This is a genomic window from Alteromonas sp. AWJ4_199 (genome assembly GCF_056159165.1).
In genome coordinates, this window is record NZ_JBSWUR010000004.1 from 1 (window position 1) to 57671 (window position 57671).

The following is a 57671-nucleotide window of genomic DNA, read 5'->3' on the forward strand; positions in this document are numbered from 1 at the left end:
ACCCAAATAAGGGGCACAAACATGGCGGCTATAATCGGAACGAAGTGACACAGCCGCCATGTTTGTGTCCCAGCGAGCGAAGCGAGTGACTTAATTTGTTTGTTATACGCTCAAAGCCTTTTGCCAAAAAACCGCACTACCTGCTTTAGGATCTAATTCGTAACCACTGAAACCAAATTTTTCGTACGCCGCTTTAGCAACGTTATTGTTACTCAATACTTCTAATGTGATTTTGCAACAGCCTAAGCTGAGTGCGATAGATTCCACTTTTTCGAGTAACTTTTGACTTAGGCCCATTCCCCTAAAATTTTTGTGAACACATATATCATGGACGTTAACAAGAGGCTTGCAAGAAAAGGTAGAGAATCCCTCAAAGCAATTGGCCAAAGCTGCAGGAGTTTCGTCGACGTATATTAAAACACTAAAAGCTTGAGGGATTTTGGAAAGCTCTAAAGTGAGATTTGCCATTGTATTATCCGAGAGAGGTTTTCCTCCTCCCATCGGGTCGCAAGCGTACTCATTTAATAGAAACGAAATATCTTCAGCGTGCTTTTCGTTTTTGTAATCGGCTTTCACTAATTCTATATTCATAGTGGAAAATTTTCCTTAAGCGTATAACTTCCAAATATGGGGCGCAGACACGTGTGCAATAATGGCGAAGCCGCGCACGTGTTTGCGTCCCAGCGAGCGCCAGCGAGTGCCATAATTTGTTTGTTATGTGCGAAATATAATAAACCTTGAGCCAATTACTAGTACCCGTAACGTTTAGGATTTTTAAAAATTGAAGATACGGTTTCAAGAGCTGACGAATAACTCAATCCACATTGCTCAAGAACTTCGATGGCGGCTTTACAATCTTTTGACTTAATAGCTGCATCAAAGGAATCGATTGCTTTTAAGGCAAATAACCTTTCATTTATTGTCATCCCTTTCAGTTCTTCCATTTTCAATTAACCTACTAGCACATAACTTTTAAATAAGGGGCGCAGGCATGTGGGGCATAATGGCGAAGCCGCCCCGCATGTATGCGTCCCAACGAACGAAGTGAGTGACTTAATTTTTTTGTTATGTGACGGTTTCACTACTGCTTGCTACCCCACCGCCAATTTAATCTTTCACCTTTGATGTAACACACGATTATTAATGCGATCGTATACGCAAATGATAAACCGATAAAAACGCGGGAGTTACTGGTAGGCGAACGCAAGAAAGCAGTGACAATCATTGCGGCAATATAAACTAACAAAATAGCCCAGCCTTGCCACGTCACTGGGAGTCCCCAACCAATTCCGTAAGTCTTAGCTGGGAACCAATAATTCGAATCTTTACTCTTCACTATGGTTCTTCCTTGTAGTCACATAACAATTTACTCGTCCCCAAACCGTCATGCTAATCCACACCATTTTGGGGCACTTCTCCTTTTTTCTTCTTACAACTCTAAACCATAACCAACAGAGAAATAAAGAAAAAACCGTAATGTCGTTTTTCGATCATTTATTAAAAACACCAAATCGACATGCAGATGATTTCGGTGTATTTAACGCTACACAAACATGCCTGTCTTATTTAGTCCTTTAGTTTCGTGGTCCCAGAAATGAACCGCCCCATTTACTTCAATGAAATAGTTTCCTGATTCATCTTCTGCCAATACCTTGCTCTCGGCAAGAGCACTAGGAAATGGCTGAGAAGCCTCACGGATTATTCCGAATGCCACACCTTTTTCACTTATGAATACTTTTGCGAATGTACGATTCAATTCAAAGTACACAAACGTGCCTGTCTTGTTTAGTAGAGTATCTTACCATTTTGCCCCCAAAGGATAAGCTATAGAACTTGAGAACGGTCAGTAGAAAACATCCATAGGTATTGGCTGCTCTTTATTAGAAAAAGTACATAAAAGGAAAAGCAACCAAAATAATAGATAGCATTATATTCCAAAATAACTTTGTGTCTAAATACGACCTAATAGCAATAATGGGCATACATATAAACTTTGGAACGCCTGTTAATGTTGAATAGATAGCGACAGATAATACGACAATATCTAGTAATGACTTGGCTACCTCTATATACCCAAAGTCAAAAATAAGGTCGGTATATAGGCATAAAAGAAGCGCGACTGAAATGAATAAAACTCCTTTATTTACAAAAGCTTCAATTATATCACCAAACCCAGGCTCAACATAACCAAAAGCAAGTCGAACAAACCTACCTGCTTTAGTTGCATTCCATAAGTTTTTTATCATTTTTAACGATTTTTCTTTTTGTCTTTTCATTATTACTCTTAAGATAAACCTTAATTAACTTCTTTGTTTAACATAGGACAGACAACACTGTGTAAAACTGGTCTTACCCACTAAAAGTGGACATAACGCCTTGCTAAGAGGCGAGTAATTGTTGGTTAAAATGTGTAGCGAAGCGGAACCGAGCCTACTGTTACGAATCCTACCTGAACAACTTGTTATAGCTATAAGTCATCGAGTATATCATTCATAAAACCATCAATATCGACATCACGGTATTGAATTGCTTTTAATAAATCCCAAGCATTCGACGTTTGTGGGAAATCAAAGATAGAGTTATCACCATCAATAAAACTGATTACTGTTCTCGCTCGCATATGAAACACATCTTCATCGGTATAGTATTTATACAATTCTTCATACACACGTAAATTCTTGTTTTTATATTTCGTGGTATAAACGTGATTAATCTGGTTACCATTTAGCAATAACGAATTGGGCGCGTCAGATCTCAACCAAGTTATTTTTTTTTCTTGAGTAAACTCAATCAAAGTATCCACAAGCTTTACAAATTCTTTCTGTGTTGCCATATCATTTTCCAGCCATCAATTCTTTTTTTACATTATGTAATTCAGCAATTACAACATTAATTCCTTTGGATACATTTCGAGCGTGTTTAGACTCAGGCTTAAACTTCCATCCAATAAAATTTCTAGTTTTGTATAACCAAACTCTTCTTCGTGCTGATTTGATATCCGATAACAAATCGCCAGATGCTCCTTTTTTAGCGGATCTTAATGTAACGTCTGCTAATGCAATGAGTTCATCTATATCATCTTGATTTTTCTCATAGAAAATTAAGCTAGCAGTTATATCAGAAGATATCTTAGTAAGTGTTTCTGAGTACTCTTCCACTCTTGAGCGAAAAAAAAATTCTTTTTTTATGGTAAAGACCATCAGTAAAGTAAATACTGAAACGGCAATCCCTATTATTGATGCCCAGCTTCCATATTCAGATAAAGACAGGCTTGTTAGTGCATTCAATTTATCCATATTAGTAAATACTATTTTTACCTTTTAATTATGCCGAAAACTATAAATGTTCACCGAAATTAGAAATAGCTATAACTTTTAAATAAGGGGCGCAGGCATGTGGCATAATGGCGGAGCCGACCCGCATTTATGCTTCCCAGTGAGCGCAGTGAGTGACTTAATTTTTTTGTTTGGAGTTCGCTAACTCATTTAGCTTATCTTTAGTATCATCATTGACTGAGCCAAAGAGCTCTTGCTCAATTTCCTCTATTCTTTTCCACAGCTCTAGATCTGTCTCTCTAGCTCCAACATAGAAAGGTTTCAACCACCCTAACGCTCTGAATAAATAAAACAAAAAACCAAGACCACCAATAGAGTTACTTAAAGGGATGAATTCACTCATGATAAAACCAAGGCCAAGAAATACAAAACCTCGAAGTAAGTAGCTTAAAGCTTGATACATGGACATTGAAATTATTTCATGACGCATATCTCCCTTTGTTAGTTTTCTCTGCATATATTCCCTATAAAGGGTTTCTTTTTTATAGGCCGCGTTAACAAAAGTTATTTTTGTTCCGATAAAGCTAAAAAGGTATTGCCCTATAACTAATATCAACCAAAAAAGTGCAGAGCCTAAAGCTCCTTGGATAATCACATGAGAATCAGTAATTAATTTGAAGATTGCATCCATACTTTGAAAAACTCCTAACAGCTTACTCGTCCCTAAACCATCATGCTAATCCGCACAACTTTCGGGAACCTGTCCTTGTATTTAGAACTACAATACCTCACAACCAACAGAAAAATAAAGAAAAACCGTACTGCCTTTTATTAACCTCATTATAAAAACACCAAATCACCGAACACAAACTAACACTGCATTCCTTCACACCCAAAACCAAAAAAGCCAGCATAAGCTGGCTTTCAAAACACAAAAACAAATTTCGTCCTAACTAAAAACTACTTCCCCTGCCTAGCAGCCAGCTTCTCCAACTGCTCATCAGTAGCAGGAAGCTGATGCTTCTCTTTCCACTCTGAATACGGCATTTTATATACCACTTCGCGTGCGGCTTCGTAGTCGATATCAGCGCCCTGCTCGCTTGCAGCGGCTGAATACCATTTTGCCAAGCAATTACGGCAGAAATCCGCCAAAATCATCAGATCGATGTTCTGAACGTCTTTATTTGCGTCTAGGTGTTCTACTAAGCGGCGGAATACCGCTGCTTCAACTTCGGTTTGCGTTTGCTTATCCATTATCTAATACCTCTAAAAAAGCGCTGTTCGTTATGGTTTAAATGTATGGATTAACGGGAATAATCCAACCCGCTACCTCTTTTAAAACCTATAACGAAAAAAGGGAGCCAAGCTCCCTTTTTACTTAAACATAACTAACTAGGTTTAAACCTAATTGATATTACTCTGCGTCGTCAGACTTAGGCGCAGGCTTTTCTAGAAGCTCTTTAATGCTTAAACGTACACGGTTCTGGCGGTCGATTTCCATAACCTTAACGTCAACCATTTCACCTTCTTTAAGGTAGTCAGTAACCTTGTTCACACGCTCGTGAGCGATTTGTGAAATGTGAACAAGACCTTCTTTACCTGGAAGTACTTCTACGAACGCACCGAAGTCTACAATACGTGTAATCTTACCGTTGTAAGTCTTACCAACTTCAATTTCAGCCGTTACTTGCTCAATCTTGCCAATAGCGATGTCTGCTTTCGCACGCTCTGTCGCGAAGATTTTGATAGTACCGTCGTCTTCAATCTCGATGTTAGTGTCAGACTCTTCAGTAATTTGACGGATCATTGCGCCGCCTTTACCGATAACGTCACGAATCTTGTCTTGGTCAATCTTCATTGTGTAAATGCGTGGAGCAAATTCACTTAGCTCTTCACGGTGACCGCCAATTGCTTCGTCCATTACGTTAAGAATGTGCAAACGTGCTTCTTTTGCTTGTTTAAGCGCAATTTGCATGATTTCTTTAGTAATACCTTCAATCTTAATGTCCATTTGAAGTGCAGTAATACCTTCGGTAGTACCCGCTACTTTAAAGTCCATGTCGCCAAGGTGATCTTCGTCACCAAGGATGTCTGAAAGTACAACAAAGTTGTCGTCACTCTTAACTAGGCCCATTGCGATACCCGCAACAGACGCTTTAATTGGAACACCTGCATCCATAAGCGCTAGTGAAGTACCACATACCGACGCCATTGAAGATGAACCGTTTGATTCTGTGATTTCAGAAACCACACGTACTACGTACGGGAATTCTTCTTCACTTGGCATTACTGCTTGAATACCACGCTTCGCTAGACGACCGTGACCAATTTCACGACGCTTAGGCGAACCAATCATACCGGTTTCACCAACACAGTATGGAGGGAAGTTGTAGTGAAGCATGAAACGGCTGTCGCGCTTACCTTGAAGCTCGTCAATCATCTGTGCATCACGCTCTGTACCTAAAGTAGCAGCAACAATTGCCTGCGTTTCACCACGGGTGAATAGTGCAGAACCGTGAGTACGAGGAAGAATGCCTGTTGCTACGTCTAGAGCACGAATCATTGCAGGCTCACGACCGTCGATACGTGGCGCGCCAGAAAGGATGCGTGAACGTACTACGTCAGACTCAAGTTCGTGAAGAAGGTCTAGTACTTCTTTCTTGTCTTGCTCTTCGTCTTCAGCAAGGATAGCTTCTAGTGCTTTATCAGTTGCTGCAGTTACTGCGTCTTTACGCTCTAACTTGTCAGAAATCTGGTAAGCCGCTGTCATTTCAGCTTCAGCTAGTGCTTTAACTTTATCTTTAAGTGCAGTGTTTTCTGCTTCTGGTGCCCAGTCCCACTTCTCAGTGCCAACTTCAGCAGCAAATTCATTAACTGCGTTAACTACAGTTTGAAGTTGCTCGTGACCGAACATTACCGCACCTAGCATAGTATCTTCAGAAAGCACGTCAGCTTCTGATTCAACCATAAGTACTGCACCTTCAGTACCCGCAACAACAAGGTCAAGCTGGCTTTCAGCTTGCTCTTCTGCGCGTGTATTTAGAATGTATTCGCCGTTGCTATAACCAACACGAGCCGCACCGATTGGGCCGTTGAAAGGAATACCTGAGATAGCAAGCGCTGCAGAAGTACCAATCATAGAGATGATGTCGGTAGGGATATCTGGGTTAGCAGACATTACAGTAACAACAACTTGTACTTCGTTCTTGAAGCCTTCTGGGAATAATGGGCGAATTGGGCGGTCGATAAGACGCGCTGTCAATGTTTCGCCTTCAGATGGACGACCTTCACGCTTGAAAAAACCACCTGGGATTTTACCCGCAGCATACGCTTTTTCTTGGTAGTTTACTGTTAGAGGGAAGAAGTCTTGATCTGGCTTGGCTTCTTTTTTACCAACTACTGTTACCAGTACAGACGTGTCGTCCATGCTCGCAAGAACCGCAGCTGTCGCCTGACGAGCAATTACACCCGTCTCTAGAGTTACAGTATGCTGTCCATACTGAAATGATTTAGTAATAGGAGTCACTATTTGTCCTTTAATTTCAATCTTTATTTTATCGCTTTTAAACGCGGCGCATAGTATAGCTTTGAAGTAGCTGTAATGCCATTGCCAAATACAGCCCCGCGTGGAATTTATTTAGTGAATTTGCGAAAAATCGCTATCAACCATAGCACCATGACTATATGAAATATCTGTGAAATTTCAATTATTGACTATATTTTCATCATACTGACACAAAACAGCGTATGCTAGAACAAAAAGCGAACAAAGAAACACCCCGTAACTAATGCTGTGAACCATATACTGGTAATAAAGATGCGGGCAATAAAGATTATTCATAACAAGAACGTCTAATATTAGTGTGCTAAGGAGATAACCATGTTGGTACTTCGACTTAATAAAGCAGGCATGCCACAAGAGTGGATAGATGTTGAACAAGCCGCAAAGCTTTACAGTCAGGACAAGGTGCTATTCGAGCTAGGCAGCGATGCCATAACCCTTAAAGGTGGCTGGAATCACGAAGGGCTGCAAAGCGAACTTACCCTATCAAGTATTATCGCTTGCGACGGCAAGGTAACAGATTTATCTGGCAAAGTTGCCCTTACCAACCGCTATTTGTTTAGACGCGACAGCTATTTGTGCATGTATTGCGGCAATAAGTTTACGCCTAAACAACTTACCCGAGACCATATTATCCCTCGCTCTCGCGGCGGAAAAGATATCTGGACGAACGTAGCCACCGCTTGTCAGCGATGTAATCATGCTAAAGCCGCGAAAACACCTGAAGAAGCGAATATGCGTTTACTCGCTGTGCCATTTAGGCCCAATGTTTACGAGCGCTTTTATTTAATGAACCGACGCATACTGGCAGATCAGATGGCATTTTTAGAAGGGCATTTTTCCCACCAGCGGGAATGGACATGTAACGAATGAATGGTAATAAATAGAGTATAACGAGTAAATGGCAACAAAAAGCAGTGAGCGACCGGTAAATTCGAAAACAGGTCGCTCCTTTGTTGAGTGTTACAACCCTGTACTCGTTGTCGCTTGCTGTTCTGTAGTAGCTTGTGCTTGAAGATTGCTGTTACCAATCTCGCTTTGCTGTTGCATTAACATCGTCTGCTCTTCTTTTTGCGCTCTAAACCACAAGCTTAACCAGTCAGAGCACATCTTGTGTTCTAGCTCATGGGCTTCCGCTGTTGGGCAGAAAAGACTTACCTTAACTACGACCTTTGCAAGCTCATTGGTTTTAATCTCAACTTCTGGGTCTATACGAATAAATTCTTGTTCTAAATGACGTTCAATCAAGCCTTTATAACGTTCTGCTACATCGCGAAAATATTCGCAATGGGCTTGAGCGCGAGCATGAAAAGCGGGTAACAAGCTATACGCATTTACCGTAGGCTCGTTAACAATTTCAAAGGAGTGCAAACGATAGCGGCGCATAAAGTTTAGGTTACGCACGGTTTGGGTAACTAGCTGACTGTTAGGTACGTAAACGTGTTTACCCGTGTAGTTGAAGCTTTCCGGGTCTACTTCAAGTAACGCGGTTTTTGCCCAATCCATTTCTACCACTTCACCAATAATATTATTCATTTGGATCCAGTCTCCTACTCTAAACGGCCTTGCGCCCAGGTAGTAAATAAACCCCATAAAACACTGAATAAACTCGCGGGTAGCAAGCACAATTGCAACCATAAACGCAGCAATTGAAATGGCGAGCGTTTGTATCTCAGAGCTCCACACCATCATTAACACTATGATAATGAACGCATTACCCAACTGCTCTAATATATTTATTTGATTTCGACGGTCTTCTCCACGCTGCGAACTAATACGTCTTATAAGTAGCAGTACCCCTTTTTTGGTGAAATGCAGTACGATCAAAAGCACTAACGACGTCAGCAGCTTGTACTCGCTCGCAAAAACGATAAGTTGTTGCCATAACTGCGCGGGGTCTATCACTATCTCCATGTAAGCTCCGTTTGTGCTTGGGGTAAATCTTTGAATAGGCGAAAAAAAGCGCCGACGAATGTCAGCGCTTATCATTATGAAGCATGTAAACTCACGGCACAATGCCGACCAGTTATCGCTTAACGTTATTATTCACGAATTTGGCCTTCACCATTTACTAAGTATTTCTCTGAAGTCAAAGACTCTAAGCCCATTGGACCATAAGCGTGAAGCTTAGTCGTTGCAATGCCAATTTCTGCACCTAAGCCCAACTGACTGCCATCAGAGAAGCGTGAAGAAGCGTTAACCATTACCACACTTGCATCTACTGCGCGTTGGAATAGCTTACCTTTCTCAGCATCTTCAGTAACGATAACTTCTGTGTGGTTACTACCGAACTGTGCAATATGGTCTACCGCACCCTCGAAGTCATCAACAACGCGAATTGCGATTTCTAAACCTAGGTACTCTTCGCCGTATGCGTCTTCTGCAATGACGTCAGCGCCATCAAAATACTGGCTGCCTTTTTCGTTTACGTGAACTTTAACACCTTTTTCTTTAAAAGCGTCAGCCACTTTGGGTAAGAAATCACCCGCCACAGCTTGATGTACAACCAAACCTTCAAGTGCATTACACACACCAGTACGCTGGGTTTTACCGTTTAGAAGTATAGCCATGGCTTTTTCTAAATCAGCATCTTTATCTACATAAAGGTGGCACACACCTTTAAAGTGCTGGATAACCGGTACTTTAGCGTTATCAGTTACGTAGTTGATCAGGCCTTCACCACCACGTGGAATAATAACGTCGATGTAGTCGCGTTGTTCCATTAGCTCTTGCATTAATGCGCGGTCTGGGTTTGGTACAACGGTAACTAGTGCTTTAGGCAAGTTATGCTTTTCAAGCACGTCTTGCATAAGTTCAGCAATGGCTAAACTTGTATCAAGGGCTTCTTTACCGCCACGTAAAATTACGGCGTTGCCCGATTTAAAGCACAGCGCGCCCGCGTCGGCAGTAACATTAGGTCGTGCTTCATAAATCATGCACACAACGCCTAGCGGTATACGCATTTTCTTAATTTCAATTCCGTTAGGACGCGTACCAATAACACGCTCTTTGCCTACCGGATCGTCTAGTTCAACAATAACCTCAATGCCTTCAGCCATTGATTCAATACGCTCATCGTTAAGGATTAGGCGGTCAATCATGGCTGCATCTAAATTATTTTCTTTTGCGCGCGCAACTTCCTTTTCGTTTACTTCAATAATTTTGCTTTTATTTGCACGAATTGCCTCGGCCATATCAGTTAACACCGCGTTTTTCTGGCTCTCACTTAAAATTGCCAGTGTACGTGCAGCTTTTTTCGCCTGTTGTGCTAACTCTGTAATAATACTCATTCTTTCTCCAGATTTGCTATGTGCTGATCAGAAATAATTGGCCCTGTTTTTTCCTCAAACTCGTGGGCAAATTCTTCACTTTCCTGATTCGCAATAAAATTCAATAAACAGCTACTGTAGTTCGACTTAGCTTTTACCAATTTAGTGCCGTCTTCTTTACGTACCAATATGGTGTCGCCTACCGAGAACTCACCTTTCACGTCTATAATTTCGCTACTTGTTAGCTGCTCTGCGTCGGTATGTAAAGAGTCGTCGAAGTCGCCTTCTACTATCACCTCACCTTGCGCATTTGACGTATGGCGCATCCAATGCACATTCTCTTGCATTGGCTTGGCGTGAGGTTTGAAATGCGTGCCTGGGTTTTCACCTGCTAGCAGCATATTAAACGACAGCTCAGTAAAGCCGTTAATAATATATGTATCTATACCATGCGAAACAGCTTTCTCGGCCGCTTCAATTTTGGTGCGCATACCACCGGTGCCAACACCGCCTTTAACCGCACCTCCAGCCATGTCATAAACGCTCTGATCGATGGTATCAACCGATTTAAGCAGTTTTGCGTCGTCATGTTCATGTGGGTTCTTGTCGTACAACCCATCAATGTCTGAACAGATGATCAGTGCATCAGCTTCAGCTGCAGACGCTACCATGGCCGATAAATTATCGTTGTCACCAACCTTCAATTTGTCGGTAGTTACAGTGTCGTTTTCGTTCACAATAGGCAGAATGTTGTTATCTAACAAACTGAATATGGTTTCACGAATACTTACGTAACGCTCTCTGTCTCTTAAGTCAGCATGGGTAAGTAGCATCTGGGCAGACGGAAAATCAAACAGTCTATCCCATGTGGCAATCATTTCGGTTTGACCCGCGGCTGCCATCGCTTTTTTGACTGCAATGTTGGTTTTCTCTTGTTCTGGAAACAGGTGCGCTCCCGCTGCAACCGAACCAGAAGACACAAGAACAACTTGTGTACCGTTAGCTCGGCATCGCACAATAAACTGTGCAATGCTCAGTAAATAGTGACTGCTACAACCTTGCTGGTTGGGCGATATTAGTGCACTACCTACTTTGATGACTACGCGTTTCCAATTAGGATGACTCATAATAAACTTTTTAACCTTAAGATTGTTGATTCGCTAATTCTTCACCGGCTTGCGTAAACGTTGCTTGTACATTTTTAGTTGGGTTTTCACCGTAGCGACTTACCAAATAAAGCGTTAACGTACTTACCGCAAACCCTGGAATAATTTCATAAATAACGCTGCTTAACGTTTTACCGTCAGCCAGAACTGGGGCATAAATCCAAAACAGTACAGTGACTGCGCCACTGATCATGCCCGCCATTGCCGCTTTCGCTGTCAGGTCCTTTTTATACAGACAAAACAGCACTAATGGACCAAATGCGGCGCCAAAACCAGCCCAAGCGTTACTTACTAAAGATAAAATTGTGTTCGACGCATCCATGGCTAACAGCAATGCAACTACAGCCACACCTGCTACACCATATCGCCCAATTGTTACCGTTTGCTTTTCACTTAACGATTTTTCTGGCGACTTTTTATTTACCATTACGCGGTAAATATCTTCTGTTAACGAACTTGCGCTAACTAATAACTGCGACGAAATTGTACTCATGATGGCCGCTAAGATTGCTGCCATTAAAAATCCACTAATTAATGGATGGAAAAGCAACTGCGAGAAAATAATAAATATCGTCTCTGGGTCGTCGACTGCAAGGCCAAACTGGTTAGCATAAGCAATGCCTACAAAGCCTGTAGCTAACGCACCAATAATTGTCACTGTCATCCACGACATGCCAATATTTCGTGCTGTGCCTATAGCTTTAACAGAGCGAATTGCCATAAACCGCACGATAATGTGTGGCTGGCCAAAATAACCTAAGCCCCATCCTAAACTTGAAAGCAAACCGACTATCGTTAGCGTTTCTAACGATTCTGAAAAATTCGGTACAGATTGATAAGCGGCGCTTGTCATTTGCGATACGCTATCAAACTCGGTAAATGCGACAATTGGCACTAAAACCAATGCCACAAACATAATGCACCCTTGCACAAAGTCTGTAAGGCTCACTGCTAAGAACCCACCCAAGAGTGTGTAAGACACCACAACACCTAGAGTGATAAACAAGCCCAGTTGGTAATCGACCGAGAATGCACTTTCAAACAGCTTACCGCCTGCTACTAACCCTGCAGATGTATAAAGTGTAAAGAACAGTACAATGATTACCGCCGAAACGATTCGTAAGCTTGAATTTGGCTTATTGAAGCGCTTGGCAAAGAATTCAGGCACAGTAAGTGAGTCATTAGCCACTTCGGTATAAACGCGAAGTTTAGGCGCTACTAGTAAATAGTTAGCTAAAGCACCAGCAACCAAGCCTATCGCGATATATACCGCGTCAAAACCGGTTAAATACATGGCGCCAGGAAGACCCATTAACATCCAACCTGACATGTCAGATGCACCCGCAGACAGTGCGGTAACTTGAGGGCTTACTTGTCGCCCTCCCAATATATAACCAGAAATATCACTGGTAGATTGTCGGTAAGCAAACAATCCTATCCCCAACATCGCTATAAAATAAACGGCTAGTGACAGGTAACTTTCCATTGGCATAACGTTAGTTATTTCCTCTATTGCTCTTCGAAAACTCGTCAATGATTTACCGTTCTGAACCTTTGCAACAACACATGTCGATGCAAATAATTAAATCGAACAATAATCATTAGAGCTCTAACAATATAAGGATTTGACAAAAAATTTCAAGTTTAATTTTTAAACAACTTAGTTTAAACAGCATTGATGTTTAAATTAACACCAACCATGTTTCACAGTACTTTAATTTAAAGCAAAGATATTTTAATTATATTATTCAGTATATTAGAAAACGTTACTTATTCATGGAACAATTTAACTTAGCGGTTAAAGCATAGAAAAAGCACAAGTTTACTATCAGCTAAAACATTTTCATTAAAAATGCTTTGTTACGCACATTCAGATGAAATAACATCCAAAAGAAGCTTTTCTACAGGCAACAATTGGGTTAGTTGTGTACAATCTTCGTTATTTAGTGAACGCACCTTTTCTATAAGCATCTCACACGCTTTCTTATCGTTTTTAACGGTAAATAGCTTCGGATGAATATAATATTTTCGGCATACTGTGGGCGTATTTCCAAGTTCTGCGGCGACGACCTTGCTTAATGTGCTTTCCCACTTTTTGGTTCTGGAATTACTAACTTGGTCATAGACGTAAGGAAGGTTGGTTAATGCGAAACGACTAGAAGCCCAGGTTCTAAAATCTTTGCAGCTGAACTGCTCGCTTAACTCTTCGTGAATGAACGCATTTACGTCCTCGCTAGTGATATCGTGCCAATGCTTGCTCTTATCTTGATAGCGGAAAAGGCAATAGCCTTGCTGCTGAGCGCAATCGCAAATCAGCGAGGCAAGTTCAGGATCATTAACCTTTAAAGTTCTTGGTTTACCATGCTTTCCTATGTACGCAAGTTCAACACTATCCTCACACTGTAATTGCACGTGTTTACGCCGCAAGGTTGTTAGCCCGTACGTTTCATTTTCTTTGCTATATTGAGCATTGCCTACCCTCGCACCTGTGTAATCAAGCAGAAGGCATACCAGCGCACAGGCGCGTTCTTGTGTCCACGTTGGTTGTGAAATCAAAGAAAGGCAGTGTTCTCGAAATTCAGAAAGAGCGTTGCCGAAAGCAAGCAGTCGCTCGAATTTTACGACTTGCTGTTGTTCGTGCCATTTATCATGGTAAATATACTGTTTGCGCCCTTTCTCATCATAGCCAACGGCTTGAATACTGGCTTTACTATCACGGCTGATAAAAGTGTTTTGCCAATTGGGTGGAATAACAAGCTTTTTAATACGTTTAATCACCCGCTCGCCTGTTACTTTTTTGCCACTGCTATAACGATAGTAAAAACGTTTGTTCCCGCAAGGGATGCGTTTAATTGTCAGGTGGCTATCGTCTGAATACACATTGCAGTAGCCTTTAGTCCTTTCCATTTTTATTTACTCCTTTCGCCTTACTTGGCCCAAACAATAATAATTGAATAGCTATGAGGGCACGCGTTAAGGGCGGCTTTGCTTCAATACTGACATGCCGTTGCGTTTTGGTGGAAAGGTCAGTTTCCCCTCGCACAATAGTGCTTATCTATAAGTAGAATTTACAGCTACAATAAGGTAATTGATCACTCGCCTTAAAACCTTTCGCGAGTTTATTTATCTACCCAGAGCTTTATCTACCCGGAGCTTTTTCTATCAACAATGGCTTTCAACCTACGCTGTAACAATTTTTCACATCCCGTGTAAAATAATCGCAGTATCTCCCCTCATCCTCACCCGTAAAGCTGGTAGAGGCACCGACATCCCTAGTATTTGTGGTCGATAGCCCGCCCTTTTATTAACTAAATCATATGTAATGAACATGTAATATCGTTACTTTTCAGTTAGTTATATAATACCACCTTACAAATTAAACTAAAGTATTAGCGCTACTCGTACTTCAGCGGAATACAAATTGAATAGTTAATTACAAATAGTGAATAGCTGCAGACAGTTGAAAGAGACATCTGCAAATAGTTACTTGCGAGGTTTATGTGAAACAGATTATCGGCAAGTAACCCGTTGAACTAATTAAGTGAATTTAATTAGAGAGTCCAAGAAAGAAGTCAAGGATTTAACCATGAGTATTCAGAATTCGAACAAGCTTGATTCAGAAAGCGCTAAGAGTAGCGAGCATGAGAACTTAAGGGCTAATGTCGTCTCTAACGATGAGCTACAAGTGGCTGCCGTATTTAGTTCAAAAGAGAAAGTGCGAGAAGTACTAGAGATAGTGCAAAACAGAACATCGATTGAACCGTCTCAAATAGAGGTTATAGAGGCCGGCGACCCTAAGTTAAGCGAAAAGCTAGAGCGAAACAGCGAATCAATTGGAAAGAGCATGTGGTCTTCTCACCTTCTTCTTGGTTCGCTTGGTCTTGTAGCAGGTTTAATTGCCGCTTTTCTGCTAACTCAATTTGGGCCAGCGCTTACGCAGCAAAACCCGTTGTTTACCTACATTGCATTAATTAGCCCTGGCCTCTTCATTGGGCTGTTCGTAGCTGGGTTAATCGGCTTGCGTCCGGATAGAAACGAAGTGATACAAACAGTGAGGCATGCAGTTCGCTATGGCAAAGTGGCGTTAGTGATTAATCTTAGAAAGTCTCAATCATCATCAAAGGTGTCGCAAGTATTAAAGCAGCATAGCGATAACGTGGTTGAATCAATTCGGTAGTGAAATTAATTACATGACATGAAAGCGTGCCAAACGGCAGAATGTGTTAGAGTATTTAATTGTTGATTGAGCTTGCTACTTAAAACTCGCTTCTTAAAAGATATTGAAGGGCAATATACCGAATTTCGCGTATATTGCCCTTTAACGTTTGGTTTGTAGCAATTTGAAAGAAAGACTAGGCACCAATTGTATGGATTTGATATTTTTTGATTTAGATGGGACTTTGTTAAATAAGTCTTCAGAAATTTCTTCTTTCACAAGAGAGACCTTGGGCTTATTGAGTAAAAAGGACATTGCCTTTACGGTAGCTACAGGGCGCACAATGCATTCAGCGCAGTTTGTGCTGAAGGATCAGTCTTTTGTTCTGCCTCATATCTATAATAATGGCGTAGCCATATGGGACCCAACCGGTAACGCTTTAACGCTAGAAAACCTGCTCGCCCCAAGTGAAGTTAATCTCATAATTGAGCACGCAGTCAAAAACAATATCACGCCGTTCATCAACACTGTGAATATGGACAGCCCTAACCACGAGCACGTGATCTATCATTCAGCGCCGAAACATCAGGTAGAACTCGATTTAATCGAAAAATACTTTTCGCGAACAAAAGCTCGGCTTGCCCCCATCGAAACCTTACCCGCTGATGCTCACATTACCAATATCAGTATGATTGGTGATGCAGCGCTTGTTTATGACATCTACAAGCAACTAAACATGCATGATGAATTAATAGCCTATTCTGGCCCTGCGATTGAAGGTGATGAGTACCGTTGGATGGATGTGCATCACAACCTTGCTAATAAAGGCAGTGCAGTTGAATCATTACGCAATCAATTAGATGCAAGCAACGTTATTGTTTTTGGAGATAGTGATAACGACTTAAGTATGTTTAAGCTTGCAGATGAAGCTTATGCACCTTCAAACGCAAAACCTTACATCAAAGATGCCGCTACTTCTGTAATAGGGCATCACGATGAAGATGGCATCGCTCGCTTTTTAAGAGAGCGATTCTCACTCTAGGCACTACGGTAAACAAAGCCTAGAGCCTTTTCTAAAGCCTTGAACCGTAGAAAGTCTTTTAGCCCGGAAAAGCCTCTAGCCCAGGGAAACCTAAAAGTAATGGTAGCCGAGAGTCTATACGCATTAGGCTACCATCAAATTACCATTCGATAGGCTTTCTGTCTTTTAAGAACTGTCCGTGAGGGCCGCCTTCTTCCATAGTAGCTAGCCAAATTGCGGTATCCGCACCTTCTTCTGGAGTTTTAGGCGCGTCGCTGCCACCCATTCGAGTATGCACCCAGCCAGGCGTCATGCTGTTTACCGTAACATCAATATTTCTGCCATCTGCAGCTTTATCGACCTCGGCAGCCATCTTCACAGTAAGAGCGTTAATGGCGGCTTTCGTTACTGCATAGCACAAAGGCCCTTTTAAGCCTTCCGCAAAGCTACCGTAACTGGAACTTACGTTAATAATACGGCCATACCCTCGTTCAATCATTTGCGGTAAGGTTTGTTGAATAAGCGTTAGTGGCGCACTCACGTTAACCTGCATAGATTTCGCCAAACTTTCAGAATTTACTTCTTTCCAATCGGTGTCGTCTAATATCCCCGCGTTATTTATCAGAATATCGATAGGGCCATACACGGCTTCAGCACGCACAAACGCGTCTACAATGGCGGTTTCGTTATCAAGAGGCAATTCAATAACATGTAAATCCCCACCTACTATTTCCTTTTTAGCTTCAAGGCCTGACTCTTCATCTCGACACCCCATCAATACTTTGTAACCTTTTGACAGCATCCCTTTCACTATTTCCAGGCCTATACCTCGATTGCCACCAGTTACTAATACGTTTTTCGTCATACCAATACACTCCTTGCATTTACGCTTGGGCTTGTTTTGCCTCAAAACGATTGGATAAATAAAAACACAGCGGGAAAATTACACTCCACACTAAAGCGATGAAAATATAAGAGAGCATGATACTGGCACCTAACTCGACCGCACCGAACTTGGCTCCAGCTATATAGCTAAGAGGCGCAAAGACAGCCCCCGCGATTGCTGCAATACCCATTCGACCGTTGAACGCAGTTAGACTGTGATAAACCGTACCCGCGAACGCGGCCCAGAGAAGGCTAAGCCATATGGGAATTGGCCAAAAGCTCACCAGCACCTCTGTCTGATTGAAAATAAATAGCCCGCTTAAAGTGAGTAAGGCGTCGACCACAGTGCCAAGGAGAAAAACTGCACTCATAAGCTTTAGGTCTTCGACACGTTTTGGGGAGAACACAATCCAAATCAAAAGTAGCCCTAAAACGGGAAGTACAGCGCTGTTTTGAAACAAAATCACTAACCACCATATGGATTGAAACCAGGCGAAATTGACAACTTTGAGTACCACAGTTTTATTCATTACGAACACTCTTACTTTTCATAAAAAAATATACGCTTACCGTCTATTGATAGTTCAAATCTAAGCTATCAAAAGTAAACGAAAACAAACGGGTGTAAGTATGAATGCATAAGCTATTTGCTTTTTCCAATTACAAAGGATGTGTTATTCGTGAAAATGGTTAAGTACTACATACTGGGTGCACTACTAGCGTTGGTGCTAACGCTAACTGTGCCTGTGATATTGTTAAAAATTGCATTTGGATGGACAGCCTTTTCGCTTATAGCGGTAAGCAGTGCCTATTTACTTAATTACCCAAGTTTATTTCGCAAACGCGAAGATGGATCTATTCCCTTCTATATCCGTTGGGTTTTCGTACCCTTCTTACTGGGTTCGTGGCTTTATAACGAGTATGCACGTAGAACCGATAAAGTTCCCCCACTACAAAAAATTGAGCCCAACCTATTTCTTGCGTGCAGAATGTCAAGCAAGCATGTGGGCCTGCTCAACGAAAACGGTATTGAAGCGATCTTAGATGTAACCGCAGAGTTTGACGGCTTAGACTGGACTGCCTATCAGGAAGACTTTCGCTATTTAAACGTACCTGTACTTGACCATACCAGCCCGACACCAGAGCAACTCGTACTCGCAATCAATTGGCTAAATCAGCAGATATCTGAAAGTAAAAATGTAGTAGTACATTGCGCGCTGGGGCGTGGCCGCTCTGTATTAGTCGTTGCCGCTTTTTTATTGGCGAAGAACCCAAAACTGACAGTGGATGAAGCTTTAAGTCAAATTAACAAAATACGCCAAACCGCAAGGCTCAATAAACGTCAGTTAGCATCACTTCAAAAAGTAAGAGATGGCGGCTTGCTGTCACTACAGAAAATGCTAACGCTTATTGTTAATCCCGTAGCGGGCGGTGGTAAGTGGGCTCAGTACCGAGACGAAGTGCTTTCTAGACTTAACGAGAAATTCAAAGTCACTGTTAAGGAAACCACGCCAGATACAGATGGCAAGGCACTCGCTGAACAAGCAAAGCGAGATGGTGCCCATATTGTTGTTGCATGTGGCGGTGACGGTACATTAACGGAGGTAGCATCAGCGTTAGTGAATACCGACGTTACCATGGGAATCATTCCCTTTGGTACCGCTAACGCATTAAGCCAAGTACTTCACGGATACATCAGCAAAGTCACGCCAATAAGTACCGCCTGCGACATCATTATAAAGGGTAACACGCTCTCTATTGATACGGCGCGGTGTAACGACCACGTTATGCTTTTAGTTGCAGCGGTTGGTTTTGAAGAGCAAATGATCTCTGCTGCTGACCGGGAAGAAAAAAACATGGGCGGTCAGTTTGCTTATTTAAAAGGGCTTTGGAATGCCATTTCAAATAACGAAAATATGACTTTTGAGGTAGCAAAAGATGATCTACCTGTTGAAACATTAGAAACGCCGAGTTTTGTGATAGCAAACGCGGCGCCAATGACTACCGCACTTGCACAAGGTGCCGAGCCGCCAGATATAACCGATGGTAAGCTTGATTTAACCTGGCTATTGCCACAGCCAAGTTCTGATAGACAGTTCGCTTCGCTAGCGGAACTTGTGTTAAGCCCGGCAGAAGCCAAAAAGCAATCCGATTCAATACGCCATGAACGCGCAGCACGTATTACATTAACATTCGACAAACCTACCGCATACGCAGTAGACGGTGAAATTTACGAGGGCGATAAACTTGTCATAGAAACATGCCCACGCAGTCTTACCGTACTCACTAATTTTGAAGAAAAGGATTAAATAGTACATGGCTCAAAAAAGTAACTTTGAAGAAATCTATGACTTTTTAAACGATAAGTTTTCTAATGAGACCGAGTATCTACAAGCAGTACATGAAGTACTTGAAGATATTGTTCCTATTTATAACGCGAACGAAGATTACAAGGCATTTGATATTGTAAGGCGCATTTGCATGCCGGAGCGCATTATCTATTTCACAGTCTCTTGGATGAACAGTGAAGGCAATATTGAAGTAAACCAAGGGTGGCGGGTGCAGCATAATTCAGCAATGGGCCCGTACAAAGGTGGGTTGCGCTTTCACCCAACTGTTAATCTATCAGTGCTCAAGTTTCTTGCTTTTGAGCAGTGTTTTAAAAATGCCCTTACTGGTCTGCCCATGGGTGGCGGAAAAGGAGGCTCTGACTTTAACCCCAAAGGCCGGTCAGACAGAGACATTATGTTGTTTTGCCAAGCATTTATGCGTGAATTGCAACGACACATAGGCGCAAACACCGATGTACCTGCTGGTGATATTAACGTAGGCGCGAGAGAAATAGGTTATCTATATGGCGAATATCGAAGGTTAAACAATAGGTTCGAAGGCGTTTTAACCGGTAAAGGTTTAGAGTTTGGTGGAAGCTATGTGCGTACTGAGGCCACAGGTTTTGGCTTAATCTACTTTTTAGAAGCGGTTTGTAAACAGCGAAACTCGTACATTGAAGGCAATACAATTGCAGTATCTGGTGCAGGAAACGTAGCACTGCACGCGGCGCTTAAGGCGGTAGAGAAAGGTGGAAAGGTAATTTCGCTCTCAAACAGCCGGGGGCTTCTACATGTTGAAGAAGGGTTATCGGATACGGCATTAAAATGGGCAATTGATAACCACGCTAACCGAGATAATATCCTTGTAGACATGGCTGATAAAAAAATGGGGAAATGGATAGCCAATAAAAAGCCATGGCATATAAAATGCGATATTGCTTTACCTTGTGCAACGCAAAATGAACTGCTTGAAACGGACGCCAAGGTATTACTAGATAACGGCTGTAAGATGGTTTTAGAAGGTGCGAATATGCCGTGTACAAATGAGGCGCAAACCCTTTTCTTAGATGCCAAAATTGTTTATGTGCCCGGAAAGGCATCTAATGCAGGTGGTGTCGCCTTGTCGGGATTAGAAATGAGCCAAAACGCCGTGTTCAATCAGCGCAATGCGAACGTACTTGATGATCAGTTATACGCTATTATGGAAAGCATTCATCAGCGCTGTGTTACAGAAGGACAAGGTGTAGGTGATGAACACGATTATATCGACTACATGAAAGGCGCTAACATCGCAGCGTTTAGACGTCTTGCAGACGCCATGGTCGCACAAGGCGTGTAGCACGTTTACCACATATTTCATTCGATAAATTCACGACAATACTGCTGTGAATTTATCGGTAAGTAACCTGTAAAATTTGCGTTTTTTCTGTTCTCTTTTACCCACCCCCTGCATCGTTCAATAGATTTTATTATAAAATTCAGGAGCTAACAGACTTTTTATTCATGGAACAATAATAGCATTACCCTTGGTGTGATTAACTTTTTAGGTATTTATAAGGAACCACCTATGAAAATTTTTGAAGCTTTACGCCAAGACCATGAGAAGCAACGTTTATTGTTAAAGATTTTAGCTGAAACAAGTGGCGATACAGCTGCACGCCGTGAATATTACCAAGAGCTCAAAACTCAGCTTGAGAGTCATGCTATTGCTGAGGAGCGCCACTTTTATGCTCATCTTTTAGAAAAAGACGCCACCGTAGATTTGACCCGTCACGGAATTGCAGAGCATCACGAGATTGATGAATTACTAGCTAAGCTTGATGACACCGATATGAGCTCACCTGCATGGTTACGTTATTTGAAGACACTTCAAGAAAAAGTGGAACATCACCTTGCTGACGAAGAACAGGAGTTCTTCCAGGTAGCGGGGAATGTGCTTAACGACCGCCAGAAAACAAAACTTGCTGATGAATATCAAAAAGAGATGAAACAGGAGTTAGACGACGAAAAACTAACGGCGTAACATAGCCTTGGTATCCATGGCGGTAGTATTCAATCCGAAAGGCGTCATAAAGTAAAAAGCCAGCTATTCAAGCTGGCTTTTGCATATTTAGTGTTTGATTGCTCTTTCACCTATAACAGATTACTGAAGCGCTCAAGTGCCTACTTTTTAGCGATGATGTAAACCGCGTGAATTACACCTGGAAAATAGCCAAGAATGGTCAATAAAATATTGATCCAAAAATGCGCGCCGATACCGACCTGTAAAAATACGCCTAGCGGTGGAAGTAAAATTGATAAAAGTATACGAATGATGTCCATAGTAAATTCCTTGTTTTTGAAGTAATTTCACAACTCAGTAGGCAAAAAACTCACACTTTGATGAAAGTGTTCAGCCTGCGGAGCGATTTTCACGCTTCATAATGGTTGTTTGCATTTTAGATGCCATGTCAGCGTTGATAAACGATTGAGCATCCCATTGACTCCAAAAATATAAATTTTTTGTAATAAGAAAGCTATTCACCGAAAGGCGTATTTTGCAGCCAATCTTCTAGGTCTGGACGATTAAGCGGTCGACTGATGAAGTAACCTTGCGCGATATCACATCCCCACTCTTTCAAGATCTCTAGCGACGCAACATCTTCCACACCTTCAGCCACCACTTTCAAATTAAAGGCATTCGCCAAACTAAGCACAGTATGAACAATTTGTTGATCGTTCTCGTCGCTTGCCAGAGTAAGAATAAAGCTCTTGTCTATTTTAATAGTTTTAACAGGTAAGTTCTTTAAATAGGCCAGTGACGAATATCCAGTACCAAAATCATCAATTGCGAAGTGAAATCCTCTGGCGGTTAATTCGTTAAGGTTTTCAATCGCAAGTGCAGCATCAGCAACTAAATCGCTTTCGGTTATTTCAAGCTCTAAAGAATCTGGTGATAGCCCTTCTTTCGTTAACAGGGCTACTAACTTGCTTAGTAACACTTTATTCTGAATGTCTTGTGTCGACAAGTTCATGGCAACAGTAAACCGATAACCTTTCGACCTAAAGTAAGACAAGTCAGTAATGGTTTGTTGCATTACCCACATAGTTACTTTTTCAATCAACCCTGCTTGCTCGGCGATGGTGATAAATTCGTCTGGTGGAACAAAACCAAGAACACTGCTGCTCCAGCGAATTAACGCTTCCATGCTACAAACTTTCATCGTTTGTAGGTCAACCTTAGGCTGGTAGACCATAGACAATTCGTTTTGCTGGCTCGCTAGTACCCGTTTCAACTCTGTTGTAATTGCAAGGCGACGGTTATATTTATCTTCTAAATCAGTTCGATAGCGAACACACCAACTGTCACTATGAATCGCTTCATCGGTAACTATATTCATTTTTCTGAAAAGTTCTTCAGAAGACGTTGCGTCCTGCGGGCATTCGATGATTGCCATAGCAACTTTCACGGGAATAGCGATTAAATTACTCTCAACAGGCTGCTCTAATATGTGCTTAAGCGTTTCTAGCTGATCATCATTAAGAGATTCCTGCGATATATATAAAATCTCACCGCCAGCAAGGCGTGCAGACGTGCCAGGCCAGCGCTGTAAACGCTCAGCTAACGCTTTTAACGTATTGTCGCCATTTGAATAGCCATACAGGTCATTAATAGTTCGAAACCCAATGACGGTAATAGCCACAACTTGAACAGCCCGTCCTTCTTTGAGCTCGGACTCGAAAAAGCCTTCAACATAGTTGCGATTAAAAAGTCCAGTTAACGCATCGTGCTCTGCTTGGTAGCGTATGTGCTTTTCACGACTTTTAATACTTGCTTGCATACTGTCTACCGCATTTGCAAGCTCTGTGATTTCTTTTAGTTTGGCCGGTGCTTCAAGGGTTGCCCCATAGCTCCCCGTAGCCACTTTGTTTACTGCTTTTACCAATTTAGATACAGGCTCACTTACATTTCTTGCTAGTAAAAGAGAAAGACCCATAGCGATAAGAATTGCTAATAAGCAAAAAGCCAATATGGTTAATTGAATACGCGTGAAAGCGTTGAAATAAGAGGTTGTATCTACAGCTAATGTAATGGCAACAGGCAAATTTTGCTCTGAGCCAATACTTACCTGGCGCGCAAAATAAGTTAATTGATTTTTAAAGGTTACGTCTACCCAAGACGGATCTTGTTCAGATGATATTATTCTTTGCGCTTCGGTCCTATCTAATGTTGCCTTTATAACCTCGCCTGTACCTGTCTCAGAAATGATGATTTCTGCATCGACAAGTTGCTTCAACTGTTCAAGTAGCGCAGTGTCAAATTCGACACCAATTAACAGGTAATATCTAAGTGTAGGAATTTCTACACGAATTAGGTTTAGCTGAACTAAATTATTATTTACAACAAAAAGGCCGCTGTCTCGCCCTTGTGCAACGAGCGACAAACTGCTCTCTACATCCTGACCAACTTCGAATAAGTTCGTATGAGTTGCAACCACCTTATGGTCTAAGCTCACTAGCGCGATAATTTGGGTATTAAGGCGATCGGCATAACTCGTAAATGCAGCTTCAATAGAGGGTATATTCTCGGTTCCAACGGCGCGCCGGAAGTCAAAGGAACGAGATAGGACCTTGGAAACACTTTTAATGACGGCTTGCCTGTCGGCAACAACTTTATCAAAAACTTTCTCAGCTAAAAGAATATCGTGATCAATATTTTGGACAACGAGAGTGTTCGCGGAACGCCAGACAGCGCCAATAATCAGAAGTGATGCTATTACAATCCCTATTAACAAGGTTTGGAATAAAGTCTGACTTAGTGTCTTTTGCACTATAGTGCCCCGAAAAAATTGTTGTAACTTTAAAGCTGTCGAAATAGGTATCGAAGTTAAGAATAGCTGATTAACAATAATAGGGACAGGTATAACATGCTGTAAATTTTAGATTTTAACGCTTTGTTACAAATACTGTACCCTCAACATATATTCGCTACACTTTGATTGGCACAATAGGCAGGCTACAAAAAGCAAAAAGCCAGCATGACGCTGGCTTTTATTATTAATTGGTGCGGAAAGCGGGACTTGAACCCGCACGAGCTATGCTCACCACCCCCTCAAGATGGCGTGTCTACCAATTCCACCACTTCCGCGAAACTTTTTATATGCTTAGTTTGAACCTTCAGAGCCATCAGCTACTGGCACATCAGATGCATCAGTTACTGGCACGTCAGAAGCGTCTGCTTCAACCGCTGGTACGTCGCTTTGCGCTGCATCTTCAATAACTGGTACATCCTGGTCAGCCGGAAGCTGAACTGGCTCTTCAACAGCCACTGGAACTTCTAAGTTATTCCACTCATCTTCAGCACTTTCACGATTTGCGGTCAACGCACCTAGTGTAAGGCTTATGAAGAAAAACAAGCCTGCTAAAATACCTGTGGTACGCGTCATAAAGTTACCAGAACCCGATGAACCAAATACAGTGTTTGAGCCACCTGAGCCAAATGAAGCGCCCATATCTGCACCTTTACCTTGTTGAATCAAAACGAATCCAATAAGTAAAAGCGCTACAATTAGGTATGCTACTAATAGCACTTCGTAAATCATAAATACCTCGTCAGTTTGCCGCTTGGCAAATTGAAATAAAATCTTCAGCCTTTAAACTGGCCCCGCCAATCAAACCGCCATCTACGTCTTTTTGCGCAAATAAGGTGTTGGCATTATCTGGCTTAACACTTCCGCCGTATAAAATACGAAGGCCCTGGGCCAGTTCTGTGTCTACTTTACTAAAGTAGCCACGAATAAATTCGTGAACGTCTTGTGCTTGTTCTGGGCTTGCAGTTTTACCTGTACCTATTGCCCAAATTGGCTCGTAAGCTATAACTGTTTTGCTTAGTTCAACCACAGACATTGCATTAACAAGAGCGTCTAGCTGTTCACCGACAAACGACTCTACGTTGTCAGCCTCTCTCACTTCAAGGGGTTCACCCACACAAATGATAGGAACTATGCCAGATGCGACACACTGCTTAGCTTTTAGCGCTACAAGTTCGCTTGACTCACCTTGGTCTTCGCGTCTTTCAGAGTGCCCAACGATTGCGTATTCACAACCTGCTTCTTTAAGCATTTGGACTGATAACTCACCAGTATGTGCGCCATTTTCTAAATGACTTACGTTTTGAGTACCGATAGCAAATGAACGAGTTTCAAATGCGTGTAAAAGTAGAGAAGGAGCACAAATCACGATTTCCGATTCAGCTTTTACATCAGCAAGTTTCTGATTAAATTCAGCAACTAATGCTAAATTTCCATTCATTTTCCAATTGCCAGCCACGAATGGCTTTCTTACATTTTCACTCACAACGCAGACCTTAGCCCTGTCTTTAAAGCGGGCGTGATATTAACTATTTAATTGAAAAGATACAAGCACAAAAAGCAAAATTTCCTGCTACGCCAACTAATTGGCGAGATTACGAACAGTTTCTGCAATATGCTCAGCCCATTTATGAGATTGTGCATCGTCGTTCGACTCTACCATCACTCGAATTAGTGGTTCAGTACCGCTTTTACGCAGTAATACCCTACCCGTCTTACCTAATGCAGATTCCGCTTCTTTCTTTGCGCTTTGTACATCTTGATGTGAAAGATAATCCACTTCTTGGTTTGCGTAACGCACGTTAACCAATGTTTGCGGGTACATGTCAAAACCGCTCGCTAAGTCGTGTAGATCCATATGAGAGCGTAACATAGCAGCAAGTACCTGAAGCCCTGCAACAATACCATCACCAGTCGAGCTCATATTAAGGTTAAGTACATGACCTGAATTTTCACCGCCAATAGCCCAGCCTTTTTGCTGCAGCAATTCCATCACGTATCTGTCGCCTACGTTACTTCTTACAAATGGAACGCCCAGCTTTGAAAGCGCATTTTCAAGACCTAGATTACTCATCAAGGTGCCAACGACGCCACCTTGCATTTTGCCATTTTTAAGTGCGTCACGCGCGATGATGTAAACAATCTGGTCACCGTCTAAAACGTTACCGAGATGATCAACCATCATAATGCGATCGCCATCGCCATCTAGTGCAAAGCCAAGGTCAGCGCCGGTTTCTTTAACCTTTTCTACAATGGCGTTCATAGAAGTTGCGCCAACGCCGTCGTTGATGTTTAGGCCATCAGGCGCTGTTCCCAGCTCAATGACTGTTGCGCCTAATTCGCGAAGCACATTTGGTGCTATGTGATACGTTGCGCCGTGCGCGCAATCTACCACTATTTTTAGACCTGTTAACGATAGCTCAGACGGGAATGTACCCTTACAAAATTCAATGTAACGACCTGCTGCGTCATTAATTCGTGTAGCTTTACCTAACTTGTCAGAAGCTACGCATGTCATTGGGCGCTCTAACATGTCTTCAATAGCTAGCTCGATGTCGTCATCTAGCTTAAAGCCTTGAGCAGAGAAGAATTTGATGCCGTTATCGTAAAAAGGGTTATGGGAGGCACTGATTACGATACCCGCTTCAGAACGGAATGTTTTCGTTAGATACGCAATAGCCGGCGTGGGCATAGGTCCTAGCAAGCCGATATTAATGCCTGCAGCCGATAGACCAGCTTCTAGAGAGGACTCTAGCATGTAGCCAGATATACGTGTGTCTTTACCGATAAGTACTTTATTTGTGCCGCGGCCAGCTAGAACTTTACCTGCGGCCCACCCTAATTTGGTAACAAACTCTGGGTTGATATTGCTCTCACCCACTTTTCCACGTATACCATCGGTGCCGAAATATTTGCGCTGAGTCATTATTATTCCTTATTTAATCGTATTCAGCATTTTCACGATATTGACAGCGTCCGCTGTTTCTTTAACGTCGTGAACGCGAATAATCTGTGCGCCCATTTGGGCGACAATTGTAGCGAGGCTTACGCTTCCAGCCAAGCGCTCATCTACTTTTCTGTTAAGCAAATTGCCTATCATTGATTTGCGTGACATTCCAACTAAGACAGGAAAGCCCAACGACATAATATCAGGCAGATGTTTAACCAGGGCATAGTTATGCTCTAGCGTTTTACCAAATCCGTAGCCTGGGTCGAACATTATCGACGCTTTCGCAATGCCAGCTTGCTCACATACTTTTGCGCGAGATATTAAAAACTGGATTACTTCGTCAATAACATCACTATATTCAGGGTTGTTTTGCATAGTTCGAGGTTGCCCCTTCATATGCATTAAGCACACGGGGACGTTAGCATCAGCTGCGGCTTCCAATGCACCGGGTTCTTGTAAAGCACGTACATCATTAATTAACCCTGCACCCGCGTTGACTGCTTCACGCATTACTTCTGCTTTACTGGTATCAATAGATATCACAACATCGCTATTTTTAGCGACTGCCTCAATAACAGGTATTGTGCGGTCTAGTTCTTCTTGCAAAGATACATCAGGGGCTCCAGGTCGTGTAGATTCTCCACCAATGTCAATAAAGGTCGCGCCATCACCTATCATACGATGCGCATGTTCAACGGCTTGCGTCACATTGGCGTGCTTGCCACCGTCAGAGAAAGAGTCAGGGGTTACATTTAATATGCCCATCACATGAGACTGTGATAGGTCGACGAAGTGCTTTCCAAACTGCATGAATTACTCGCATTATTGTTCTTTAAAGATGAAGCTATAAAGCAAACTGATTTTAACCCACAGAGATAGCGATAAGCATTAGATTAAAATCAAACTGCTCTAACAAAAAACGCCAGCTGAACTGGCGTTTTTTAATTAGTGTAGAGGCTTAGCTTGGAATATCGCCCGGCTTGCCTACAGACGGTTTATCAACACCATCGTTTTTAATTTCACCTTCGCGAACTGGTGCACCACCACTTGGCTTATCGCCACCAGACGGCTTGCTGTCATCCCAGTCTGCAGGAGGACGAACGTCAGTGCGGTTCATCAGATCATCGATTTGCTTAGCATCAATGGTTTCGTACTTCATCAGTGCGTCTTTCATTGAGTGTAAGATATCAATATTGTCTTCAAGGATTTTTTGAGCGCGTTCGTAGTTGCTGTCAATCAATGACTTGATTTCGGCATCAATAGCACGTGCTGTGTCATCAGACATATTCGTTGCCTTAGACATAGACTTACCTAGGAACACTTCACCTTCGTCTTCAGCATAAAGCATTGGACCCATTTTGCTCGACAAGCCCCACTGAGTCACCATCTTACGTGCAATTTCAGTTGCGCGCTCGATGTCGTTAGATGCACCCGTTGTTACTTTGTCGTCGCCGTAAATGATGGCTTCAGCAATACGCCCACCAAACAAGCTAGAAATCATGCTTTCTAAGTGTTGTTTAGAATGACTTACACGGTCTTGTTCAGGCAAGTACATGGTCACACCCAACGCGCGACCGCGTGGAATGATCGATACTTTGTAAACCGGATCGTGCTCTGGCACTAAGCGACCAACAATGGCGTGACCTGCTTCGTGATACGCTGTCATTTCTTTTTCAGGCTCAGACATCACCATAGACTTACGTTCAGAGCCCATCATGATTTTGTCTTTCGCTTTCTCAAACTCTTCCATTGAAACCAGACGTTTGTTACCACGGGCAGCAAACAATGCAGCTTCATTTACTAGGTTCGCCAAATCGGCACCTGAGAAACCTGGTGTACCACGAGCAATAACAGAAGGTTCTACGTTGTCAGCAACAGGTACTTTGCGAATATGAACCTTAAGAATTTGTTCACGACCGCGAATATCTGGCAGACCTACTACAACCTGACGGTCGAAGCGACCAGGGCGAAGTAGCGCAGGGTCAAGAACGTCTGGGCGGTTAGTTGCCGCAATAACGATGATACCTTCGTGGCCTTCAAAGCCGTCCATTTCAACAAGCATTTGGTTAAGCGTTTGTTCACGCTCGTCGTGACCACCACCTAAACCAGCACCACGTTGACGGCCTACCGCGTCAATTTCGTCAATGAAAATAATGCAAGGCGCTGCTTTTTTGGCTTGTTCGAACATATCACGAACACGCGATGCACCAACACCTACGAACATTTCAACGAAATCAGAACCCGAAATAGTAAAGAAAGGTACTTTTGCTTCACCCGCGATAGCTTTCGCAAGCAACGTTTTACCCGTACCAGGAGGACCTACCATTAGCACACCCTTCGGGATCTTACCGCCAAGCTTCTGGAACTTAGACGGGTCGCGAAGGAAGTCGACTAATTCAGAAACGTCTTCCTTAGCTTCATCACAGCCTGCTACGTCAGCAAATGTCGTCTTGATTTGGTCTTCACCAAGTAAGCGAGCTTTGCTCTTTCCGAAAGACATAGCGCCACGGCCGCCGCCACCTTGCATTTGACGCATGAAGAATATCCATACACCAATAAGCAATAGCATGGGGAACCATGAAATGAAAATTGACGTTAGAAGAGACTGCTCTTCCGGTGGTTCACCGTAAACTCTTACGTCGTTTTTAACTAAGTCAGATACTAACTTGTCGTCGAAGTAAGGTACGAATGTTTGGAAAGTTTCGCCTGAACGCTTTGTACCGCGAATTTCGCCACTATTGTTGATGCGAACTTCACGAATATTTCCCTGTTCTGCTTCTCTCAAAAACGTTGTGTAGTCAGTTTGCGAACGAGACGATTCACTCGGTGAAAAGCTCTGAAAAACCGACATTAAAACAACGGCGATGACTAACCATAAGATTAAATTTTTTGCCATATCGCTCAATGCTACTAACCTCTATAAACCCGAATTGCTTGTATATTCAACAAGTTGTTTATTGAATAAACGGCACAACTCGCAACGAAAACCGCTTAACCCAAAGCGTACTACACTTTATACCCACAAGCCACCAAATACACCTCACGAGAACGTGATCTGGACGAGTCAGGCTTACGCGTCTTTATGGTTGTGAAAGATTGTTTAAGTGCGTTCATGAACTCAACAAAACCTTCACCTTGGAACACCTTAATGACAAAAGAACCTCCAGGCTTTAAAACTTGGTGACACATATCTAGCGCTAGTTCGCAAAGGTACATAGAGCGAGATTGGTCAACCGAAGCGTTACCTGCAAGGTTCGGTGCCATATCAGACAACACAATATCTACGGTGTTCCCACCGATTCTGTTCAATAGTGCGTCGAGAACCGCGTCCTCTCGGAAATCACCTTGTAAAAAGTCTACGCCAACTATCGGATCCATGGGCAAAATATCGCACGCGATAACTTGACCATTGTCGCCAACAAGCTGTGCAGCTAGCTGAGACCAGCCCCCTGGTGCAGCACCAAGGTCTACAAGTGTCATTCCTAGCTTTATGAGCTTATCTTTTTTCTGGATTTCTTCCAGTTTATAAATAGCTCGCGAGCGCCAACCTTCCTTATTTGCTTTTTGCACATAATGGTCGTTGACGTGTTCTTGTAACCAGCGTTTACTGCTGGCGGAGTGTTTCTTTTTTGTCATTCCAGTACAATGTCATTAGGATTGTAGAGAAGATGGCGTTAGAATACGTTATTTCAAGCATAAACTAACAGATTAATTGTAAGAAATATTACTAGATGAAACTTTCAAATAAACAGAAACAATTCCTAAAAGGTCTTGCACACCCGTTAAAACCTGTTGTGCAGCTAGGCGGGAACGGCCTGACAGAAGGTGTCGTTGCAGAAATCGACAACGCACTTAGTCACCATGAATTAATTAAAGTTAAGGTACCAACTGATGATCGCGAAGAAAAAGCGCTTATCATGGATGCCATCGTACGTGAAACCAACTCAGTTAAGCTTCAGGTAATTGGTCATACGCTAATTATCTACCGTCAAAGCGAAGACTGTAAAATTCAGTTGCCAAAATAGCGGCAAAATAACTGAATAAAAGGTGCCGTTCCCTTTCGGCACCATAGTTTTTCTTCTTACTTCCCGTTAACATCACGTTAATAATAGTGAACAAATAGGGTTTAAGGGAAAACTATGACGCTAAATAATCTTACCGCCGTTGTCACTGGCGGTTGCTCAGGACTTGGTCACGCCACTGCTATCGCGCTTCGCGATGCGGGTGCCAACGTCAGCCTTTTCGACCTAAACGACGAACTTGGCGCGCAACGTGTTGAAGAATTAGGTAGTGACAATACACATTTCACCAAAACCGATGTTCGTGATGAGGCCTCTGTTCAAGCGGCTATCGATGCTACCACTGACAGGTTTGGTGCTATTTCACTGGTAGTCAACTGCGCTGGTATCGCACCCGCAAAGCGTTTACTCGATAAAGAAGGCAACCCTGCCCCACTCGGCGATTTTCAAAAAACTATCGATATTAACTTGGTCGGCAGCTTTAATGTGTCTCGCTTGGTTGCAGCAGCTATGGCCAAACAGTCGCCTGTTAACGATGAAGGCGAACGCGGCCTTATTATCAATACTGCTTCAGTTGCAGGTTACGAAGGTCAAATAGGTCAAACTGCTTATGCAGCAAGCAAAGGTGGAATTATTGGTCTAACCCTGCCTATGGCTCGCGATTTAGCGCCGCTAGGAATTCGCGTTAACACTATAGCGCCTGGCGTGATGGGCACGCCTATGCTGCTTGCTATGCCTGAAAAGGTGCAAGACGCCCTTTCTGCCAACGTACAGTTTCCTAAGCGTCTAGGGCTGCCCGAGGAATTCGCAAAACTGGTTATCCACATGGCGAACAACAGCTATTTAAATGGTGAGACCATTCGCTTAGACGGCGGCCTTCGCATGCCGCCTAAGTAGTTAAAGAAAGTTAATCAACGAGGCAATCGGTAACGCCTCGTTGAATATTAAACGCTTAGGGTAGTCAATACCTACACCCCCAATAAATACCGAGTTATAATTAGATCTTAACGATACCGCGAACACTATCATAAATTCGAGTATGGGCTCTTTGATTAGCTTTTGCTTCGTAAAGTGCCTTATCAGCTTTTAGCAATTGGTGAGCAATCGGGTTCGTTTGTTCAAGGTCATCTTTTTCTAAGACAGCAGCACCAATACTTGCCGTTAAGGCCTGTCCGCTGGGTAAACTAATTTTGCTTATGCCATTATGCAGCCGTTCGCTAAAAGGTTTTATATCTTTTATATCCGTGTTAAAAAGCACGATTAAAAACTCTTCGCCGCCCCATCTCGCCACAACGTCAGTCTCACGCACATGCGCTTTCAACACGTGAGACAATTTTATTAGTATTCTATCGCCTTCTTCATGGCCAAAGGCGTCGTTAATCTTCTTAAAAAAGTCGATGTCTAAAAGCAGAAAAGATAGAGGGACAAAGGCGCGACGGGATTGAGAGATCATTTTTAACACATCATCATTTGCCGCGCGACGATTAAGTAGTGGAGTCAAAGTATCTCGACGGCTTACGGCCGTAAGCTCTTCGGTCTTCTTTTCAAGCTGGCCTTTTGCTTCTAACAACTCTTGATAAAGCTTATCTCGTTCTTTTGCAACGTATATCGCCCAGTACAATATGTTACCTGTGACTGTGATATTCGCTACAGCGGGCACTCTAGCGCCCGAGCCCGATAGCAAAGTGATTTGAACTTCTAGATATTCACCATTGGCAAGGAGTATTGGTTTTATATAACTTTCATAAAATATCGAACTCGCCTTAGAGACTATATCGATTACTTTCTTCCCAGAAGTCCAATCTAACCCTAGAAACGACTTAGCATGAGGATTAAGCCATTTTATTTCTGTCGTTTCAAAATCCGATTTAAGTAACAAACAGGGAAAGTCTTCCTCTATTGCTTCTTTCAAGCTGCGAACCCCTCAAATAGGGTAAACACAGTAGCCGGATCAGTCATGTGTAAACAATGTCCATAGGCGTCGACGATATGCATTTTAGCGTCCGGAATAGCGTTATACATGTATTCCCCCACGTTTGTTGACGCTAAATTATCGTGCTTGCTTTGTAAAATAAGTGTAGGAAGCTTTAGTTTTGGGAGTTGTGCTCTGTCGTCAGAGAAAAACGTAGTTTTGGCAAACGGCTTGGCATATTTAGGATCCGTAGAGCAGAAGCTTGTTTCAAGTTCTTGAATTAAGTCTGCGTTATTATCTTGCCCCATTACCAAAGGCGCTAAATAATTTGCCCACCCCACATAGTTCTTATCCATAAGGTTTAATAGTTCTTCTAAATCTGCTTTGTCGAAGCCTCCCATGTAGTCAGGGGGGAAATTTAGAAAGCAGGGGGACGGACATACCATGGCAAGCTTAGAAAAAATGTGAGGTGATTGGATAGCCGCGCGCATGCCAACCATACTGCTAACCGAGTGCCCGATGAAGATTACATCCTGGAGGTTTAACGCCTCACATATTTCTATGACATCTTGAGCATATCCATCGAGTGTCGCATAGCGATTAGTATCGTAAGCTGAATAATCAGAAGCACCGCATCCTACATAGTCAAATAGAACTACTCTATACTTTTCTACAAGGAAGGGTAATAGGTGGCGCCACATCTGCTGATCACAGCCAAAACCGTGGGCTAACATTATAACCGTACTTCCTGAACCATGAGTTGTGACGTTATTCCTAGCCACTACGCTGCAACTTGGCTGCATGGTTTACCTTCTTATTTTTTTTAAGGGGCAGCACGATTAGTTCTAACATTGATGCGGGTAATAATGTTATGAGTACCAATGCTGCCTAGCATATGTATTACTACTTATATATTACACCAAGATACCATTACAATTTCAGGAATAAGATTATCTTTTCGTCTATTCCCCATCACCACCATTAACAATAAGCGCGATATTGTATAAACGGTTTACCGCATGGTAGTTAATAGAGTTTTTAGGGTAGCGCCCTTTACTACTAATTTTACCGGCTTCTTGCTCCATCAAAATAGTCAGCGCATCGTCCACGGTTTCAACAGTATAAATGTGAAACAGCCCTTTTTTCACGGCGTCGATAACTGTGGCATCTAACACCAAGTTTATTGCATTCGATTTAGGAATAATCACGCCCTGAGTACCGGTTAGACCACGGTGTTGACATAAGTCAAAAAAGCCTTCTATCTTTTCGTTTACCCCGCCAACGGCTTGCACTTCACCATATTGGTTTATTGAACCTGTAATAGCCAAGGTTTGTAGGCATGGAATTTCAGTCAGCGCAGATATAAGCGCAACCAATTCGCCTAGTGATGCACTGTCACCGTCTATATGACCGTAAGACTGTTCCAGCGCGATGTTTGCAGATAACGTTAACGGGAAATGCTGAGCGTATTTATTACCTAAATAGCCGTTCAGCAACATAACCCCTTTAGAGTGTATGGGCTGTCCAAGCTCTACTTCACGCTCGATATCAACTACGCCACTTGCCCCGGCAAATACAGTAGAGGTAATGCGTGCGGGTGTACCAAATGCGGTGTCACCAATATCCAATACGGTTAATCCGTTTACTTTTCCTACCGCTTTGCCTTCAGTGGCAATGAGCACGTGCCCTTCTTTAATATCATTTAAAAGCGTTTGACTAACGCGGCCCGTGCGTCGTTTTTTGGCACTTAATGCTGTTTTTAAATGATCAAGCTCTAGCGTGTCGGCATTCGACTTCTTACAGAAATAGTAGGCTTCATTGACCAGCTCGATAACTTCAGCAAAATGCGCGGAAAGCTTTTCTTTGTGTTCCGCCATTCTAAGTGAATATTCAACCAGCCTGCACATGGCATTAGCCGTTATACCTTCAAGCCCTAGTGTATTAAGATGCGCGCGCACCTTGCCTACAAAGTCGAAAAGCGCCTGTCTGGTAACGGGAATTTCTAAGTCAAAATCCACTAACACTCTGAATAGCTCGTCAAACTCGTCATCATAATCTTGCAGGGTGTAGTACAAATCGCGGGAGCCTAACAAAACGATTTTCACATTTAAGTCGATAGGCTGAGGGTTTAGCGTGATGTTATTCACCATACCCACGTCTTGCTGCGGTAAGTCCATGCGCAAGCGCTGGGACTTAATGGCAAGTTTCAGGGTATCCCACACAAAGGGCTGCTCTATTAGTTGGTCGACATCCAATAAAAGGTAGCCACCATTTGCCCGGTGCAGCGCACCTGACTGTATCATTCTGTAATTGGTAAATACGCTACCATGAATGTTGGTGTATTCAATTTTACCGAACAGGTTTTGATAGGTAGGGTTCGGCTCGTAAATAACAGGTGCCGCTTCGTCTAATTTATTTGATACCAATACATTAGGAAGAAACTGCTCTTCTAAAAATATCTTCTTATCAAAATCGTCACTCTTTTCCTCTTTTTGCTCTTCATTATGAATAACTAAGATAGCGTTAACCAAAGCGGTTTTAAGCTGTTTTAGATACTTCATAACCCCGAACTCAGAGGCATATTTATGTTCAAACACTTTGATAAGCGGCTTAATCACGTGCTCTGCGGTCTTTTTGTCTAGCTCACGCAGACGCTCTGAGTTTTCCCGTTTCCACGTAGGTAAACTCAACAGACTTTCACTCAGTCTGTTTTCTAAGTCATCAATGAGCGTGTAAAAGCCTTCTCGCTGCTCGTCAGTGAGCGATGCAAAATCAGTATCTCTTATCGGCTTGCCGTTGATGATGGGTGAAAACGTAATTGACCCACCCTCTTCGTAAAGGGCAACGTCGTTAGCTTGTGCGTAACGCTCTACAGCATCTATAGCAGCGTCGTACTTTTGTTCAAACTCTCTGGAGATAGAGGTACGGCGGCGCTGATAACCAGGGTTATCAAATGCAATAGGCAGTGAATCCAACACATCATCAATAAGTGCAGCCATATCTTTTTGAAATGTCTTGCCACCACCTGGCGGAAATTTTAGCGCTACAGGCTGGCGTTCATCATCAAAGTTGTTGATATAACACCAATCATCGGGTGCGCAAAGCTGTGCGACTTGGCGTTCAATGTAGTCTTTTACTAAAGTGAAACGCCCTGTAGCAGGCTCACCCATTACGTAAAGGTTGTAACCTTTGGTGTTAATACCTAATCCGAATGTGAGCGCTTCCCGTGCACGCTCTTGCCCAATAAAAGTCGCGTTGAGCGCTTCATCGTCTTTTAAGGCACTGTTTACCGCTCGGCGATTTATGGTAGGTGATAGCGCGTCTACATTTAACGCATATATATTAGTGTCTACAGACATGCCTGTTCTATTTTTGTTTCTTTACTTAAGTGAAACCCTAATTAACAGCACTGTCAAACGGTTAACTCTAATAAGGCAGCTTTACGTTGTTAATTGCACAACAAACAACCAGCTTGGCATCTTTATGTATTGAATAATGCATAACGAACAGGTACTGAGGTTTCTGTTCATATTGATACATAGAGAAACAAGGTGTAGCTTTTTAACGGCAGTAAGTGCGATACATAGTGAAATTTAGATTAGCAAACAGCTAACACGAATAATAAAAGCCAAAGGTTAGAACAATGACGACAATAACGAAAGCTGGCAAAACCGTGCTCTTTTCGAGTCTACTGGGTGCTATATTTTCTCCATTTTGCCTCGCTAAGGTAAACTATGCGGACAATTCTGGATTTTCTATTACTAACGAAAGTGAAAGTACGGCCCCTATCGAAACAGTGTATTCTCACTTTATTCAACACGTGGATAAATGGTGGCCGAAAGATCACACTTGGTGGAAGGGTACGCTTAGTATTGATGAACAAGCCGGTGGTTGTTTCTGCGAAGTTACACAAACAGCAAGTGCGGCACACATGCAAATAAGCTATGTTGAGCCTAACAAAAAAGTGGTAATGACCGGCGGATTAGGTCCTCTTCAAGAAATGGGCTTATCAGGTGCGCTCACTTGGGAATTCAGCACCGCAGAAGAAAACGCCTCATCGAACGATGATACAAAGCGCGAGCCCTCACCAAAAACAAAAGTTACCCTTACCTACCACGCCTCTGGCAATATTCACTTCAACGGACAACGAGCATCGAACGAGGACGCTGCCAATTTGGTTAAAGTTGTCGATAAAGTGCAGGCGCAGCAGTTAAATGCATTAACCGCCTTTAGCAATAAACAATTTAACGAATCGGATAAAGACAGCGCTAAGCGTTAATAGAAATGACCATAAATAGGTCGCTATGTGAATTTTACGCGAGAGTTTAAGCAAGTCATCTTCGTTAACGCGCTTAAACTGCTGCATTAATGCTCACTTTTCATGCAAGCAGAAATAAATATTGCCTAGTTCAGTGTTAAGCTATTGAGGCATGGCTTAGCGCTGGGTTATTCTATTGGGCTATATGTATGTAAAGTGGGAAAATCCCACGTGCGGTTAAATGGCAAGAATGCAGGAGAGGTTACAAATTCTTTTGCAAATCGTTCGCCTTGTGCCGCCCCATAAACGTTTTAACTTTTTAATGCGGAAGCCTAAGTTTCATGGCCGATAATCAGTACAATCCGAAAGACATTGAACAGCGTGTTCAGCAATACTGGGAAGATAACCAATCTTTTAAAGCAAACGACGATGTAGATAAAGAAAAGTTCTACTGCCTGTCTATGTTCCCATATCCTAGTGGCCGACTTCACATGGGCCACGTGCGCAACTACACCATTGGTGACGTGATCAGCCGTTTCCAGCGCATGCAGGGTAAAAATGTATTGCAGCCTATGGGTTGGGATGCTTTCGGTCTACCGGCAGAAAATGCAGCGATTAACAACAACACTGCACCGGCGAAATGGACATACTCCAACATCGATTACATGAAAAACCAGCTTCGCTCGCTAGGTTTTGGCTACGACTGGGATCGCGAAGTAACCACATGTAAATCAGATTACTACCGCTGGGAACAGTGGTTCTTCACACGTCTTTACGAAAAAGGCCTTGTTTACAAGAAGAACTCTACTGTGAACTGGGACCCTGTAGACCAGACTGTTTTGGCCAACGAGCAGGTAATCGACGGTCGCGGATGGCGCTCTGGTGCGCTGGTTGAGCAAAAAGAGATCCCTCAGTGGTTTATTAAAATTACTGACTACGCGGAAGAGCTTTTACAAGACTTAGAGCAGCTTGAAGAATGGCCAGACCAAGTACGCGCAATGCAGGCAAACTGGATTGGCCGCTCTGAAGGCGTCGAAATTACCTTCGATTTAGCGTCAGCGGTTAACGACATTGCCGATTTAACGGTATATACCACACGTCCGGATACCTTCTACGGCGTAACTTATGTAGCAGTAGCGGCGCAGCACCCATTAGCTGAGTTTGCCGCGCAGTCGAATCCAGACTTAGCGGCCTTTATTGAAGAGTGTAAGAACACCAAAGTTGCAGAAGCTGAATTAGCGACGATGGAGAAAAAAGGCTTTGCTACTGGTTTTGAGGTTATTCACCCACTAACCGGTGAAAAGCTTCCAATTTGGGTCGCTAACTTCGTGTTGATGGACTACGGTTCAGGAGCAGTTATGGCTGTACCAGGTCACGACCAACGCGACTGGGAGTTTGCCACAAAGTACGATTTGCCTATTAAGCAAGTTATCGCACCAAATGCAGATGATGAAGATAAATGCGACCTTTCAGCTTCTGCGTTTACCGAAAAAGGTAGCTTAATTAATTCGGAAAAATTTGACGGGCTTGAGTTCGATGCGGCATTTAACGGTATCGCTGATGAGCTTGAAAACAAAGGCTGTGGTAAGCGCAAAGTAAACTACCGTTTACGTGATTGGGGCGTAAGCCGACAGCGTTACTGGGGCGCACCTATTCCAATGCTTAATTTGGAAAACGGTGAATCGGTTCCGGTTCCTGCTGACCAACTGCCGGTTGTGCTACCAGAAGACGTAGAAATGAATGGCGTAACCTCGCCAATTAAAGCTGACCCTGAGTGGGCCAAGACTACATACAATGGTGAAGCCGCGTTACGTGAAACTGACACCTTTGATACCTTTATGGAGTCATCTTGGTATTACGCACGTTACGCAAGTGCTACCAATAACGATGCCATGCTTGACCCGACTTCAGCCAACTACTGGCTACCGGTAGATCAATATATTGGTGGTATCGAGCACGCCATTTTGCACTTGCTTTATTCGCGCTTCTTCCACAAATTGCTACGCGACGAAGGCTTGGTGAACTCTGACGAGCCATTTAAGCGTTTGCTGTGTCAGGGCATGGTATTAGCCGACTCTTACTACCGTGAAGACGCGTCTGGTAAGAAAACTTGGTTCTCGCCTACTGAAGTAAGCACAGAGAAAGATGACAAAGGCCGCATTGTTAAAGCGTGGCTAACCGATGACGGAGAAGAAGTTATTCACGGCGGCATGACCAAAATGTCTAAGTCGAAGAATAACGGTATCGACCCACAAGAAGTTATCGACCTATACGGTGCCGATACAGTCCGTCTATTCACTATGTTTGCAGCGCCACCAGAGCAAACACTAGAGTGGGTTGATTCTGGCGTTGAAGGTGCAAACCGCTTCCTACGTCGTATTTGGAAGCTTGTTACCGAGCACGTGGAAAAAGGCACGGCAGAAGCTATTGACGTTAAGTCACTGTCGAAAGACCAGCAGGCACTTCGCCGTGAAGTACACAAAACGATTGAGAAAGTGTCTGATGACTTAGGTCGTCGCCAAACTTTCAATACTGCGGTTGCTGCAGTAATGGAGCTACTGAATCATCTTCAAAAAGCGCCACAAGAAAACGCTCAGGACATCGCCATTATGCGCGAAGCTTGTGAGTCAATCTTGTTGCTACTTAACCCTATTACCCCGCACATCGCTCACGAGCTTTGGAAAGTACTAGGTCACAGTGAAGATATCGATTCAGCGCCATGGCCACAGGCAGATAAAGCGGCATTGGTTGAAGACGAGAAACTTATTATTGTTCAGGTTAACGGTAAGGTTCGCGCGAAAATGACCATTGCTGCTGATGCAAGTAAAGAGACAATTGAAGCATCTGCGAAAGAGCAGCCTAACGTTCAGCAATTTATCGAAGGTAAAACCATTCGCAAAGTGATTGTTGTTCCTGGCAAGCTTGTAAACATTGTAGCTAACTAGGTCAGATGGTGATGAAAAAGCACTTACAATTTGCTGTCGCTGTGTTAGCTACCGTTTGGGTTACAGGCTGTGGTTTTCATTTGCGAAGTAGCCCTAGCCTTCCCGACGACATTAACACGGTTGCCATTGAAAGTGCTCGAGCACACGCGCCCCTTGCGCGTGCGCTCGATAAACGCCTTAACGTTTATGGTTTATCTAGTGTTAACGTGGATGAAACAACCCGCTCTAATCAACAGGTAAACATTTACTTGCTACCAGAGAAATTAGAGCGCCAGTTGCTGTCTGTTTATCCGTCAGGGCAAGTTGCCGAGTACGAGCTTATTTACGTGGTTCGTTATCGTGTTCAATTCCCCGGTAAAGAAGCGGTAATGGCCCAATTTGAAGTGGTACGTGACTATCAAGACGACCCAGATCAGGTGTTGGCAAAGTCTCGTGAACTTGAACTAATGTTAAGCGAAATGCGCAACGAGGCGGCAGATATTATGATTAGGCGCCTTTCTAGTCAGGCAGCGGCTGCGCCAAACGTATCGTCACTATAAAACAAATAGACATCAGAATTCTTCATGCAAATTTATCCAAACCAATTTAGCCAAGATATTTCAAAGGCATTACGTCCATGCTATTTGGTATTTGGAGACGAGCCTCAGCAAAAATTTGATGTTATTGAACAAATTCGCACTAAAGCAAAGGCCAATGGTTTTGAAGAACGCACTGTACTTGTTGCTGAAACAGGCTTTAACTGGAACCAGTTAATTGAAGCTACGCAAAGTATGTCGCTTTTTTCTAGCCAGCAGTTTATTGAATTAGAGCTACCCACTGGGAAACCAGGCACTGAAGGCAGCAAAATGCTGCAAGAAGTGGCGGCGTCTTTAAACCCCGATATTCTGTTGCTTGTTCACGGCCCCAAAATAGGCAAAGACGTACAGCGCGGCAAATGGTTTAAGGTTCTCGATGAACTGGGGGTATCGGTACTTTGCTATCCACTGGAAGGCAAGCAGCTAAACGTATGGTTGAATCAACAGCTTAAAGCCCATCAGCTTTCCGTGACCGCGACAGGCGCCAAAATGATTGCCGATTTTTGTGAAGGCAACATGCTGGCCGCCAAGCAAGAGATTGACAAACTCGCTCTGCTCTATCCGCAACAGTCTATCTCAGATGAGCAAATTGAGCAGGCGATGGTGGACCAATCACGTTTTAACGTGTTCCAACTGGTTGACGTAATGCTTAGCGGTGACAGTACTCGCTGTATCAAAATGCTCTATCGATTAGAAAGCGAAGGTCTAGAGCCAAACATTATTATCTGGGCGCTTGTGCGTGAATGGGAGCAGCTATGGAAGCTAAAACTAGCTCAGCAAAGCGGCACGCCTATACAGTGGCAAAAGTTTGGTATATGGCGCAATAGGCAAGGCTTTTATCAAAGTGCATTGAATCGTTTGAGCCTTGCACAGCTTGAAGATATACAAAAAGCACTTACACGAGCTGACCATGCATTTAAACAAAATGTCATTGCCCGGCCCTATGTTGAAATGTGTCACCTTTGCATGATGTTCATGGGCATAGATCTTCGCGAAATCCCGCTGTTACAAGCGTAAAAGCCCTAATAGGTTATGGATAAGGTAAGGACAAGGTAAATAAACAAGTGAGTCAATCACGCTCTTCTCAATCAAACCCGCATGTAAAAGCTATCCTAGGCGGTACTTTTAACCCACCACATAAAGGTCATATTGGTGCTGCACTGAAAGCCGCTGATGAAGTGGGTATTGAACATGTTTATCTAATGCCGTGCAAATTAGCCCCCCATAAGTCGGTAGGCGTTTCAGAAACCCACCGGGTAAGAATGATTGAACTTTGTGCCCAAAACAATGACAGACTTATTCCAGAGTTAATTGAACTGACGCTTCCGTCACCCTCTTATACGGTAAAAACACTGCGAGCGTTGAAAGAAAAAAGCAATGATACAATCTGTTTTTTCATCGGCGCAGATTCACTGTATAATCTGGATAAATGGTACGAGTGGGAAGACCTGCTCGATTACTGTCACTTAGTGGTTATGCGCAGAGACGACGAAGAATTTTCGCCTCCCCCTGCGATACAAGCTTGGTTAGATCGTCATGTGACTAACGATAAAAGTGTTATTCACACGAGGTCTTCAGGCCATGTAGTGTTGACCAACACACCACTGTATAGTGTTTCATCTACTGAAATTCGTGACGTATTAGCAGATGCTGCCACGTCTGACGAAGCGAATGCGCCAAACGCTTTAAAGGCTGCTTCTGCCGAGTCTTGGCTAGAAGAAAGCGTATTAGCCTACATAAACGAACATCAGTTATATAAAAGTTAAGTAAGTGAGGAAAGCTCTTGGAGAGTCAACAGCTCAAACAGTTTGTTAAAGATAAAATTGACGACATGAAAGGCCGTGATGTTATCGAACTAGACGTTCGCGGCAAATCAACAATTACAGATACCATGATCATTTGTTCGGGTAACTCTAAACGCCACGTATCTTCTATTGCTGAAAACGTAATGGTTGAAGCAAAAAATGCCGGCCATGCTCCTGGGAGTGTAGAAGGTAAAGAAACAGGTGAATGGGTTCTTGTGGATTTTGGTGATGTGATTTTGCACGTAATGCAGGATGAAACCCGTGATTTTTATCAGTTAGAAAAACTGTGGGCGCAATAATTTAAACGTCAGCTAAAAATACATAGCTACACGGTCGATAAAGGCCATACCTTTTAAGCGTATGGCCTTTATTGTATAAAAGAAAAACTAATTCCTGCGGTAAGGGTATATTAAGTGCGTATACAAATTGTGGCGGTCGGAACAAAGATGCCAGGCTGGGTTAACACAGGCGTTGAAGAATTTATTCGTCGATTCCCCAGCGATATGCCGGTGTCATTTACTGAAATTCCCGCAGGTAAACGGGGTAAGAACGCCGATATAAAGCGCATTTTAGAGAAAGAAGGCGAGCAAATGCTAGCCGCTATTCCCAAGGGAAACCGCATAGTTACGTTAGAAGTAACGGGTAAGCCTTGGGACACCCCTACACTGGCTAAACAACTCGACAATTGGAAAATGGATGGGCGCGATGTAAGCCTTCTTATCGGCGGGCCTGAAGGATTGGCGCCTGAGTGCATTGCTGCTTCTGAACAAAAGTGGTCCTTATCAGCCCTTACTCTTCCCCATCCTCTTGTTAGGATCATTCTTACAGAAAGCCTATATCGCGCATGGTCGGTGACGCAAAATCATCCATATCACCGTGAGTAATTGGTCGCTTAATTAATGCAAAGGAAGTCAATGCAACGAAAACGTCAAGCAATACGGGACCACTCCGCAGAAGCGAACTTGTTCGCGCGCCGAGCGACCATTGCTTTTATTATTGTTGTGGCCATGTTGGGCATTGTACTTAACAACCTTTATTCTTTGCAGGTTACCCAATTCGAAGCTTACCAAACCCGCTCTAATGGTAATCGAATAAAAGTTTTACCCGTAGCGCCCAACCGTGGACTTATTTACGACCGCAATGGCGTACTTTTAGCTGAAAACCGCCCAGTTTTTAGCCTAGAAGTCATTCCCGAACAGGTCGATGATATTGACCAAACCCTTGCCGATTTAACTGAATTAATGGACATCACAAGTGATGAGTTAGAGCGCTTCCAGTCCACGCTTAAAGGAACGCGAAGATTTAAACCCGTAGCCCTTCGCACACAATTAAGCGAAGAGGAAGTCGCGCTTTTTTCTGCCAGCAAACATAAATTTCCCGGCGTGCAAATTGAAGCCCGTCTAGCTAGACATTATCCGTACAAAGAAACCCTCACTCACGCCCTCGGTTATGTGGCACGTATTAATAAACGCGACTTGCAAAAGCTTGTTGAAGCGGGACAAGAAGATAATTACGCGGCAACTCATGACATTGGCAAATTAGGTATTGAGAAATACCACGAAGAGCTGCTTCATGGAAAAGTGGGTTATCAGCAGGTCGAAGTAAACAACCAAGGCCGAATTATTCGTGTACTCAGTGTTGAGCCACCAACACCGGGCAAAGACATCGTACTTAACCTGGATTTAGAGCTTCAGTTAGAAGCCCAGCGAATAATAGAAGGCATGCGCGGCGCTGTAGTGGTTACCGATGTTAAAACAGGTGGCGTACTGGCACTTTACTCTAACCCTAGTTACGACCCCAATTTATTTGTGCACGGTATCAGCAGTAAAAATTATTCAGCGCTGTTAAATTCAGCCGACAGGCCACTCATTAACCGTGCTACTCAAGGTCAGTATCCCCCTGCCTCTACCGTTAAACCCCATTTAGGTTTGGTTGGTCTTGAAGAAGGCGTTATAACGAAAGACTACACTATAGACGACACAGGGCGCTATAAATTACCAAATGTGTCTCATGTGTGGCGTGATTGGCGTCGATGGGGTCACGGCAAAGTAGATGTATCAAAAGCCATAGAAGTATCTTGTGACACCTACTATTACGAATTGGCTTATAAATTAGGGATCGATAAAATTAGTGAGTCTATGTATGAATTCGGCTTTGGCGATTTTACCGGTATCGATCTTTATGAAGAATCAGACGCGAATATGCCAAGCCGCGGCTGGAAACGCGCTCGGTTTAATCAACCCTGGTACATTGGCGACACTATACCCGTTGGTATAGGCCAAAGTTACTGGACCACCACACCTGTACAGTTGAATACTTCTGTCAACACGCTTATCAACGCTGGGGAACGCTATATTCCTCAAATTATTCGCGGCTATATGAATACCGATAGCACTGTCGACTTGATCCCGCTTAAGTCGCTTCGGCCTATAGAAATTAAAAACCGCGACAATTTGGATGTAGTGTTAAACGCCATGCGTGATGTGGTAAGCGGCGAAGAGGGCGGAGCGCGTCACGCATTTGCCGATACGCCATACGATTCTGCGGGTAAAACAGGAACAGCACAACTATTTACTGTTGGGCAAAGTGAAGAGTACGACGCCAGTAAGATAGATGAGCGTCTTCGCGACAACGCCATGTATGTAGGATTCGCGCCTTTCGACGACCCAGAGATATCGGTTACCGTGGTACTTGAAAACGTAGGTGGTGGTAGTAAGAACGCAGCGCCTGTCGCACGTCAAATCATGGATTTCTATTTCAGAGATCGTGTCTTTGAAACTGTAAAAGCTGACTCGGCAAACAGTGACAAAAAATTAGGGACAAACCAGTGAAACGAACCACCATTAACCCTAATAAAATAAGTTTTCTTCAGCGCATTCATATTGATGGCTGGCTGCTCGTTGGTCTACTAGTGTTAAGCTGCGTTGGATTATTTACACTCTATTCTGCATCTGGACAAGATATGGAGCAAATGGAGCGTCAGTTTATCAGACTGGGTTTTAGTTTTATCGTCATGTTCGGCCTAGCCCAAGCCCCTTTAGGCGTGTTTAGGTTTTTCTCAACCTATGCCTATGCTGCTGGTTTATTAATGCTTATAGCCGTATTGCTGTTTGGCGACATGGGTAAAGGTGCACAGCGCTGGCTCGATTTAGGCTTTATTCGTTTTCAGCCCTCTGAATTAATGAAGCTTGCCGTACCTATGATGGTGGCGTGGTATATTAGTAAATTTACTATGCCGCCTCGCACCACACATATCATTGTTGGTTTTGGCCTAGTGGTTGTGCCCACCATCCTAATTGCTAAGCAACCCGATTTAGGAACTTCACTGCTAATTGCGAGTTCAGGCATCTTTGCCATATTTCTAGCAGGTATGAGTTGGCGTCTTATATCAATAGTCGGCGGGCTTATCGGTGCATTTGCGCCTGTTATGTGGTTTTTCTTAATGAAAGACTATCAAAAGCAACGGGTTCTCACCTTTTTGAACCCAGAAAGCGACCCTCTCGGCTCTGGCTACCACATTATTCAATCTAAAATTGCCATTGGTTCAGGCGGCGTTGATGGAAAAGGCTGGCTGCAGGGCACCCAATCGCAACTAGAGTTTTTGCCAGAACGCCATACCGACTTTATTTTTTCTGTATTTAGCGAAGAATTTGGTCTTACCGGTGTCATGTGCTTAATGGCAATTTACATTTTTATTATTATGCGCGGTCTGATCATCTCCAGTCGCGCTCAAGATGCTTATTCGAAACTACTCGGCGGTAGTATCACCCTTACCTTTTTCGTTTACGTGTTTGTAAACATGGGCATGGTTTCCGGATTACTCCCTGTGGTAGGCGTGCCCCTCCCCTTGGTGAGTTTTGGTGGAACATCTATGGTGACTTTGATGGCAGGTTTTGGCATTCTTATGGCCATTGCTACTCAAAAACGTTTAATGTCTAGATAACTTGTATGTTACAGCGCCTTTTTTCGGTACTTGATTTAGTTAATGTAAGCGCATTTCAAGCAAACTTACGAAACGCAGATTTCGTGCGTCAACACTTTATGCGTTGCGGCGCGGCTGTACTTACCGCCATTGTATTAGTGGGGTGTCAAAGCGCGCCTTCACAATCTAGCCGCTACACTCAAAAGCAAGACTCTGCACCAAAATACGTTGCAAAAAAGCCTGAGACATTAGACGCGGTACCAAAGTACGAAGCCTATCGCATGTTCAATAGCAGGCCCTACAAGGTACTTGGTAAACACTATACGCCAATGAATAATGGTAAAGGCTATGAAGAGGTGGGCTATGCGAGTTGGTACGGTCAAAAGTTTCATGGTCATTTAACCTCAAACGGTGAAACCTATAACATGTTTGCTATGAGCGCAGCTCATAAAACACTGCCGCTTCCCTCTTATGTACGCGTAACTAATTTGGAAAACAACAAGCAAGCCATAGTTCGCGTTAACGACCGCGGTCCGTTTCACGATAACAGGATCATAGACTTATCTTACGCCGCCGCAGTGAAGCTTGGCTATCACAGTAAAGGTACGGCAAAAGTTAAATTGGAAGTTATCCATTTTGATGAACAAAACAATGTCACGGTAGGCAATAACCCAACGGTTACCTACGATGAGTACTTAGGCATAGCTGTAACTCCTCCTTCAGAGGTAGCCAGTACGTTGCCTACACCACCGCTTGCCCCAGCGTCATCTGATAAAAAAGCAAGTATACCAAGCAGCAATACAGTGGCCGAAGCTGTTTACATACAAGTTGCCGCGCTCTCAAATGCTGAAAAGGCAAAATCCATTTCCAACGTACTGTCGGCCTTGTACCAAATCCCTGCTCATTTGCCGGTGGCTGATAACATTTACAAGCTCCAGCTTGGGCCTATTCACGACGAAGCTGTCGTGGCAGAGGTGCTCGAGCAGTTAAAGCAAAACGGTTACCCTAACGCTTACGCAATTACACAAACGCTATAAACTGTAAACGGGTTATCAGTAGCCAGTCTTCTTGTACAGTGTTGTTCATACCCACTAAAGGTTGCCAACACCCAAAAATAAATAAGAACTTGTTATCTCGCCAATGTATGCCCGTTTATAAAATCAACAACAATATGGCAGCTTTGTGTCATTCAACAGGCAATATCACGGTTTCTTCGCCTTATCCCTACTATCACGTAAACTTTTTTGATAAAACCTAGTCTTATAAGCAGCCTTTCGTTAAGATCTCTGTTTGCCCCCACAAATAAGTGGGTGAATAATTAGGGTTCGGTTACGAACTGGATAAAAGCTAAAATTGGGTAGCCCTGTTTTGCGGTCTTCGCTTCGCGGTCATCGCATCAACAAGGTAAGCTTTAACTCACACGGACAAACGGTCAAAGAAATTAGAACCATGCTCAGAATAATTCAACGCGCTAAACCGTCATTACTTTCATTTGCCTTTTTGGTGATGGGGACATTACTGCATACAGCAAACGCAGCAGTAGTCACACCGCCTGCCCCAACTGTAGCTGCAGAAGGTTTTTTACTTACCGACTATGAAACCGGTAATGTTATTGCATCAAAAAACGCAGACATGCAGCTTGCACCAGCAAGTTTAACCAAAATCATGACTATTTATGTTATTGGTAAAGAACTTCAAGCAGGCAACATTAGTCTTGACGATGAAGTCACCATTTCTGAGAATGCATGGGCGAAGAAATTCCCAGATTCTTCAAAAATGTTCATCGAAGTAGGTACACAAGTTTCTGTACGCGACTTGCTGCGCGGTATCGTTGTACAGTCAGGAAACGATGCCTGTGTTGCAATGGCCGAACACGTTGCAGGCTCTGAATCTGCGTTTGCTAGCATGATGAACGCTCACTCAGCATCACTTGGTATGACAAGTTCTCACTGGGTAAACGCACACGGCTTGCACGACCCCGACCACTACACTACACCACGTGACATGGCTGTTTTGTCTCGCGCGCTAATTGCTGAGACACCAGAAATGTACAAAATTTACAGCGAAAAAGAATTTACCTATAACGGTATTAAGCAATACAACCGCAACAGCCTACTGTGGGATAAAAGCTTAAACGTTGACGGTATCAAAACTGGCCACACGTCAGACGCGGGTTACAGCCTAATCACATCGGCGGAACAAGGCGGAATGCGCCTAATCTCAGTAGTTATGGGTACAGACAGCGAACGCGCGCGTAAAGTTGAAAACAAGAAGCTGCTTAAATACGGCTTCCGTTTTTACGAAACACTTACGCCATATGAAGCTGGCCATAGTTTTGTAGCGCATCGTATCTACATGGGTGATAGAGAAACCGTAGACCTTGGAATTAACCAATCTACCCCCATTACTATTCCGCGCGGTCAGGCGGCAAACTTAGAAGCTAACTTTGAGCTTGACGACAAGCTAGAAGCGCCTCTTGCAAAAGGCCAAGTTGTTGGGAAACTTTACCTACAGCTAGATGGTGAAGATGTAGCGAGTTACCCTTTGGTAACACTTCAAGAAGTAAAAGAAGGCAGCTTCTTTAACCGCGCTAAAGACTACATTATGCTTCAGCTAGGTTTTGACGACGAGTAAGTTACTATACTGAAAACGTTAAAAAGCTAGTTGTGAAGCGGCCAGATTTGTTACAATCTGGCCGTTTTTTTATATGATATTTTAAGTACCAAGGATATCGCATGGATACCCGTTTCGACGAACTACTAGATTTTCCAACAAACCAAACCTTTAAAGTAATGGGCGTCGCCCACGAAGACCTACCAGAACAGGTAGTAGGATGTCTTCAACAGCATGCACCTGGCGACTATTCACCTACGGTGAAACCAAGTAGTAAAGGTACTTACCACTCGGTGTCTGTTAGTGTGCGCGTTACCAGTAAAGAGCATATGGAAACCATTTACACTGAATTAGCTAAGCTAGAGCTTGTAAGGGTTGTACTTTAAGTGAATGAGCAGTCGACATCGGCTACCGTAGATGGCGTTATTGTACGTCAACTAGGTCGTCAGCCTTACGCGCCAATCTTTGAAGCGATGAAACGCTTTACCGATGAGCGCGACCAGAATACGCCAGATGAAATATGGCTTGTGGAACACGATGCGGTATTTACTCAAGGGCAAGCGGGTAAAGCCGAACACATACTGATGCCTGGCGATATACCCGTGGTTCAGGTCGACCGTGGCGGTCAAGTTACCTACCATGGCCCAGGCCAGCAAGTCATTTATTTGATGCTTAACATAAAGCGCCGCAAGCTAGGCGTACGTCATTTGGTCACTGCAATGGAAGAAGCAGTGGTCGGACTACTTGCCAAGTATGACGTCAAGGCCTATCCAAAGCCCGACGCGCCTGGGGTATACGTCGACGAGAAGAAAGTCTGTTCGCTAGGTTTAAGAATACGTAATGGCTGCTCGTTTCACGGCTTGGCTTTAAATGTTAATATGGACCTATCACCGTTTCAGCGTATCAACCCATGTGGTTACGCCGGTATGGAAATGATCGATACCGCGCGCCTTAATGGTCCAACGACACTTGAAACCGCTGGTAAGGAATTAACGCACCTGTTGCTAGAAGCGCTTTCCCTTACACAGCCAACATATAAAGAAGGTTTTGATGAGTAACGCACGACCTCAAGCGGGGGTAAAACTTCGCGATGATGAAAAAGTAAAACACATACCCGTCACCATTATTCCTACAGAAAAGGAAGAAATGCTGCGTAAGCCTGAGTGGATCAAAATCAAACTTCCTCGTACTACCGAGAAAATTGACCACATCAAGAAAACGCTGCGCAAAAACAATCTTCACTCTGTGTGTGAAGAAGCAAGCTGCCCTAACCTAGCGGAATGTTTTAATCACGGTACTGCCACCTTTATGATTTTGGGTGACATTTGCACCCGTCGCTGCCCTTTCTGTGATGTAGCTCATGGTAAACCTCTTCCTCCAAGTGCAGAAGAACCTGAAAAGCTAGCTAAAACTATCGCAGAAATGAACCTGCGTTATGTGGTTATTACTTCTGTAGACCGCGATGACCTTCGCGATGGCGGAGCTCAGCACTTCGTAGATTGTATTAACGCCATTCGCGAACACAGTCCAACGACAACAATCGAAGTACTAGTACCCGATTTCCGTGGACGTATGGATCGCGCGCTTGAGATTTTCAAAAATGGCGTACCGGACGTATTCAACCACAACCTTGAAACCATTCCACGCTTGTACCGCGAGTGCCGCCCAGGTGCAAACTATCAGTGGTCGTTAGATTTGCTGAAGAAATTTAAAGCACAACATCCAGACGTTATGACAAAGTCAGGTCTGATGATGGGTATGGGTGAAGAAAACGAAGAGATCCAAGGCGTACTTGACGATTTACGTGCTCACGATGTAGATATGCTTACTTTAGGTCAATACCTTCAGCCAAGCCGTCACCACTACCCGGTTAAACGTTATGTTCACCCGAAAGAGTTCGATGCTTTAGGTGACTATGCTAAAGAGATTGGCTTCACCCACGCAGCATGTGGCCCTATGGTTCGCTCTAGCTACCACGCCGACCAACAAGCAGCGGGCAAAGAAGTTAAGTAAAATTAAGTTAAATAAGACTTAGTTAAACAGTTGTGGCTAATTCATAACTAGCTCATTTACGTTACTTCGTAACGAAAAAAGGCAAACTAAAAAATGCGACATAAAGCGGTGGTCTTCACCGCTTTTTTTATGCCCCTATTTCTGGGTGACAAACCCGTAGGTCTTGTTAGAATGCCCTCAAAATACGCAGTCCCTTTTTTAAGGGCTTTGAAGGGTAAGAGCATTTTCATGCGCAAACATATTTATATCGCCTATACAGGCGGAACAATTGGTATGAAGCCATCTAAACAGGGCTACGTCCCAGCCGCCGGCTTCTTATCGGACACGCTTAAAAATATGCCAGAGTTTCATCGCTCTGAAATGCCCCTTTTTACGCTCCATGAATACGATAACCTTATTGATTCTTCAGATATGGATCCTACGGATTGGCAGCGTATTGCCGATGATATCGCCGATAACTATGACAAGTATGACGGCTTCATTATATTGCATGGCACTGACACAATGGCTTACACCGCCTCAGCGTTAAGTTTCATGCTAGAGGACTTGTCTAAGCCAGTAATAGTAACTGGGTCACAAATCCCTTTAGCTGAACTTCGTTCAGACGGCCAAGTTAACCTACTCAATGCGTTATTTGTAGCCGCGAATTTTCCTATCGCTGAGGTCGGGCTTTTCTTTAATAACCGACTTTTACGTGGTAACCGAAGCCGTAAAGTGGATGCAGACGGATTTAGCGCATTCGACTCGCCTAACTTCCCTCCTCTATTAGAGGCTGGCATTAATATCCGCGTTAAAGCGGGAGAACTCGCAAAAACGCCCACAAACAACTTAACCGTATCTAACGTGTCGGCACAGCCTATCGGCATGGTGAGTTTATACCCGGGCATTGCACCAGAGGTAATTAAAAACACCCTGCAGCAGCCTGTAAATGCGCTAATCTTACTTAGCTACGGCGTGGGGAATGCCCCCCAGAACCCAGAGCTTATTGCGCAGCTTAAATACGCTAAATCCCGTGAAATACCAGTTTTAAATTGCACCCAATGTATGCGTGGTCGCGTGAATATGGGTGGTTATGCTACAGGACACGGTTTGCAGGAAGTAGGCGTTTTGTCCGGTAGCGATATGACCCCTGAGGCCGCTCTTGCCAAACTGCACTATTTATTAAGTAAAGGGCTTCCTTTTGAAGATGTCTGTAAGTTGCTAACGCAAAATCTGCGTGGCGAATTAAGCGACTAAGCTTCCATAAAAGATTAATGCTGAAGGCTTTATTTAAAACGTAGCAATAATGCTAAGTAAGAAAGATTTCAAAGAATGAAGGTTTAAAAAGTGACAACAAACTATTCAGGTATGCTGAAAAAGATGCGTACCTCTGCTGACGAAAATAACAAAGTTAACTATACACTGCCCATTGGCGATGCATTACTGGATATCAACGAACTTATCGGTAAAGAGGTGTCCGTTACTTTTTCTGGTGAGATTAACTGTGTTCATTGTAATCGTAAAACTAAGAAGAGTTTTAACCAGGGGTATTGCTACCCCTGCCTAATTTCACTTGCTCAATGCGACAGTTGTATTATTAAACCAGAAAAGTGCCACTACCACGAAGGTACGTGTAGAGAGCCTCAATGGGGCGAAGAACATTGCTTTAGCGAACATTTTGTTTATTTAGCAAATACCGGCACCGTAAAAGTAGGTATTACCCGTCAAGTCACAGACGGCGTATCTACACGCTGGATGGACCAAGGTGCAACCCAGGCTACTGTTATGTTGCGCGTGCCTGACAGGCTTACCAGCGGTTTAGTTGAAACCTTATGCAAAGACCATATTGCCGACAAAACCAATTGGCGCACTATGCTTAAAGGAAAGCCCGATGAGGTCGACTTAGAGCAGGTTAAATCAGAACTGATGAGCAAAATTGAAAATGATTTAGAGGCGCTAAAACAAGAGAAAGGGCTTCAAGCCATTTCAGAAGTGTCTACGCCGATACACGATATTCACTATCCTGTTGAAGAATACCCAATAAAGATAAAATCTTTGAACCTTGATAAAGACCCGTCATTCAGCGGCGTGTTGCAGGGGGTTAAAGGTCAGTATTGGATGCTAGACGGTGACCGCGTTATCAATATAAGAAAGTTCGCGGGCTACAAGGTAGATCTATCGTTTTAAAACGTCTGCCAGGTCTGTTGTTTGGGATTAGCAACAACAGACCTGTATTGAAAACAGCTCGCTATGAATGTCGTTTATTGTGATGACTTAACGAGAAAACTAACACTTACTGCCAATATTCAAAGTAGTCTTCACTATTTCTTTGCGGCTTAGGTGCGGGTTCAAACGCCGGCGTTCCGAGATATAAGAACCCCACTAGTTCATCGTCTTCGCTCAAACCCAGCCCGTTTCTCACTGTTTCACAGTGCGCATAGCCACCAGTACGCCACATTCCATTAAACCCTTGTGCAACTGCAGCCATTTGCATGGCCATAACACCACAGCTAGCAGAGGCAATTTGTTCAACGCGGGGGACTTTTTCGTGTTCTTTGTGTTTGGCAATAGCAACAATTATCATAGGCGCGCGTTTAGGGAGTTGAACTGCACGCTCAATTTCCTTCTGCGACTTCTCGTTTTCTATTGCAGACTGTTCGTAAAGTGCACCCAGCTTATCGAGCCCTTTCCCGGTACATACAATAAAACGCCACGGTGTAAGGCAAGCGTGATCTGGCGCTCGAAGGGCTGCTTGCATGATGTTTTCCAAGGCATCACCACTTGGCGCCGGTGCTTCTAATCGAGGCTGAGAACTTCTATTGAGTAATAATGTTAATGCGTCCATTTACGTCCCTACTTTTCACTCATATGGTTGTTGGCTCATATGGTTGTTGGCCCATATGCTAGCGCGTATTTAAAATGGTATGGCTGGGTTAAAAAGCACACCTGTAGTATGTGGTAGATCCTACGGCTGATAAACAAAAAAGACCAGAAAATTCCGGCCTTTTAATGTGAATGTCTTGAGAGTAAATAGCCGTTAAGCTAATCCATTTTGCGACTAAATATTGTTCCTAAATAGTAATCCACACTCAAAAAACGACCGCCTCCATAAATGAACAAGACTAACAACATAACAAAATAGGTCGCCGCGAACTCGATACCGTTATTAAGTACAACAAAGTTGCCGCTTGAGGTTAGCCAGTCATAGTGACCGTGCTCTTGTAGCAACGACTTAGCGGCCGAGAGCTTTTCCGGTGCAGCCATAATGCTCTCATTTAATAAAATAGTACCGTCTGCTAACCACGAAGATGCATCAGCTATGGCTAACCAGCCGTTTTCAGCATGTACACTTACCATGGCGACGACCATTGTTATCATAAGGGGTATACTGACCAACCTTGTTAACGCGCCAAACAACAACAAAATGCCACCTACTAGCTCAGCGGCTGTAGCCAGAAATGCCATGACCAGCGGCATGGGTAATCCAAGGCCGTAATCGTCGTTTCCGAACCAATCGACTATACTGTCGAAACTGGATGCTTTGTTCCATCCTGCCTGTATCATCACAGGGGCTAAGTATAGGCGCAATAAAAGTAATGGGATGCCGTCGGCTAATTGAAGCCGTGTAACAAATTGTCGATAGAGGTGTATCATTGTTTTACCTATCCGGTGTGCTTAGAAAATAAGAACGGCGCTTTATGAAAAAAATTTCACCTCACAAGAATAAGGCATCCCCCTTCTCTCGAATAATGCGAAAAGGCCAAGAAAAAACAAACTACAAAGCGCGAAACGGAAAGCTTCTTATGATAATGAGCGAAGAGGATCACAAGCGCATAGCTAAGTTAATTAGCAAGTGGCTAGACCAAGATGCAACACATCGATAAACACTAGCTGATGGCATGCAGCTTTTAAAGTGAGTTTCTACCTAGATATACTCAAGCCAAAACGTACTTACAAAAAATTACAATTAAGTTCGCGATCTTACTCGATTTAGGTAACATAATAGGATGCAGTACATTGGGCTTGATACACCTGCTTCATCTTGCTCTGATTAGTTAATTCAAAAAAGGTAGTGATAAAAATGGCAGCCAAAGGAAATTGGACTAAATCCTTGTTTATTGGCTTGTGGACGGTGCTTAACTTCACCCGCAAACTTTTCTTTAATGTGATATTCATTGTTATTTTTGTTGGATTGATTATCGCCATTGCCGGTCAGGGCGATGAGCCGTTATCAGTAAATAAAGATAGCGCGTTGTTTCTTACCTTGAACGGTAAACTCGTTATTGAAAAGGAAAGTATCGACCCATTTGAACAGTTTTTGCAGGAATCCCTTGGTAGCGAGCCCGAAAACCCTGAAGTACTCGTTCGCGATGTTATGAAGGTTTTAGAGAATGCCAAGAAAGACCGACGCATAAAAGCCCTAGTGCTTGACCTTCATGGGTTAACCGGAGGCGGTTTAGATAAACTGCGCACTGTCGCAAACGCTATCGATGCATTTAAAGAATCAGGAAAACCTGTTTACGCCATTGGCGATTACTTCTCGCAAGATCAATATTACTTAGCAGCTCACGCAGACAACATCTACCTAAACCCAATGGGCGGATTAATGTTTGAGGGTTACGGGCGTTACGGCATGTACTTTAAAGACATGCTTGAGAAGCTAAAAGTAACTACCCATATCTTCCGTGTAGGAACGTATAAATCTGCCGTCGAACCTATCATGCGAAATGATATGTCTGAGGAAGCTAAAGAAGCAGAGAAGCAATGGTTAGACGGCTATTGGGCACAATATAAAGCTGACGTTGCGGCTGCTCGCGGTATTGATGAAGCAAATTTCGATGAAACACTTCAAGGCCTATTAGCAAAATTTGAAGCGGCCGGTGGTGACTTCGCCCAGTACGCGCTTGAAAACGACTGGGTTGATGGGTTGAAAACTCGCGAAGAAGTGAGAGTAGAGTTAACCGAATTAGTGGGTGAAGGTGATAACAAACACGGTGTAAACCTCACTACATTTAACTCTTACCTCAAAGTCGTTAACCCACCTATGCCTGTCATTGAGTCAGACATGGATAAAGTGGCTATCGTCGTTGCTAAAGGCACTATTTTAGATGGTGATCAAAAAGCTGGCACTATAGGCGGAGACAGTACTGCTCGTTTATTGAGAAAAGCGCGTTTGGATGACAACGTTAAAGCCGTTGTCCTTCAAATAGACTCACCCGGTGGCAGTGCGTTTGCCTCTGAAATCATTCGCCAGGAAGTTCTACAGCTTCAACAAGCAGGTAAGCCTGTTATTGCGTCTATGAGCACTTACGCAGCATCTGGTGGTTATTGGATAGCAGCAAGCACCGACAAGATTATTGCAAGCCCAAGCACTATTACAGGCTCTATTGGCGTGTTCGGTATGTTTATGACATACGAAAACTCACTTGATTATTTGGGTATTCACAGTGACGGTGTAGGCTCAACAGAACTTGCTGGTTTTTCTACTGTGCGCCCTCTCGCACCAGAGTTTGGTCAAATTCTTCAGCGTAACGTTGAAAATACATACGGTAACTTCTTATCGCTAGTGTCTAACGCTCGTGGTATGTCAGTAGAGGAAGTGGATAGCGTTGCACAAGGTCGCGTTTGGATTGGTGAAGATGCAATTGAGCTAGGGTTAGTTGACCAGTTAGGAACACTTGATGACGCTGTCGCAGCCGCCGCAGAGATTGCAGAACTTGAAAACTATGACACCTTCTATGTACAGCGCACGTTAACCGCACAGGAAATTTTTTGGAAAGAATTTTTCGGTCAAGCCATGACGTTCGTAGGAAAGTGGCAGTTTGCTCACGCCGACTCATCATTAGTTAACGAGTTTAAGCGCGTACTTAAAGAGTTTAGTTTAGTTAATAAGCTAAACGACCCTAAAGGAACCTACGTGCTTTGTTTACCTTGTGATGTCGAGTAGTTAACGTTAAATACAGTTAAATACGAAAAGATATAAAGTGAGGCAGAAACATCGCTTCAAATGATCTAAACCACGAACAGCGTCGCGTAATTACCGACGCTGTTTTTTATTGTTTTGAGCAAGCAGAGCGTTACTTTAACCGAAAGTTTGAACGCCCTACGGTTACCTTTAGACGTTCAGGTAGGAATGCGGGAACGGCGTTTTTACAGCAAAACCGCC

The 57671-nt window shown here is 43.4% G+C and carries 56 protein-coding genes and 1 tRNA gene (1 of these 57 running past the window's edge); 27 read left to right on the plus strand and 30 right to left on the minus strand.

What is annotated here, in order from left to right; translation table 11 throughout:
- Positions 1–102 precede the first annotated feature (102 nt).
- The 9 genes from ACXAER_RS18340 to pnp all read right to left on the minus strand — a co-directional run bounded on the left by ACXAER_RS18340 (position 103) and on the right by pnp (position 6801).
- Positions 103–591, minus strand: a complete 489-nt coding sequence (locus ACXAER_RS18340) for a GNAT family N-acetyltransferase (protein WP_474831687.1) — start codon at positions 589–591, stop codon at positions 103–105.
- 158 nt (positions 592–749) lie between these two features.
- Entirely contained in the window at positions 750–944 is a 195-nt protein-coding gene (locus tag ACXAER_RS18345) for a hypothetical protein (protein WP_198817837.1), read from the minus strand.
- A gap of 599 nt (positions 945–1543) precedes the next feature.
- Entirely contained in the window at positions 1544–1768 is a 225-nt protein-coding gene (locus ACXAER_RS18350) for a hypothetical protein (RefSeq protein ID WP_474831690.1), read from the minus strand.
- Positions 1769–1880: 112 nt separating this feature from the next.
- A complete protein-coding gene (locus ACXAER_RS18355) occupies positions 1881–2276 on the minus strand; it encodes a hypothetical protein (protein WP_474831693.1) in 396 nt (131 codons plus the stop codon).
- A gap of 191 nt (positions 2277–2467) precedes the next feature.
- Positions 2468–2833 carry a hypothetical protein gene (locus tag ACXAER_RS18360; RefSeq protein ID WP_474831695.1) on the minus strand — a complete coding sequence of 122 codons (366 nt, stop codon included), beginning with the start codon at positions 2831–2833 and terminating at the stop codon, positions 2468–2470.
- A gap of 1 nt (position 2834) precedes the next feature.
- Positions 2835–3296 (minus strand): hypothetical protein, encoded by a 462-nt coding sequence (locus ACXAER_RS18365; RefSeq protein WP_474831698.1) that lies wholly within the window; start codon positions 3294–3296, stop codon positions 2835–2837.
- Between the two features lie 157 nt (positions 3297–3453).
- Positions 3454–3966, minus strand: coding sequence for a hypothetical protein (locus ACXAER_RS18370; RefSeq protein ID WP_474831700.1), 513 nt, complete (start codon positions 3964–3966; stop codon positions 3454–3456).
- A gap of 269 nt (positions 3967–4235) precedes the next feature.
- A complete protein-coding gene (locus tag ACXAER_RS18375) occupies positions 4236–4529 on the minus strand; it encodes a DUF1244 domain-containing protein (RefSeq protein ID WP_012518312.1) in 294 nt (97 codons plus the stop codon).
- Between the two features lie 160 nt (positions 4530–4689).
- Entirely contained in the window at positions 4690–6801 is a 2112-nt protein-coding gene (gene pnp, locus ACXAER_RS18380; protein ID WP_474831702.1) for a polyribonucleotide nucleotidyltransferase, read from the minus strand.
- 354 nt (positions 6802–7155) lie between these two features.
- Here pnp and ACXAER_RS18385 point away from each other — a divergent pair, with 354 nt between their 5' ends.
- Complete coding sequence (locus ACXAER_RS18385; RefSeq protein WP_474831705.1) at positions 7156–7710, plus strand: HNH endonuclease; 555 nt, start codon at positions 7156–7158, stop codon at positions 7708–7710.
- Positions 7711–7800: 90 nt separating this feature from the next.
- Here the strand turns inward: ACXAER_RS18385 and ACXAER_RS18390 are convergent, their stop codons facing one another.
- From ACXAER_RS18390 to ACXAER_RS18410, 5 genes are all read right to left on the minus strand, one after another.
- A complete protein-coding gene (locus ACXAER_RS18390; protein ID WP_474831707.1) occupies positions 7801–8751 on the minus strand; it encodes a mechanosensitive ion channel family protein in 951 nt (316 codons plus the stop codon).
- A 128-nt stretch (positions 8752–8879) separates the two neighbouring features.
- On the minus strand, positions 8880–10127 hold the full coding sequence (locus tag ACXAER_RS18395; protein WP_474831711.1) for a glutamate-5-semialdehyde dehydrogenase: 1248 nt from the start codon (positions 10125–10127) through the stop codon (positions 8880–8882).
- A complete protein-coding gene (gene proB, locus ACXAER_RS18400) occupies positions 10124–11233 on the minus strand; it encodes a glutamate 5-kinase (RefSeq protein ID WP_474831713.1) in 1110 nt (369 codons plus the stop codon). Before proB ends, ACXAER_RS18395 begins: the two co-directional genes overlap by 4 nt.
- A 16-nt stretch (positions 11234–11249) precedes the next feature.
- A complete protein-coding gene (gene putP / locus ACXAER_RS18405; protein WP_474831717.1) occupies positions 11250–12764 on the minus strand; it encodes a sodium/proline symporter PutP in 1515 nt (504 codons plus the stop codon).
- Between the two features lie 368 nt (positions 12765–13132).
- The gene (locus ACXAER_RS18410) at positions 13133–14179 is read right to left on the minus strand and encodes a DNA topoisomerase IB (RefSeq protein ID WP_474831719.1); all 1047 of its coding nucleotides are present in this window, start codon (positions 14177–14179) and stop codon (positions 13133–13135) included.
- Positions 14180–14858: 679 nt separating this feature from the next.
- Here ACXAER_RS18410 and ACXAER_RS18415 point away from each other — a divergent pair.
- Together ACXAER_RS18415 and ACXAER_RS18420 are read left to right on the plus strand one after the other, a co-directional pair.
- Positions 14859–15449 (plus strand): hypothetical protein, encoded by a 591-nt coding sequence (locus tag ACXAER_RS18415; protein WP_474831721.1) that lies wholly within the window; start codon positions 14859–14861, stop codon positions 15447–15449.
- Positions 15450–15639: 190 nt separating this feature from the next.
- On the plus strand, positions 15640–16470 hold the full coding sequence (locus ACXAER_RS18420; protein WP_474831724.1) for an HAD family hydrolase: 831 nt from the start codon (positions 15640–15642) through the stop codon (positions 16468–16470).
- Positions 16471–16609: 139 nt separating this feature from the next.
- Here ACXAER_RS18420 and ACXAER_RS18425 read toward each other — a convergent pair whose 3' ends face one another.
- Together ACXAER_RS18425 and ACXAER_RS18430 are read right to left on the minus strand one after the other, a co-directional pair.
- Positions 16610–17314 carry an SDR family NAD(P)-dependent oxidoreductase gene (locus tag ACXAER_RS18425; protein WP_474831727.1) on the minus strand — a complete coding sequence of 235 codons (705 nt, stop codon included), beginning with the start codon at positions 17312–17314 and terminating at the stop codon, positions 16610–16612.
- A gap of 19 nt (positions 17315–17333) precedes the next feature.
- Positions 17334–17864: a DUF2878 domain-containing protein gene (locus ACXAER_RS18430; protein ID WP_474831729.1), complete on the minus strand. Its 531-nt coding sequence runs from the start codon at positions 17862–17864 to the stop codon at positions 17334–17336.
- 150 nt (positions 17865–18014) lie between these two features.
- On the opposite strand from ACXAER_RS18430, the gene ACXAER_RS18435 reads away from it, so the two are divergent.
- The 3 genes from ACXAER_RS18435 (at position 18015) to ACXAER_RS18445 (ending at position 21687) form a co-directional block, all read left to right on the plus strand.
- Positions 18015–19643 (plus strand): diacylglycerol kinase family protein, encoded by a 1629-nt coding sequence (locus tag ACXAER_RS18435; protein WP_474831732.1) that lies wholly within the window; start codon positions 18015–18017, stop codon positions 19641–19643.
- Between the two features lie 7 nt (positions 19644–19650).
- Positions 19651–21003 carry an NADP-specific glutamate dehydrogenase gene (gene gdhA / locus ACXAER_RS18440; RefSeq protein ID WP_474831734.1) on the plus strand — a complete coding sequence of 451 codons (1353 nt, stop codon included), beginning with the start codon at positions 19651–19653 and terminating at the stop codon, positions 21001–21003.
- Positions 21004–21231: 228 nt separating this feature from the next.
- Positions 21232–21687, plus strand: a complete 456-nt coding sequence (locus ACXAER_RS18445; RefSeq protein ID WP_474831736.1) for a hemerythrin domain-containing protein — start codon at positions 21232–21234, stop codon at positions 21685–21687.
- A 140-nt stretch (positions 21688–21827) separates the two neighbouring features.
- Here ACXAER_RS18445 and ACXAER_RS18450 read toward each other — a convergent pair whose 3' ends face one another.
- From ACXAER_RS18450 to rlmE, 9 genes are all read right to left on the minus strand, one after another.
- A complete protein-coding gene (locus ACXAER_RS18450; RefSeq protein ID WP_014949371.1) occupies positions 21828–21986 on the minus strand; it encodes a YqaE/Pmp3 family membrane protein in 159 nt (52 codons plus the stop codon).
- Positions 21987–22180: 194 nt separating this feature from the next.
- The gene (locus ACXAER_RS18455; RefSeq protein ID WP_474831739.1) at positions 22181–24475 is read right to left on the minus strand and encodes a putative bifunctional diguanylate cyclase/phosphodiesterase; all 2295 of its coding nucleotides are present in this window, start codon (positions 24473–24475) and stop codon (positions 22181–22183) included.
- 231 nt (positions 24476–24706) lie between these two features.
- Positions 24707–24792, minus strand: a tRNA-Leu gene (locus ACXAER_RS18460).
- A gap of 16 nt (positions 24793–24808) precedes the next feature.
- A complete protein-coding gene (gene secG / locus ACXAER_RS18465; RefSeq protein WP_474831741.1) occupies positions 24809–25246 on the minus strand; it encodes a preprotein translocase subunit SecG in 438 nt (145 codons plus the stop codon).
- A gap of 10 nt (positions 25247–25256) precedes the next feature.
- On the minus strand, positions 25257–26000 hold the full coding sequence (tpiA, locus tag ACXAER_RS18470; protein ID WP_474831744.1) for a triose-phosphate isomerase: 744 nt from the start codon (positions 25998–26000) through the stop codon (positions 25257–25259).
- A gap of 96 nt (positions 26001–26096) precedes the next feature.
- Positions 26097–27440 carry a phosphoglucosamine mutase gene (glmM, locus tag ACXAER_RS18475; protein WP_474831747.1) on the minus strand — a complete coding sequence of 448 codons (1344 nt, stop codon included), beginning with the start codon at positions 27438–27440 and terminating at the stop codon, positions 26097–26099.
- Positions 27441–27449: 9 nt separating this feature from the next.
- Positions 27450–28274: a dihydropteroate synthase gene (gene folP, locus ACXAER_RS18480; protein WP_474831750.1), complete on the minus strand. Its 825-nt coding sequence runs from the start codon at positions 28272–28274 to the stop codon at positions 27450–27452.
- A gap of 148 nt (positions 28275–28422) precedes the next feature.
- Entirely contained in the window at positions 28423–30369 is a 1947-nt protein-coding gene (gene ftsH / locus ACXAER_RS18485; RefSeq protein ID WP_179983328.1) for an ATP-dependent zinc metalloprotease FtsH, read from the minus strand.
- Between the two features lie 101 nt (positions 30370–30470).
- Positions 30471–31100, minus strand: coding sequence for a 23S rRNA (uridine(2552)-2'-O)-methyltransferase RlmE (rlmE, locus tag ACXAER_RS18490; protein ID WP_338853590.1), 630 nt, complete (start codon positions 31098–31100; stop codon positions 30471–30473).
- Between the two features lie 95 nt (positions 31101–31195).
- Here rlmE and yhbY point away from each other — a divergent pair, with 95 nt between their 5' ends.
- Both yhbY and ACXAER_RS18500 read left to right on the plus strand, forming a co-directional pair.
- Positions 31196–31489, plus strand: coding sequence for a ribosome assembly RNA-binding protein YhbY (yhbY, locus tag ACXAER_RS18495; RefSeq protein ID WP_014949363.1), 294 nt, complete (start codon positions 31196–31198; stop codon positions 31487–31489).
- Positions 31490–31603: 114 nt separating this feature from the next.
- On the plus strand, positions 31604–32380 hold the full coding sequence (locus ACXAER_RS18500; protein ID WP_474831755.1) for a 3-hydroxyacyl-CoA dehydrogenase: 777 nt from the start codon (positions 31604–31606) through the stop codon (positions 32378–32380).
- A 100-nt stretch (positions 32381–32480) separates the two neighbouring features.
- Here ACXAER_RS18500 and ACXAER_RS18505 read toward each other — a convergent pair whose 3' ends face one another.
- From ACXAER_RS18505 to ACXAER_RS18515, 3 genes are all read right to left on the minus strand, one after another.
- Positions 32481–33395: a GGDEF domain-containing protein gene (locus ACXAER_RS18505; RefSeq protein WP_474807012.1), complete on the minus strand. Its 915-nt coding sequence runs from the start codon at positions 33393–33395 to the stop codon at positions 32481–32483.
- A complete protein-coding gene (locus ACXAER_RS18510; protein ID WP_474831758.1) occupies positions 33392–34198 on the minus strand; it encodes an alpha/beta fold hydrolase in 807 nt (268 codons plus the stop codon). The genes ACXAER_RS18505 and ACXAER_RS18510 overlap by 4 nt, the downstream gene beginning before the upstream one ends.
- A gap of 159 nt (positions 34199–34357) precedes the next feature.
- Positions 34358–36754 (minus strand): Lon protease family protein, encoded by a 2397-nt coding sequence (locus ACXAER_RS18515; RefSeq protein WP_474831761.1) that lies wholly within the window; start codon positions 36752–36754, stop codon positions 34358–34360.
- Positions 36755–37038: 284 nt separating this feature from the next.
- Here ACXAER_RS18515 and ACXAER_RS18520 point away from each other — a divergent pair, with 284 nt between their 5' ends.
- The 16 genes from ACXAER_RS18520 (at position 37039) to ACXAER_RS18595 (ending at position 53692) form a co-directional block, all read left to right on the plus strand.
- Positions 37039–37674, plus strand: a complete 636-nt coding sequence (locus tag ACXAER_RS18520) for a hypothetical protein (protein WP_474831764.1) — start codon at positions 37039–37041, stop codon at positions 37672–37674.
- A 320-nt stretch (positions 37675–37994) separates the two neighbouring features.
- Entirely contained in the window at positions 37995–40598 is a 2604-nt protein-coding gene (gene leuS, locus ACXAER_RS18525) for a leucine--tRNA ligase (RefSeq protein WP_474831766.1), read from the plus strand.
- A gap of 11 nt (positions 40599–40609) precedes the next feature.
- Positions 40610–41137 (plus strand): LPS-assembly lipoprotein LptE, encoded by a 528-nt coding sequence (locus ACXAER_RS18530; RefSeq protein ID WP_474831769.1) that lies wholly within the window; start codon positions 40610–40612, stop codon positions 41135–41137.
- 24 nt (positions 41138–41161) lie between these two features.
- Positions 41162–42190, plus strand: coding sequence for a DNA polymerase III subunit delta (holA, locus tag ACXAER_RS18535; protein ID WP_474831772.1), 1029 nt, complete (start codon positions 41162–41164; stop codon positions 42188–42190).
- 47 nt (positions 42191–42237) lie between these two features.
- Complete coding sequence (gene nadD, locus ACXAER_RS18540) at positions 42238–42939, plus strand: nicotinate (nicotinamide) nucleotide adenylyltransferase (protein WP_474831775.1); 702 nt, start codon at positions 42238–42240, stop codon at positions 42937–42939.
- A gap of 17 nt (positions 42940–42956) precedes the next feature.
- Positions 42957–43277, plus strand: a complete 321-nt coding sequence (rsfS, locus tag ACXAER_RS18545; RefSeq protein WP_118495087.1) for a ribosome silencing factor — start codon at positions 42957–42959, stop codon at positions 43275–43277.
- Positions 43278–43391: 114 nt separating this feature from the next.
- Positions 43392–43862 (plus strand): 23S rRNA (pseudouridine(1915)-N(3))-methyltransferase RlmH, encoded by a 471-nt coding sequence (gene rlmH / locus ACXAER_RS18550; protein WP_474831778.1) that lies wholly within the window; start codon positions 43392–43394, stop codon positions 43860–43862.
- 30 nt (positions 43863–43892) lie between these two features.
- Entirely contained in the window at positions 43893–45809 is a 1917-nt protein-coding gene (mrdA, locus tag ACXAER_RS18555; protein WP_474831781.1) for a penicillin-binding protein 2, read from the plus strand.
- On the plus strand, positions 45806–46921 hold the full coding sequence (gene rodA, locus ACXAER_RS18560) for a rod shape-determining protein RodA (protein ID WP_474831783.1): 1116 nt from the start codon (positions 45806–45808) through the stop codon (positions 46919–46921). The genes mrdA and rodA overlap by 4 nt, the downstream gene beginning before the upstream one ends.
- 5 nt (positions 46922–46926) lie before the next feature.
- On the plus strand, positions 46927–47937 hold the full coding sequence (locus tag ACXAER_RS18565; RefSeq protein WP_474831787.1) for a septal ring lytic transglycosylase RlpA family protein: 1011 nt from the start codon (positions 46927–46929) through the stop codon (positions 47935–47937).
- Positions 47938–48349: 412 nt separating this feature from the next.
- Complete coding sequence (locus ACXAER_RS18570) at positions 48350–49534, plus strand: serine hydrolase (protein WP_474831789.1); 1185 nt, start codon at positions 48350–48352, stop codon at positions 49532–49534.
- A 101-nt stretch (positions 49535–49635) separates the two neighbouring features.
- A complete protein-coding gene (gene ybeD, locus ACXAER_RS18575) occupies positions 49636–49899 on the plus strand; it encodes a DUF493 family protein YbeD (RefSeq protein WP_269916520.1) in 264 nt (87 codons plus the stop codon).
- Complete coding sequence (gene lipB / locus ACXAER_RS18580) at positions 49900–50571, plus strand: lipoyl(octanoyl) transferase LipB (RefSeq protein WP_474831793.1); 672 nt, start codon at positions 49900–49902, stop codon at positions 50569–50571.
- A complete protein-coding gene (gene lipA, locus ACXAER_RS18585; RefSeq protein WP_015067114.1) occupies positions 50564–51526 on the plus strand; it encodes a lipoyl synthase in 963 nt (320 codons plus the stop codon). The genes lipB and lipA overlap by 8 nt, the downstream gene beginning before the upstream one ends.
- Positions 51527–51754: 228 nt before the next feature.
- Positions 51755–52762 (plus strand): asparaginase, encoded by a 1008-nt coding sequence (gene ansA / locus ACXAER_RS18590; RefSeq protein WP_474831797.1) that lies wholly within the window; start codon positions 51755–51757, stop codon positions 52760–52762.
- A gap of 90 nt (positions 52763–52852) precedes the next feature.
- Entirely contained in the window at positions 52853–53692 is an 840-nt protein-coding gene (locus ACXAER_RS18595; protein WP_474831799.1) for a DUF2797 domain-containing protein, read from the plus strand.
- Between the two features lie 106 nt (positions 53693–53798).
- On the opposite strand, the gene ACXAER_RS18600 is transcribed toward ACXAER_RS18595, so the two are convergent.
- Positions 53799–54350 carry an NAD(P)H nitroreductase gene (locus tag ACXAER_RS18600; RefSeq protein WP_474831800.1) on the minus strand — a complete coding sequence of 184 codons (552 nt, stop codon included), beginning with the start codon at positions 54348–54350 and terminating at the stop codon, positions 53799–53801.
- Between the two features lie 197 nt (positions 54351–54547).
- Entirely contained in the window at positions 54548–55159 is a 612-nt protein-coding gene (locus ACXAER_RS18605) for an HvfX family Cu-binding RiPP maturation protein (protein ID WP_474831803.1), read from the minus strand.
- A 44-nt stretch (positions 55160–55203) separates the two neighbouring features.
- On the opposite strand from ACXAER_RS18605, the gene ACXAER_RS18610 reads away from it, so the two are divergent.
- From ACXAER_RS18610 to ACXAER_RS18620, 3 genes are all read left to right on the plus strand, one after another.
- Positions 55204–55389 carry a hypothetical protein gene (locus ACXAER_RS18610; RefSeq protein WP_474831805.1) on the plus strand — a complete coding sequence of 62 codons (186 nt, stop codon included), beginning with the start codon at positions 55204–55206 and terminating at the stop codon, positions 55387–55389.
- 197 nt (positions 55390–55586) lie between these two features.
- Positions 55587–57452 carry a signal peptide peptidase SppA gene (gene sppA, locus ACXAER_RS18615; protein ID WP_474831808.1) on the plus strand — a complete coding sequence of 622 codons (1866 nt, stop codon included), beginning with the start codon at positions 55587–55589 and terminating at the stop codon, positions 57450–57452.
- An 89-nt stretch (positions 57453–57541) separates the two neighbouring features.
- A protein-coding gene (locus tag ACXAER_RS18620; RefSeq protein ID WP_474832103.1) for a SprT family zinc-dependent metalloprotease crosses the window boundary here: on the plus strand, positions 57542–57671 show its 5' end (the start). 323 nt of this gene lie beyond the right edge of the window; 130 of the gene's 453 nt are visible here — the first part of the coding sequence; its start codon is at positions 57542–57544; its stop codon lies off the right edge, out of view.

What these genes read in the sequence shown, in the direction of transcription:
- ACXAER_RS18340 (WP_474831687.1), bottom strand. Translation starts at nt 591, where the DNA reads ATGAATATAGAATTAGTGAAAGCCGATTACAAAAACGAAAAGCACGCT.
- ACXAER_RS18345 (WP_198817837.1), bottom strand. Translation starts at nt 944, where the DNA reads ATGGAAGAACTGAAAGGGATGACAATAAATGAAAGGTTATTTGCCTTA.
- ACXAER_RS18355 (WP_474831693.1), bottom strand. Translation starts at nt 2,276, where the DNA reads ATGAAAAGACAAAAAGAAAAATCGTTAAAAATGATAAAAAACTTATGG.
- ACXAER_RS18360 (WP_474831695.1), bottom strand. Translation starts at nt 2,833, where the DNA reads ATGGCAACACAGAAAGAATTTGTAAAGCTTGTGGATACTTTGATTGAG.
- ACXAER_RS18365 (WP_474831698.1), bottom strand. Translation starts at nt 3,296, where the DNA reads ATGGATAAATTGAATGCACTAACAAGCCTGTCTTTATCTGAATATGGA.
- ACXAER_RS18370 (WP_474831700.1), bottom strand. Translation starts at nt 3,966, where the DNA reads ATGGATGCAATCTTCAAATTAATTACTGATTCTCATGTGATTATCCAA.
- ACXAER_RS18375 (WP_012518312.1), bottom strand. Translation starts at nt 4,529, where the DNA reads ATGGATAAGCAAACGCAAACCGAAGTTGAAGCAGCGGTATTCCGCCGC.
- ACXAER_RS18385 (WP_474831705.1), top strand. Translation starts at nt 7,156, where the DNA reads ATGTTGGTACTTCGACTTAATAAAGCAGGCATGCCACAAGAGTGGATA.
- ACXAER_RS18390 (WP_474831707.1), bottom strand. Translation starts at nt 8,751, where the DNA reads ATGGAGATAGTGATAGACCCCGCGCAGTTATGGCAACAACTTATCGTT.
- ACXAER_RS18395 (WP_474831711.1), bottom strand. Translation starts at nt 10,127, where the DNA reads ATGAGTATTATTACAGAGTTAGCACAACAGGCGAAAAAAGCTGCACGT.
- proB (WP_474831713.1), bottom strand. Translation starts at nt 11,233, where the DNA reads ATGAGTCATCCTAATTGGAAACGCGTAGTCATCAAAGTAGGTAGTGCA.
- putP (WP_474831717.1), bottom strand. Translation starts at nt 12,764, where the DNA reads ATGCCAATGGAAAGTTACCTGTCACTAGCCGTTTATTTTATAGCGATG.
- ACXAER_RS18410 (WP_474831719.1), bottom strand. Translation starts at nt 14,179, where the DNA reads ATGGAAAGGACTAAAGGCTACTGCAATGTGTATTCAGACGATAGCCAC.
- ACXAER_RS18415 (WP_474831721.1), top strand. Translation starts at nt 14,859, where the DNA reads ATGAGTATTCAGAATTCGAACAAGCTTGATTCAGAAAGCGCTAAGAGT.
- ACXAER_RS18420 (WP_474831724.1), top strand. Translation starts at nt 15,640, where the DNA reads ATGGATTTGATATTTTTTGATTTAGATGGGACTTTGTTAAATAAGTCT.
- ACXAER_RS18425 (WP_474831727.1), bottom strand. Translation starts at nt 17,314, where the DNA reads ATGACGAAAAACGTATTAGTAACTGGTGGCAATCGAGGTATAGGCCTG.
- ACXAER_RS18430 (WP_474831729.1), bottom strand. Translation starts at nt 17,864, where the DNA reads ATGAATAAAACTGTGGTACTCAAAGTTGTCAATTTCGCCTGGTTTCAA.
- gdhA (WP_474831734.1), top strand. Translation starts at nt 19,651, where the DNA reads ATGGCTCAAAAAAGTAACTTTGAAGAAATCTATGACTTTTTAAACGAT.
- ACXAER_RS18445 (WP_474831736.1), top strand. Translation starts at nt 21,232, where the DNA reads ATGAAAATTTTTGAAGCTTTACGCCAAGACCATGAGAAGCAACGTTTA.
- ACXAER_RS18450 (WP_014949371.1), bottom strand. Translation starts at nt 21,986, where the DNA reads ATGGACATCATTCGTATACTTTTATCAATTTTACTTCCACCGCTAGGC.
- secG (WP_474831741.1), bottom strand. Translation starts at nt 25,246, where the DNA reads ATGATTTACGAAGTGCTATTAGTAGCATACCTAATTGTAGCGCTTTTA.
- glmM (WP_474831747.1), bottom strand. Translation starts at nt 27,440, where the DNA reads ATGACTCAGCGCAAATATTTCGGCACCGATGGTATACGTGGAAAAGTG.
- folP (WP_474831750.1), bottom strand. Translation starts at nt 28,274, where the DNA reads ATGCAGTTTGGAAAGCACTTCGTCGACCTATCACAGTCTCATGTGATG.
- rlmE (WP_338853590.1), bottom strand. Translation starts at nt 31,100, where the DNA reads ATGACAAAAAAGAAACACTCCGCCAGCAGTAAACGCTGGTTACAAGAA.
- yhbY (WP_014949363.1), top strand. Translation starts at nt 31,196, where the DNA reads ATGAAACTTTCAAATAAACAGAAACAATTCCTAAAAGGTCTTGCACAC.
- ACXAER_RS18500 (WP_474831755.1), top strand. Translation starts at nt 31,604, where the DNA reads ATGACGCTAAATAATCTTACCGCCGTTGTCACTGGCGGTTGCTCAGGA.
- ACXAER_RS18510 (WP_474831758.1), bottom strand. Translation starts at nt 34,198, where the DNA reads ATGCAGCCAAGTTGCAGCGTAGTGGCTAGGAATAACGTCACAACTCAT.
- ACXAER_RS18515 (WP_474831761.1), bottom strand. Translation starts at nt 36,754, where the DNA reads ATGTCTGTAGACACTAATATATATGCGTTAAATGTAGACGCGCTATCA.
- ACXAER_RS18520 (WP_474831764.1), top strand. Translation starts at nt 37,039, where the DNA reads ATGACGACAATAACGAAAGCTGGCAAAACCGTGCTCTTTTCGAGTCTA.
- leuS (WP_474831766.1), top strand. Translation starts at nt 37,995, where the DNA reads ATGGCCGATAATCAGTACAATCCGAAAGACATTGAACAGCGTGTTCAG.
- ACXAER_RS18530 (WP_474831769.1), top strand. Translation starts at nt 40,610, where the DNA reads ATGAAAAAGCACTTACAATTTGCTGTCGCTGTGTTAGCTACCGTTTGG.
- holA (WP_474831772.1), top strand. Translation starts at nt 41,162, where the DNA reads ATGCAAATTTATCCAAACCAATTTAGCCAAGATATTTCAAAGGCATTA.
- mrdA (WP_474831781.1), top strand. Translation starts at nt 43,893, where the DNA reads ATGCAACGAAAACGTCAAGCAATACGGGACCACTCCGCAGAAGCGAAC.
- ACXAER_RS18565 (WP_474831787.1), top strand. Translation starts at nt 46,927, where the DNA reads ATGTTACAGCGCCTTTTTTCGGTACTTGATTTAGTTAATGTAAGCGCA.
- ACXAER_RS18570 (WP_474831789.1), top strand. Translation starts at nt 48,350, where the DNA reads ATGCTCAGAATAATTCAACGCGCTAAACCGTCATTACTTTCATTTGCC.
- ybeD (WP_269916520.1), top strand. Translation starts at nt 49,636, where the DNA reads ATGGATACCCGTTTCGACGAACTACTAGATTTTCCAACAAACCAAACC.
- lipA (WP_015067114.1), top strand. Translation starts at nt 50,564, where the DNA reads ATGAGTAACGCACGACCTCAAGCGGGGGTAAAACTTCGCGATGATGAA.
- ansA (WP_474831797.1), top strand. Translation starts at nt 51,755, where the DNA reads ATGCGCAAACATATTTATATCGCCTATACAGGCGGAACAATTGGTATG.
- ACXAER_RS18600 (WP_474831800.1), bottom strand. Translation starts at nt 54,350, where the DNA reads ATGGACGCATTAACATTATTACTCAATAGAAGTTCTCAGCCTCGATTA.
- ACXAER_RS18605 (WP_474831803.1), bottom strand. Translation starts at nt 55,159, where the DNA reads ATGATACACCTCTATCGACAATTTGTTACACGGCTTCAATTAGCCGAC.
- ACXAER_RS18610 (WP_474831805.1), top strand. Translation starts at nt 55,204, where the DNA reads ATGAAAAAAATTTCACCTCACAAGAATAAGGCATCCCCCTTCTCTCGA.
- sppA (WP_474831808.1), top strand. Translation starts at nt 55,587, where the DNA reads ATGGCAGCCAAAGGAAATTGGACTAAATCCTTGTTTATTGGCTTGTGG.